The organism is uncultured Algoriphagus sp. (assembly GCF_963974365.1).
Classification (GTDB): domain Bacteria; phylum Bacteroidota; class Bacteroidia; order Cytophagales; family Cyclobacteriaceae; genus Algoriphagus.
In genome coordinates, this window is record NZ_CAXBBX010000024.1 from 1 (window position 1) to 50,565 (window position 50,565).

Genomic DNA, 50,565 nt, shown 5'->3' on the forward strand with positions numbered 1-50,565 from the left:
CTAAAATTCTAACCAACCTTAAAATTCATTTACACACTTTTCGGGATAGTGTCGGTCTTACAAATTGCTTAGTTTTTCTATATAATCAGTATTGTTCACAAGTTCAAACCCTGATATTTTCCCAACAAAAGATTTGTAAATTCTATCGTTGGACACCATCACTTTGTTACCCGAATTAAGATAAAGCATGTGAGTTAAATCAAAAATGTCGTTTTTAGCAGGAAATTGCTTGTTAACCATTTTGGCAATACCATATGAGGAAAATGCACCTATAAATATTGAACTCTGCCCATTGTAACTTTCATAAACTTCTCTTACTCCCATTTCAAGTTTCCTCGAAAGCTGCTGAGCAAACGCATATACAGTAAGTGAATTATTTAATTGGATGTTCTTATCAAAGTCCTGTAATATATTTACTTGAGATTGATCTTCACTTATAATCCTTGCTATCTCCTTATTTCCTTTTATGGTCGCTCTTACAAAGTTATTTCTCCAAATTTGATCGTAGGAACTGAAATATCCTAAATCATATTGAATTTTATGCTGTCTGATTTCAAATTCAAGTTCTTCATATGAGGAACATTGATTTAGCAACATAAAGATACTCTTTAAATCGTTAATACGCTCTTCCTCAAATGAAATTTCTGAAAAGGAGTTGCAAACTTTCTCTTCAGGCATAATCCATTCAATTGGAATACCTGATCTAATAAGCTTATCCACAGGCCCTTTTTTTCTAGAGAAGTTTTTTCTATTTAGTCCAGAGATTAGCTCTAAAACTGAATATGCAGACGTTGAAGACATCTCCCGAATCTTTTTATTGTTAAGAGCATTAGCCAAAGCAATTATTACATTTGTCTCTAGGTAGTACATTTTAAATATTTGAGGATTATCGTATCAGGAACAAAACCTAGATCTGCCCAGCAATATTTTTCTCAGAAAAGTAAATCATCATCCTCAGATGTTTTAGTTGTACCACTTAGTTTTTTGCCTAAATATGTAGAAATAGCTGCTGTTAATTCTACTACTAATTCTGCCTCTAAATAATCTGGAGCATTCCCTTCTTTTAAATGCCTCCCTTGCTCAGATGTGAACCCCCATATTTTCTCAATTGCTGCATCAAGAGGTTTAGGAACAATATTTGGATGCTTTTTTATTAATTCTCCAAGGGTTGCTTTTTTGTTTCCAGATACTTCTCTAGCAACACATTCCAGACATGCTAGAGAATGTTGAATTGCTCCAGTAATATCTGGTTCAGGTCGCCGAGACAAATCCTTAAGTGCTTCCTTAATTTCAGTTTTTGCAGTAGGAAGTTTTGCGGTCTCCAGAACTTTTTCTACAGTCTTGACTGCCGTCTCAAAAACCTCATCCCCGCGTGTTTCAACTAATCCATTTTCTATTTTCCATCCTATACCATTTTCAATAAAATACTCATTGATTTCATCGGTAAAATCCAACGCCTGTTGGCGATCTAAACTTTGAATTATTGCTTCTATTATATCATATACTTTAAACCATTGACAATTCTCCAAATGCTCTTCAACTTCGTAATCAATGTTTGGATAATCTGACCAATTATTCCTATCCGGTGGAATTTTTAAAACTCGTGAAGCAATTGATCTTAAATCAGAAGGCTTCTTTTTCAAGTTATAAAAAGCCATTCTAATAAAACCTCGCAGTCCTTCAGGAGCCTCTTCTCTGACTACAATCTCTTTTCGATTAAATGAATGAAACCCTTGCCTTTTTGAGAAATTGTCCTTTTTCAACTTATTATTTCTTTAATTTTCACTTAAAATAACTTGGAAACCAGAAACAATATGGATTTATTTTATAATAAACACCCTCTAGTTTTAAACTACATACTCACTAGTCTGAATACAATGCTAATCGAGCTCAAGAGTAATAAGGCTGTCGAATAAACCATTCTCAGGAGTCCTTCAATGAGAGGGAATGACAGTATTAAATAACTTTCCCTCTTATTCATCCAAATTTTACTTTATCATTGATCAATTTACTCGTCTTTTTGATTTGAAAAACGGGCATCCCAAAATTTCTCCCACTTTAGTGTGTCTTTTTCATACCAAACCATGTATTTCCGGGTCTTCATAGGGTGCTCATCACTTTTTATGCTTTTGTTAAGTGCATTTTTCGATCTGAAAAGATCGGCAAACCATACTATTTCTTTCCCCTCCTCTTCTAGTTTGCTGAAAAATTCCTCTTTCGGTACGAGTGTCATTTCTTGTCTATCGTAGCTAGGGCTGCTCAGAATATGATTGATTGCCATTATTCGACTCTCATCGTCTAGGAACAACTGCTGAGCCATTTCGCTGATGCCCAGCATATCCCGGACTATTTTGGAAGGAATATATATTTCGTTTTCACCATTTTCGACAGTGTTTTTTGTTACGCTGGTGACGGCATAGTGCATAATCTTTTCTTTACCTTCCGCTGGAAGATAGTATTTTTCAGTGTCATAGCTTTCTCCCACCCATTTCATCCAAACTACATCTGTCGGATTGCTATAAGTATCTGTATTAGGTGAACTGACCATTGCGTCAATTGATTGAACAAAAGATGGGCTCGGATTATCATTTACCCTGGCCAACAATTCGGGTGCCTGTCCTTTTTCAATCAATACACCACGGATGTTAACACTTGAATTGATAAAAGATTTGGAATCATGGACGTCGGTATAGTTGAACAGAGCCAACCATTCTTTATTGATTCCTTCACTTCTTAGATCCTTATCAGCGAAAAGAATCCAATTATTAAAATCAATACTTGGCTCACTTTCAACGGCCACCTTGACCTGTTCGTCAGGTGTTCCCGTCTCCTGCATTTCCGGGGCTAGGGGTTCTTTAATGATCCAGTTATCTTTCACATCCGGCATCTCACTATGAGGTATTTCCTCAAGGAATTCCGCCGGGTTACCGATGTTAACAATCTGCATGTAATCAGTCACGAATTTCTCACTGTCTTTTAATGCCAAGTAGTCGGACAGATAGCCCTGAATATAATGTACTGCCAGCCAGGTATATTTTTCCTCAAGTGTGAACAGCTTGCTTTTTGAACCATGGCTGGAATCTGTATAGCCATTTCCATTATCTTCGGTCCTGTTGAAACCCAGGGATTTCATATACGCAATTGCTGCAGAGATTGCCCAAGAGTAAACCGATAAATGTTCGAGATCAAGATGTCCAAGGTATGCTTTCAAAAACTCCTGACCCCTATCCTCCGGCTCTGTTTCTTTGTCAATGGAATCATATTCCAGAAAATCATCAAATGAGCGTTTAATGACATACCAGGCTAGATCGTGTACGATTGGATATATCTCTTCGCCGCCTTTTTCTAGGGCATCGGCATCAACCGGGATATATTGAAGTGTTTCCACGCGACGCGGCCGGGCCCGCCTCACTTGTTCCTCGGTGATCACACCTGCATAATGTGCCCTTTCAATAATTGACCGGAATCCGGTTCTGACAATGATATCCGGGTGGCTGCCGGGTTCCGCAAAAACATTGGCCAGCACCCATTCGGCCAGTTCCTTTAAGGCGGCTTTGTTTTTCAACCTGGAGGCAACTCCTAATGTGACCGCCGCCAAATCTTCCTGTATCTGCGGGTCGTTGCAAGGAAATAATTTATCGAGTAATAATTTAAACTCCTGAGGCTGTTTGATCGCCCAGCCGGTAAGCGCAGTTCGCAGGCGCTCTCGGAAAGATTGATCTAGGGTAGCCAGCGCCCACCCAAAGATCAGCGGATATTCATTATGTAAGGACAGTTCAGGCAGGTAAAGTTCGCCTTCGCCATCTGGATCAATTACCCAGCGCAAGTCATATCGATAATATTGTTGGCTTTCATCTTTTTCAAGTCCATGAATATCATGACGGTCCATCCCGAGCCAAATCTTATCCCGATCAACTGCCGTCGGTTGTTGCATCAGCAAGCCATGAAGGTATTCGGCACCGAAATAATTGGCTGAGGATGACGCTGAAGGATAAATGAGTTCGTGGAATACGAAATGGCGGCTCTTGTGGTCTTCAAAATATAAAGCGTCTATATTGGCCTTGAACGAGGCGGCAACATCCTGCGGTGCCTGGATCAGCGCTTTGGTCTGTAACTGCTGGATCGTGGCCGCCGAAATTCCTTCAGCTATAAAATCATCCCAGCCGATCAATAAGTCATGGTCATGGAAAAGAGTATTCACAATCTCTTGTACAATGCGCTGATTAACCAACTGTTGTTCGGATCGTTCTCCTCTTTCTGATACAGCCAGCAGGTGTTTGGGAATTGCAGTAATTTCTTTATTGACGATGCCATCGACATATTTTTTTGCCATGATGATCTCCATGATAGATTGGTAGGTCAGGGTGTAGCTTACTTGCATCTTCCGCATAGGCCCTTTGCCCACCGGAATCTCACTTTTCGTCAGGAACGCGTTGTTAACCAAAAACTCAATTACCCTTTCTACTTCAGTATTATCGAGATAGTTTAAGGAACCATCTTTTAGCAGCGTGAATAATTCTGGATGAGTTATTTCGGCATGCGCATAAAATACTTCAGCAATTTCCTCGATGGCATCTCTAACCGGAGTTCTGGCAGCACCGGGGTTCTTTACTCCTCTAAATTCATTCTCCATCTGGTTGATCTTTTCATTCAGGAGGTCATGTTCAGCGGTCAATATCTCATCATCGGCGGTCAGCTTCTGCCCCTCATACAGTTTGCAGAATGAGCGGAGTGCGTACAAGGTATCGATGCCCCGGATTAAAGATTTTGGTTCAACGGCGATATCAAAATGCTCAAAATACTGGCCAACCACCTCCTGTACCGGAACATCTCCTTCCCTCGGAATTTCAATTATTCGGAAATTACCTTCAACGGGCACTTCGGCTTCATTCAGAAAGTAACGCCTTGCAGTGAAGGCAAAAATTACCCTTGAATAACGCTTGTTGAGGGTTACGCTCTCCCTAATTCGTTCATACCATTCCGGCCAGTGTTCCGTATCTTCCTCCAAACCATCGACACAGATGATGACCTTGGTGGGTTCATTATTCAATTCATCCCCTGGGTTTAAGGCTTTCGCGGCTTGGTAGTCTGCGCGGACTGCAAGAGTTTCAAGTGCTGATAACATTTCGTTTTTACTCCAATTGTCTATATCCAGTGCTTTCTTAAGAAGCGCAGACCAATCTTCAGCTGGAGCACCTTTCGCCCTGATGATCATGGCAGGAACTTTTTGCAGGTTCAGGCGAATATCCACGATATTGGAAAGAGCGTGTGTTTTACCCGTTCCCCCATTACCCAGGAAGAGCCGTCCTGATTGCTCCATTTCGTCCCTGATTTGATCAACGGTTCCATTTATATTAAGTTCCGCAACCCGGTCGAGCAATTCAGATAAACGTCTGGGTAAGCCCAATTGTAGGGCACTTGGCTGCCATTCTTCCAGGTTAATGAACAAATCGCTGCTTACGGGCATGGCTTTTAAGGCAATAGGGGGCAGTTTACTAACCCCCTCCTGGATCGCAGTTATTATCGGTAAAAGTGCGGTTAGATTATGATCAATATTCGCCCGAATGGATTGCAGCTCAAGTAACATGGCATTCGAAGCCTCTAGGGTTTCACTAAACCGGGTAATAAGCGAAGTGATGTTTTGTAATAATTTGGTGGTCTTTCCGATTCGGTTGAGTAATTCATTGCGGTATACATTACTATATAAAACCTGTTCAATATGCGACTGGATCACCCCCGGGCCATGTAATTCGGGAATGTACCGCTTTTCGATCCACGCATCCTTTTCCAGTTCGAATTGTTGCACCAACTGGTTATGCCCTATTACATCACGCTCAAACCAAAATTTGTTCATTCCCTCGTTGTCCGTTTCCAACAACTCGTTTTGCATATCCTGCTCAAACCACCAGGTAAAAGTTGTGCTAGGGTAAGCTGTTTCTATTTGGGTGGTGAGTTGATCCACGCGATATTCCTCTGTATTTATCACAGGGACCTTTCCCTTACCTAGCTTCACGGACGCAAGAGAACGGGGAACACAAATAAAATATTCCACTATGTTTTTGCGATGCTTCATCGCCGTGATTACAGATTTTTCTATCTGCTTGATCTGCGAGTCTTGCATGCTGGTGCGGAACCATTTGGCCTGCACGGCGATAAGGTCACCATTAGTCAACTCGCCATAAGCTTCGATTCCGCCATCACCACCGGCCCCGTTGACCACGCGAAACTTGACTAGGTTACTGCCATATTTTCTGCGCAAGTACCGCTCAAATAATTGGGTACAAAATGTTTCAAATGCGTTTTGAGGACTGTCCTCGTAAGATTTAAAATTATCGAAATTCATGTTTTAAAATAGATGCACATTATTAGAATGAAGATTTGAACTGTAAACCTCCCAAAAGTAAGCATGAATCTTAAGCTATTTCTTTCTTTTTTAGTGCCAAATCTTTTCTTTAAGAATCGGGGGTATTTTCCCAACTCGATGTAGTTTACTCATCATTCGAATTGAGTGAAATTTGCAATTCCATCCGGATATTCTTACTAATTATTGACATGCTCTTTGATCTTCTCATATTCAAATTCCAAATGACTACTTATCTTGGCCAACAAAAAAGGAGAAGTTATCTCCACAAGGGCATTCTTCAATCAGATTTTCTTCATAAAAGTTAATGAAGACCCTAACAGATTCAATTGCTTTGTGATAATCAAAATCCAACAAATCTCTGTAAACACCCTTATATCCCGTGTTTGTTAAACCATTGGGCTTTAGGTGAATAATATGATTTCGGAGCTTAATTAAGCTATCAATTTGGGCATTATATTTTTTGTATTTAGGTGGCCGAAACTTACTATTCCTAATTTTTGGAATAGCATTGTATAATTTCAATGTAATACTTGAAACTTGTTCTTTGCCATCACTGCCAATAAAAATATAGTCATTTGGAATAACTCTATTGGCAAAGCTTTCTAATGCTGCTTGAAGATTTATTATGCAATTTATTGCCAATTGAAAGTACATTCCAGAATGGTTTTGATTTACCCCTTCTCTGTTACGACCTAGCTCTTTTACATCTGGCGCTTGTGAAAGCAGCAAATCTTTATAATATTTAAGCTGTCTGGAACACATTACTGCATTTGAGAAAAATATTGTTACTGGATTAATCTCCACAACAACCCTCTTTACTTTATCATCTAAGTAATCAAATCCAAAAACTATCCTGTCAGACAATAAAAGCATAATATCCATTTCATCATCTTCAGCCAACTTCTTTGACCCAAGATACTTTTTGACATACTCTTTACTTTCTGCAGGCAAATCAATAGCATTTAATGCTATTGGATTAAATTTAACAACCTGCTCTTTGCTTGCCTTAAGTCTGATATGAGCCATAGTTGGACTTTGTTAATATGAATGAAATTATATATGGCTTCGCACCACTTTTATCGACTTGATCCTATACCTGACGATATGAAATTTGGGATCTCTCTATAAATGCCTTAGCCTCCGGAAAGCCGAATTTTTTCAGGAAAAACCTCATTCCCTGCTCAACCTGTAGCCCATTCAAACAAGGTCCAATTACGATTTTTTTCAAAATCTCTTTCCGGAATTTATGCTCAATAAATGGGACAAATAGATTCCCCTTTGTTCTAAATTGATAATTTTTCCCTTCATTGGTGCATAGCCTCCACTCAGCTTCTGAACCATAGGAAGGGGATTTCGCAGAGAATCCATATTTTGGCATTGAAAAAAAGATACTACCATCATTAAATCCTGTCGTTATACGACCATCTTCTGATTTCTCTATTTTGAAATCATTGTAATTATTAATCCAATACTTTCGGAAATGGTTCTCTACAATCTCCTTTCGATATTCACATTCTAAAAGGGTAGTATTTATAACCTCAGGATCTTCCGAATAGCTCTTCAGCATTTCTTTATCCAATCCTATGCAGACTCCATTTCCATCATGCCCATAAGCTCTCCACATGGATAAATCATCTTGGTGTTCTGATAATGAAAGAATAAATGGCTCACCTGGCAAATATGCAAAGGATCCGAAGATTCCCCCTTTACCAAATAAATTATCACTTTTCTTTTCCAAAACACTATTTTCTGACTCATATTCCAGAAGAGTCTTGGTAATGATTTTATTTGCAAATTCAAATTCATCAGGGTCATTCATAAAATTTGCATGAGTGGCCCTGAGAACAATATTCTCTCCATCTCCCAGAAGAATCTTATGCAAACTTTCTATTGAAGTATAATGGTATAAAAGTTCTCCTGTCATTTTTAAGTGTATTGATTCTACTATTAATTATTGAAAGATCAAATGTGGAAAGAGATCAAAAAGCAATTCGTTAGTCTGATTATCTTGTGCAGGGGATATTGAATTCCATTTTTCAAGCTTTTTTGAAAATGTACTTTTTTTGTCAGAGCTAATAATTGTTTCCCAAAGCTTCTCTCGTTTTAAAGAAAGCTCAATTTTCAACCAATGATTTTTATAATATTCAACAGCATTATTCGCGAAGGCTAGCCAGTTATCGGCGGCGTAATTATATGCAATGATTCTTTTCTGACTAATAGATTCAAATATTAGAAGAAGCTTTTGGTTATAAAAGACATCATCCACCAAGTCTCTATTATCTAACCTATTACAAAGATCATATGCAACCTGATCTGCTAGACAAATTTCTCTTAAAGAAGTTGTCCGCAATAAATTCCGATCATTTTCATTCATTTTATAACCTCTCCTGAACAGCAGTCGAAGTATCATATTTTTATGTTTGGTAAGGTTTTCAATTACCTTCATAAACACTGTTCTATCTGATCTATCTACAGCATTTATTTCCAATTCTATTTCTCTGCACCCCAAGATAAAGCTCAAAAAGTATGGTTCTGAAGCTTTTGTGTCATCTATCCATTTGATGAGTGCATTAGTTCTATTGGGATGATTTAACCCGAGACTATTGTTTAAAGAAGCAACTTCAAAACAGTCCAATTTTTTAATTTTCTTGATCACACTACTATAATCATGGGCATTTCCCATCTTCAATCTTTTTATTTCTCCAATTATCCTATGAACTTTGGCATGAGCAGCATTTTCAATCTCTTCTTGAAGTTTCTTTTCTTCTTCGAGCTTAAGAGCCTCTGATTTAATTATTTGTAGGCTTTTAACTCTCTCAAGCTTTTCAGAAAAATCAAAAAAATATGCCTGAATAGCTTGGCTGTCAAAACTTAATTGATCGAGTGAAACATATTCTTTTCGCCAAGGAGTTAATAAGGCATTATCTTTAGTTAGAAATGGGAATTTATAATCACAAATTAGTTTGAAGTCAGTGACTGATTCATCCAGTCTGAAAAAATTCTGATGATAAGAAAGGTATTTTAAATCCTTCTCCTTGGTTCCTTGATCCCTTATATCATATGTATCCAGAATCCAAATCAAGTAGATGCCATGAGCTTTATAGAAATTATGCCTACTCAGAATATATCCCAGTGAAAGCTCTGATAACTGGATTTCAAAAACCAGTTCCTTTCCTTTGTATCTACAGTAAACGTCTGGCTTTCTTTTATCTTTCCCCTTAATAATAAACTTATCATCTACTGATATTGAGTCTGCCTCAACACCTTCAACAAATGCCAGTCGATAACCGATCTTCTGCTTTAATTCTTTATGCCTTTCACTTTCTTTCGCAATTAAGGCTCTTTCATAAAATTTTTGTTCTTCCAGATTAAAATTGTTTTGCACTAGAAAACATGGATCATGGTCTGGAAAATGCTTAAAATGGATTCTATCATTTTTACTTCCGGAAATACTTAAATCCTGATCGCATTCAATGCATTCAAAGGATATTGATTTCTCATGGTAAAGCCTTCGATAAAAAAAAGCTTCTTTAGTTTCAATAAACCTTTCACTGGCTCTGAAGATTTCACCTGTTTCCTTACACCGTGCTACATCAATTGTCCTGCGAAATTTCCCCATTTCAAATTTTAGGATTTAGCTTTTACTAATTCTATACAACATTTAAGAACGAATACAACTAGCTAATTACATGAACCATAGTTACAAAGATTAGCTGAAAAACAAAGGCTATAATTTTAATTATGACATAAATTGACACATTAAAGCAAGTGAAGAATTTATTGAATTGAATTTCAATAAATGAAATGTTTGGATCTATAAACCAACCGAAAAAAGTAACCAAGATATTAAGCCATCATCCTCTCCAGCTTTTCCTTCCAACTTTCCCCTCTGTAATAACATCGTTTGTGAAGCTGGGTGAAGGTGCCTTTAGCCCAAAATCTCTTCCAATTTGCAATTGGAATATGGGATTAAGCGAAAATGAATGATAAAAAAAAGGAGGATATTAGAAAACTTCCTAAGGTTCGCCTCATAATAAAAAGCAAGTCATTGCAGGTTTAATTAAGTCTTTTACTTGCTGTAGACTTAATTATAGAGAATTTTCACTCAGTTATGGAGAATTGACAGTGCTCCAAAAGCATTTCTAATTCGTAATGAGATCCCATCAGTGTCTATAGCGAAATTTCTCACTGTTATAGAGGATTCTTTTGTACCATTTCCTCTCCTTTCTAAATCGCTCTTTATAGTGCTATCATCTCTGAAAAAGATACTTTTTTCAATAACTGCAGCAAAATGTGAAGGCGCTTTTAATGAATAATACCCAACCATAAGAAATTTCTAAAAATTGAAAAGGCTAAAAAAACCTCAGCCTTTTCAATATTTGACTTCTCAACTAGGCCAGTCATTTGACTTTAGAAGATCAATATTCCCATCTGAGGCTACTTTCGGGAGAAGTGCCATAAGTTTGGAGACTTTATTATCAACTGACCATTCTTTCAAAACCTGTAGACAAATGCTTGTTGACTTCTTATCTCCTGACCAGGGCTCAGATCCTCCTTGAAAGAAAAAAACATGTTCCTGAATATCACGAACCCATAAATGAGGCTCAACACTATAAACTACTCCACTTTCGTCCTTAATCCAGATTGGTTTATAGTCCCGGTTGAACAATACTTCCGAACCATTTTTACAAATCCATTTGCCATAAGGAAGCATGAGCTTCATAGGATTAAACTCTAATTTTCTAGATTGATCCCTCGCGACAGAAATTTGGTCTCTGCTAAAAGATTTAATCCCGCTGTCGGTATAACACTTGATATAACTTCCAGAAAATTTATCCTTAATTACTAGCCCCTTTCTTTTGTTACTTTTCAAGGTCACCAATGTATTTGGTTCAATACGGCCATATTTATTTTCAGCGGCTATAGCCCGCTTAGAAGCGGAGGCCGGCCAATTGTCAATTAATTTTATAGCCGAATCTATTTTTTTATGCAAAGAAATAATTGGCGGACATTCATGATAGTGCTTTTTTAGTAGTTGCTGACACGCTCTCATCTTTCGGACTAACGCTTGTTTTTCCTGATTAGAAGGCGATAACAAAGGAGAGGAAGATATTTGTCCAAAATACATTTGGGAGAATACCTCATCGGACAATTCACTTCTATCTTTATATTCTTGCTGGATCCAATCGTCAAGCGTACTTTGAATACTCAATAATAAATTAGACGCTTTTCTATTATACTCCACTTCACCTTTGACCACTTTCAAATAACCAGCTATCTTCTGGTGTGCCGAAATCGGCATTTTTGCATTAGGACGCTTGTCTCCCGTCTTAGCAGGAAATAAATGATAAGGTAGCGTTAGAGGATTTGGTAGAGATAAAGTTGCCTTTACTTTTTGATTTTGAGGCTGTCCCTTTTTACTTAAGTTGAGGAAATTAGCCCAGTTAGCAAAGCCTGATTCCTTTGAGGCCCTGTCAAGTGCTTCATGATGGCTGATGTTCTCAGACTTTTTGATTGATTTAGCCAGACGCTTAATATAAGCGGCAGTGTGGCCATTTGCTTTTCGTTTCATCGAAATTCCAGACTCTCACACGAAACACGTCATTCGCCTACCGTCTTTCGAAACGAGAATTTGGTTTCCGATCGAAGTAAAGTTGAATTCGGTATCGATACGATTTAGCTGCTGGCGAACGACTGGCTTCCGACAAGCCATGGCTAAATTTGAGCAAAAAAATAACAAATCGCAAATCATGTTCGCAAACAACTCCCAAAAGAAACGGTGATCTCTTACTCAATTAAGACAAGCTCTAAGTTCCTTCTTTGCGATTCCGTACGATGGTTTTCTGAACTTTAGGTAATTTGTATTCTCACTTTATTTAATGCATTCGAGAGTTCTACAAAAGATAAGAAATTAGGCTGTTCTTTGATTTCACCACATATCTTCTCAAGATATCGTTGAGACTATATCTGATTTAAACTACCTATTGCTTTTTTATCCTAAAATTGGGTACACTGGCTGGAATTTTAGACTACATGCCAATAAAATACACATTCAGGCTTTATTTTGTCTAGATTGTTAAACAGTGACAAAAAAAAGGGGATTACTCCCCTAATTCTAAAATGGAGCTTTCATTAGGATGTATTCCACAGCCTTTTGGGCTTTGCTGGCAGCCTCTATCAGTAAGTGCTTATCGTTGCGAAGTTCGTTTAGCCAGTTTTGGATGTAGGCTGCCGAGTTCTCTAGCAGGCTCTGATCCAATATCCCGGTGAGGTTATTCAGGTACCCTGCTCCCATCTCGGCGATCAACTCCTCGCGACTGTAAAATTCTGACGCAAATTGCTGAGGTTCTGAGATGCCTACTCTGTTTAATCTGGAAGGGTGTCCTGTAGCATGGCAGATCTCATGGTACAATACTGAAAAATATTGCTCAGCGGATGCAAATAGTTTTCTCTCCGGCATGGTAATCTGATCCAGGTCTGTCCGGTAGTAAGCTGAGGAACCGGAATGAACCAACTCAGGAGCCCGGAGCATTTCCTCATAGATCTTCCGGCATTGTTCATTATCAGGAAGTGGCTCTTCTTTGCTGACTTCTGGAAACTCCCATGCTATTCCCTCAATCTGTTCTATGGGAAACACTTTATACTCCTTGAGAAAACCGGATTTACTCACCAGTTTCAGATCATATTCTCCTATCCTATCTTCTGGAATCACCTTTCCCGTTTTCTTGTCACGAAAGGCAAAGTTCCAGTAGCAGATCGGAATCGCCTTCGCTCCTTTCTGAATTTTCCCTCCCAATGAGTTGGCCTGCTTGAAGGTGAGGTAATAGGGATACTGATGTCCACAGGATAACAACAGCCACAGATTGATTCCCCTGTACGGTTTTTTCGTCAGGTAATTGGATGGCATTCCCATTTCATGCCAAGGTTGCTTCCAGGGAATCACCCCCTCTTCCAGTTTTTCAATAATCAGATCAGTAAACTTCCGATAGATATCCGATGATCCTTTTGGGCTTTGTGTACTGCGCCCCTTGTTTCTTCCAAAGTCATTTCCATCTTTTCTCTTAGTGGATGTTTTTGCTGATGTTTTTGTTTGCATCTTCATAGTCTTTTGTGTTTTGGTTTGACAAATACTTATGAAGCTGCACCAGCCTGAAACCGGCACTAAGTGCAAGAGGAAACGGAATAAACCGGCAAAGGCAAGCGCGTGGGCTTTATGCTGTAGTCTCTTGCCTCGTGTGACGGGATCAGGCTAAATTGGCGGAAGAAGGAATGGAAAAAATATTAAGTCCTATTGTTGGCTTATTTGAAATATCAAAAAGTCTGAATGATCGAATTGTATAAATTCCATTTGGAACAGCTAAAAATCACATACAAAAGGCTAGAGGATCATGAAATGCTCAATATTGGAAATACGCCTTTATAGCAATCTGCCATCAATCGCAATTTTATAAAAATAAAGGCCTAGGAATAGCTTCCAGGAATTTTCCCTTTCGAAAAATTCATGGAAGCTAAAAAAAGAAGAGCTCTAAAGCTCCCCTTCATCCGAAAAGGAATAGTACCCTTCAGCTGTCATAATTAAATGATCAAGTACCGGGATATCCAGTATTTCACCCGCTTTTTTAATCCGCTGGGTTAATCTTTTATCCTGTTCTGATGGCAGTAGATTCCCAGACGGATGGCAATGCGCTAGGATCAGGGAACTGGAATTAGCCTTTATTGCAGCTGCATAAACCAGCTTTACATCCACTACAGTGCCTGCAGTTCCTCCTGAACTGATGTTCACAATCCCAAGCACTCGGTTTGCTCTAGACAGCAGCATTACTTTAAAGTCCTCTACAAACTCTATTCTGTCCTGATCCCAGGCTTTGGCAAATACCTCATATACCTGTCTTGAACTTGCTACCCTAGGTCTTTGGAATGACTTTACCTTTGCACTGTAGCTCAGCTTAATCTCAGCTACCTCAAACAAATCAATTTTTCTTTCTGCAGTCTCCATAATCTTTTTCGTTTTTGTGGAACAATGAATTATGAAGCATCATCAGGCCTTGGGCGACAAAGACCGGAAGGAAAAGGAATAAAAAGCGCAGCGCAGCAAGCGGCTTTATGCCGGAAGCTTACGGTCGCCCAGAGCCCTAAGGACTAACTTGGTGAGGAATTCAGGGATAAAAAGAGCATGGATTTAATAAGTCGTGTCGCTAAGAAAATTTAGTAAGGCAATTCCTCTCCTGATAATCGATCTACGCCAACAAAACTTTAAATTAAATAGTCGCTAATGCCCTTCTATTCAGTCTGCAGCTCATCCGTTAGGGATTGATAAGTAAATCCTCCGAAAGGAGATTGAAATGCAAAGCCCGGCCGAAGGAACGGTCCTATCCTCATTTAATAGCTTAAAAAAAGTCACACTTAAGCTTGGTCACTAAAGACAAATAGTCAAAAACCCTTAATTTTTTTCAACTCCCAACTTCAGCCTTTTCATAAGAATAAACTAACCCTCTAAAAGATAACCCATATTCCCCTTACCAATCTCTCTAGGTCAATAATGCATCTTCCCTTCCCTATCCTTCAAAATTAATTTCTAAACTTTTTTTGGTAGCTACCAAAACGGTGTAAAAAACAGGCATTTACTACAGACAAATTTGCTTCTGTCAGCGGGAAACAAACCCGCATCAACAAAACAGAAATCCCATGTTGGAAGCAATTACCTGGAACAACTACTTCTTCGCTTTGGCAATAGGCATCATAACCTATTACCTCATCATCATCGGACTATACTACCCCAAAGAACTCCGCAGCCTGATTTCCGGAAAATCATTGCAGTTCAATCCACCCGGTCAGCAGGAAAAGGAACGGCATCTGAGCAGGACTGACCCAACGGAAACTGATCGCTTTGAAGAACTGGAGCTCACGGTTGCGGAAATCCAAGGCATACTCGGAAGGGCGGGAAACATGACAGACAAGAAACTTCTGCTTAAGCAGCTAAGCGAAGTCTTGTCCAACCACCCCGGGCTTCGGGATCCCGCCTACCGGGTTGCCATTGGTAATTACCTCTCAGAAAACATCCCCAAACAAACCCGCCACAACTTCAGCGAATCTGAGCTGGAAACGATCTGGAATGAATAATCTCCTCCCACTTTATCCACTGGTAAAAACAACCTCCTTCAACTCATACCAACACCTCTAAAATCCTTTCCCATGAAAAAGCCAAACCTAATCAAATCCACAAACCAAAAACTCTTCTTAGCTGCTTTCCTCCTCTTACTAATTTCTATTTCAGCACAGGCCCAGGACGGCTTGGCAGGGATAGCCGAAGCAGACCGTCAGGTCAGAAGTTACTTCGCCGCAGGCACCAGTCTGATGTATGCCATCGGTGCCATTCTCGGTTTGATCGGGGCAGTGAAAGTCTATCAAAAATGGAATGCGGGTGATCCAGATACCGGAAAAGTCGCTGCCGCCTGGTTTGGCAGCTGTGTGTTTTTGGTGGTAGTAGCCACAGTCATCCAATCCTTCTTCGGGGTCTAATCAACCATCTTTTTAAATCTCCTAACCATGGCCAACAGCGTCTACAAAATCAACAAAGGGATCAACAAGCCCATAGAATTTAAAGGATTAAAAGCCCAGTACATCTGGTACCTAGCTGCCGGTGTGCTGGCACTACTTATCCTTTTTGCCATTCTCTATATACTCGGAATCAACCCATTTATCTGTCTTGCCTTTGTTGGTATTTCAGGAGCCATCCTGGTCATCCAGATCTACCGGCTCAGCAAAACCTATGGGGAACATGGACTGGGCAAAAAACTGGCCTACCGCCAAGTCCCCCACGCCATCCGCCTCAAATCCAGAGGGGTTTTCCGAAAGGTCAAAACCACAAGCAAGTAAACCCCATATCAAAATCAATCTCTCATTTCAAACCCACTGATTCCCATGGAACGATTACTGGAAAAGCATTTCCCGATATTGAGTATAGAGCAGGACTGTATCCTCTCCAAAATGGGGGATATCACCGTGGCCTATCAAACCATCCTTCCTGAAATCTTTACGCTCAGCGACAGAGACTATGAAGCCTTTCATCAGGCCTGGATCAAGGCAATTAAAACCCTGCCCAAAAACTGTATTCTCCATAAGCAGGATTGGTTTACCCAAAGCATCCATCAGGCAGATTTCAGCAAAGACAACCCCAGTTTCCTGAACAGAAGCAGTGAGCGATTTTTCCATGAAAGACCTTTTCTGGATCACTCCTGCTACCTGTTTCTTACCCTGAAACCTAAAAACAGGAAACCATCCGGCAGTCTATTCTCCACCCTACTCCGCTCCCATATCATTCCTGAAGAACTGACCTTGCGCCAAGCACTTCCTGATTTTCTGGATGCCTGTGGACAGTTTGAGCGAATTCTATCCGATAGTGGATTTGTCAGTCTGAGCAGACTGAAAGAGGATTGTCTGTACAGCAATCAAACTCAGGCAGGGATTCTGGAAAAATACTGCAATCTGACGAGTGATGATAGACCGATCTGGATTTCCGATATCAATTTCAAACCCAACCTTCAGGTCGGAAACAAATCCTGCAGGATCTTCAGCATAAATGAAACCGAAGATCTTCCTTTGCTCTGTGGTTCCCGCATCAACTACGACAAATATAGCACCGACACCACAAAATTCAGTGTGGGTTTTGCTTCCTCCCTAGGCCAGCTGCTCCCCTGTAACCATATCTACAACCAGTACCTCTTTATCGGTGACACGCAGCAAACCCTCAAAGAATTGGAATCCAAACGTCTGCGGCTCCAGTCCCTTGCCAATTACAGCAGGGAAAATACCATCGCACGGGATGCTACCAATGATTTTCTAAATGAAGCCATCGGCCAGCAACGGATTCCAGTCAAGGCCCATTTCAATATTCTGGCCTGGACAGAAGATCAAAACCAGCTTTCAGAGATCAAAAAGCAGGTAGGATCTGCCTTCTCCCAGATGGAAGCCTCGGTCAAGGAGGAAACCGTAGGAGCCCCACAGCTTTTTTGGGCAGGGATACCCGGGAACAGTGCCGACTTCCCTATGAATGACAGCTTTGACACTTTTGTCGAGCAAGCGTCCTGTTTTCTAAATCTGGAAACGGGCTATCAAAACTCCATCAGTCCATTCGGAATCCGATTGGGAGACCGAATGACCGGAAGGCCTATCCATGTGGATCTGTCCGATGAACCGGTAAAACGGGGAATCTGCACCAACCGAAATAAATTCATCCTAGGCCCCAGTGGGTCCGGCAAATCCTTTTTCACCAACCACCTAATCCGAAGCTATTACGAGCAGGGTACACATGTGGTCTTGGTGGATGTAGGGCATTCCTACAAAGGGCTCTGTGATATGGTCAAGGGTTATTATTTCACCTACGATGAAAAGAACCCGATCCGCTTTAACCCTTTCTTTATTGCTGAAGGAGACCAACTGGACACCGAAAAGAAAGAAAGCATCAAAACCCTGCTGCTTGCCCTCTGGAAAAAAGACAACGAGACGTTTAAGCGAAGTGAATACGTAGCCCTTTCCAATGCCCTAAAGGGTTATTACGAAAAGCTGGATTCAGATAAATCCCTGTTCCCAAGTTTCAACAGCTTTTATGAGTACCTGCAATCAGATTTTCAGGAAACACTCTCGTACGACAAGGTAAAAGAGAAGGACTTTGACATCGGCAATTTCCTGTATGTGCTGCGCCCTTATTACAAAGGTGGGGAATTCGACTACCTCTTGAATGCCTCAGAAAATCTGGACTTGCTTCAGGAGCGATTTATTGTCTTTGAGCTGGACAACATCAAAGACCATCCGATTCTCTTCCCTGTGGTGACCATCATTATCATGGAGGTCTTTATCAATAAAATGCGCAAGCTCAAAGGTATTCGCAAACTCATCCTGATCGAAGAAGCCTGGAAAGCCATCGCAAAGGAAGGTATGGCCGAATACATCAAATACCTGTTCAAAACAGTCCGCAAATTCTACGGGGAGGCCATTGTGGTCACCCAGGAAGTGGAAGATATCATCAGCTCACCTGTAGTAAAACAGGCCATCATCAACAACAGTGACTGTAAAATTCTGCTCGATCAATCCAAATACCAGAACAAGTTCGATCAGATCCAACAACTCCTGGGGCTTACTGATAAGGAACGGGCGATGGTGCTTTCTGTCAACAAGGCCAACGACCCCAAACGCAAGTACAAGGAAGTATTTATCAGTCTGGGAGGAGCGCTTTCCAAGGTGTACCGCACTGAAGTTTCCAAAGAAGAATACCTGGCCTACACCACTGAGGAAACCGAGAAGATTAAAGTCATGGAATATGCTGAACGCTTTGGCTCCATCCAAAAAGGTATCGCTGCTCTTTGTGCTGAATCAACTACTTAACCCACAACACTAAACCATTCACTTATGGAAATCCACAGAAACATACTCCGAAGAAGTCTGATCCTAACCCTACTGTGCTCCTTCCTTACACTATCCCCAAGGCAGAGTGAAGCAGCTGTCCCCTTGGCCATCCTTGAAATTATCAAAGCCGGTGTGAAAAAAGTCATTGTGGCGATGGATCTCAAGATCCAACGCGAGCAGAACAAAGTGCTTTGGATGCAGAATGCCCAGAAGGTATTGGAAAACACCTTATCCAAACTCAAGCTGGAACAAATTGCTGACTGGACAGAAAAACAGCGGGATTTATACCAAAACTATTTCAACGAATTACAGACTGTCAAATCAGCCATTTCAGGATTTCAGCGGGTCAAAGATATCTCCCAGAAGCAGGCCCTGATCGTATCAGAATACAAAAAAGTCTGGGCAGTCATCCAGCAGGACGGGCATTTCACTAGTTCGGAAAAAGAATACATGGCTAGGGTCTATGGAGGCATATTGGCAACCACGGTAGAAAACCTGAACCAGATGGCTCTCCTGGTCAAATCCTTTACCCTTCAAATGAGTGAGGGGGAACGATTGGCGCTGATTAATGAAACCGCAAACCGGGTGGATCAAAACTATCAGGATCTCATTGCTTTCAATCTCAGTAACGGACAGCTCAGTCTTCGACGGGCTGCAAATACCAAGGAAATCAACCAGATCCAATACCTCTACGGAATCACCCGCTAAGCCAGCCTTTAATTAAAATCCAAAAACATGAAACGAATGATTCTTATTTTCTATCTAGCCAGTATTTCACTAACAACCAATGCCCAAACTTGGAATGAATGGTGGAAGCAGAAAGACACCCAAAAGAAGTATCTGGCAGAGCAGATCGTTGCCTTGAAAGCCTATGGAGCTGTACTCAAAGAAGGCTATGAAGTAGCATCCAAAGGATTGGGTTTGGTGCATACCATTCAAAACGGTGATTACGCACAGCATGAAACTTATTTCAGCTCGTTTTCTACTATCAATCCACAGGTCAAAAACCATCCGCAAGCAGAACGTACCATCGCCCTCTATTCCAAAACCAGGCAACTGACACTGCAAATTCCCACCAAAATCTTTGCCGAAAACAGCTTCACTACTTCAGAAGAAAAAACCATCCGGCATGTGCATCAGTCCATTGCTAATGACTGCGATGAAATCCTGGCTGAGCTCCAAACCCTGCTGGAAAAGGATCAATTGAATCTCAGTGATTCTGAACGGCTTTCTCAACTCAACCAAATCCATGCTGGGATGCAGGAAGCATACGGCTACACCATCCGGTTCTACCAAAGCTGCCAAAACCTAAGCCTTTCCCGGCAGCATGAATCCCGGGCAATCAAAGATTATAAAAGTCTATTCATACCAACCAAAGATTAAATAAGTTATGAAACCATTCCTTATTCTTCTACTTCCGCTATACCTGTCGCTTGGGCTTCAGAACTCCAATGCCCAGGCCGACGAGGCTGCCCAGCTCCTGCTCAACGTCACCAAACTCGAACAGCTCAAGCAGATCCTTTCAGATCTGGAAAAAGGGTACACCACCCTGAGAACAGGCTATTCCCAGATTGAAAACCTGTCCTCGGGAAACTTCAGCCTGCATGAAACCTTCCTCAATAATCTCCTTCAGATCAGCCCTGCGGTAAAAAACTACCACAAAACAGCAGAAATCATTGGCTATCAGCTCAAGCTGGTCAGGGATTACAAACAGGCATTTTCCGGCTTCCAAGCATCAGGCCAGTTTACAGTACATGAAATTTCCTACCTGTCCCAAGTCTATGGAAATCTCTTTGAAAAAAGCCTGCAACAGCTGGATGAATTGACGCTGGTTTTGACCGCCGGAAAACTTCGAATGTCCGATGAAGAACGGCTGGAAACCATAGACCGCATCCATCGGGATATCCAGGACAAGCTGATGTTCCTGACAGCATTCAACCAGGAAACCCAGGTGCTGGCTATCAGCCGATCCAGAGCCAAGCAGGAATTGGATGGAATAAGAAACCTCTATTGATATAAGGACAACTAAGCCTACCACTCACCATGAAAGCACTTCTTAAATTCATCACTATCCTTTCATTAACCATCCTTAATCCGCTGACTTCCCATGCCCAGGTGGGCTATGACAGAGGCCTCCATGGAGTTTTGGAAGAGCTATACGCCGAGATGATGCCGCTGTGCAGCCAGTTGATCAGTGTGGCACAGGGAATTGCTGGTTTTGGTGCCTTATGGTATATCGCTTCCCGAGTCTGGCGCTCCATCGCCCAAGCAGAACCCATCGATTTCTATCCCCTATTTCGCCCCTTTGTTATCGGCTTTTGCATTCTTCTTTTCCCATCAGTTTTATCCCTAATTAACGGGGTGATGAATCCTACAGTGAAGGCAACAGCCGCTATGGTAGAGCATTCCAATTCATCCATTGAAGCTCTACTCAAGCACAAGGAACAGGTTGCCAAGGGGACTACCAAAGGTCTAATGCTCGGAACCAACATCCAGGAGCACGATTACGAAAAATGGCTCAAATACTCAGAGAGCTTAGATGATGACAGCCCAACTCCCGAGCAGGGATTTTGGGATACAATCAGTAACAGATTGGGCTTTTTCGCTTCCAAATCAATGTTCAATTTCAAGTATTGGATCAAACAGGCTCTATCCGAAGTCCTTCAGGTTCTTTTTCAGGCAGCTTCCCTCTGTATCAATACACTGAGAACCTTCCAGCTGGTTGTACTGTCCATTCTTGGCCCATTGGTTTTTGGACTCTCTGTATATGACGGCTTCCATCACACACTGACGGTCTGGCTTGCCCGGTACATCAATATCTACCTATGGCTTCCCGTGGCCAATATCTTCGGTGCCATCATCAGTACTATTCAGGAAAAAATGCTGATCCTTGACATCGGTCAAATTGAGAATTATGGCGACACCTTCTTTTCTGCTACTGATACTGCTTATTTGATCTTTATGGTCATCGGTATTATCGGGTACTTCACTGTCCCCTCGGTTGCCAATTACATCATTCATGCCGCCTCAGGTGGAGCGCTGCCACATAAAGTTTCCAGCTTTTTTACCAGAGGAACTACGAGTACGGTAGCTGCAGCAAGAACAGGAGCTGTAGTCGTGGGGAAAGGTGCCGGCATGGTAGCTGACTACCTGGGAGATCAAGCCGGCAAACTCCGCCAATCCATATCCTCCCACAGCACTTCCTCGGGATACTTCAATGAGGGAGACGGGTATCAATCCGACAAACTCAAAGGGAACAACAGCTAAAAAAGACCGACCATGTTTACCAAACCAAAAAATATCGATACTGCCTTCCGTCAAATCCGGCTGTTCACGTTGGCTGTAATCATCGGATGCCTACTCTTTTCCGGGTTTACCCTTTACCAAAGCCAGCAACTGACTGCCGCATTGCAGCAAAAGGTGTATATCCTGGCCAACGGAAAAGTTCTGGAAGCTTTGTTGACCGACAGAAGAGAAAACCTTTCTGTAGAAGCCAAAGACCACATTTCAACTTTCCACCGGTATTTCTTTACGCTGGACCCTGATGAAAAAGTAATCAAAGCCAATACCACCAAAGCCCTTTACTTGGCTGATGCGTCAGCGAAAAGACAATACGACAACCTACAGGAAAGCAATTACTACTCCAACATCATTGCAGGAAATATCAGCCAGGAAATCCAGACTGACAGTGTGCAGGTCGATCTAGCGCAAACCCCTTACTATTTCAGGTACTACGGCAAGCAGGTTCTTACCCGGACCGGATCCATCGTCACCAGGCAACTGATCACCGAAGGCTACTTAAGAACTGTCTCCAGAAGCGAGCACAATCCCCATGGGTTCCTCATTGAAAAGTGGAGTACCCTTGAAAATTATGACATCCAAATCCAAACACGATAGTTATGAACCATTCACACAACCAAAAATCCCAACAAAAGCGACAGCTATTGCTGATGATCCCTATCCTGACTGTCCCCTTCCTGACCCTGACCTTTTGGGCATTGGGAGGAGGAAAAAACCCGGGTGATTTACCTGTTGGCGAAAAGCAGAAAGGCTTTAATCTGGAGCTTCCAGGAATAACAGAAGCAGGGGAAAAATCCCTTGATAAAATGGGGCATTACCAGCGCTCCTATACCGACTCCAGCCGATACTTTCAGGAAGTCAAAAAAGACCCTTATTACAGGATGGCATTCAATGCCGAAACAGAAAAGGGGACCAATCCATCACTGGAATCACAAGAGATAGAACCTAGATCTAATCAACACCTTTCCAATAACCTGTACAGTGATACCCAGGAAGAATTGATTCTAGAAAGACTGGAAGCACTCAACAAAACCCTTTCTGAAAGTCCTGAACCCGTGACTACAGCAGCTGCTTATCCTGATGAAGTCAGTACTGCTTCAATGCAATCAAACTCAGGATTGGATGCGGATCTGGACCGGCTGGATCAAATGATGCAGCAGATGCAGAGTACAAACGCTCAGCCAGATCCCGAATTTCAGCATATGGCAGAACTGCTGGACAAGATTCTCGACATCCAGCATCCAGAGCGGGTGCAGCAACGGGCTGAAGCAGAACGAAAAGCAACTTTATCAGATCAAACCCCAGTCATTTCACCAGTTTCCAACCCCCAATCCACAAGTCTGCATAACTCATCACCGAATGAAATTCAAAATGAAAGCCTAGCCCAAAACGGCTTCTTTGGATTGGAAACCAATGAAACAGAACCCAAGGTCTCCCAATCAATCCAGGCGGTAATCCATGAAGAACAGACACTGGCTTCCGGAGAAACGGTCAGGTTGCGGTTAACCCAAGAAACCAACATCGCAGGCAACTTACTCCCCAAAGACCAGCTGGTGTATGGGATAGCTTCTTTGAACGGAGACCGGCTGAAGATTTCCATCCGCCATATCCGGCTATCCGATGCTATTATTCCAGTAGATCTCCGCATCCATGATGCCGACGGCATGGAAGGAATACGGATTCCCGGTTCCATTTCCCAGGAAGTCAGCACACAATCAGGAAGTCAGGCCTTACAGGGACTGGGCTTTAGCAGCTTTGACAATTCCCTTGAAGCCCAAGCTACCAGTGCAGGAATCGAAACCGCAAAAAGCTTTCTGGGCAAAAAGATCAGACAGGTCAAAGTAAATCTCAAAGCAGGCTATCAGGTCTGGATTGTTGAAAACAAGTAATTATTCCCCGACCCCTTAAATCTAATCACATGAAAATTACCCATCTCATTCTATTTGCAGCTTTGGTTCTGCTTACTACTGTTGATTTAAAAGCACAGGGTATTTCCAGAGGTTCCTCACAGACCATTCCTGCCTCCCAGCTGCAGATCAGTGACCGGATGACCACCAACCTGATCTTCCCTTATGCAATAAAAAGCGTGGACCGGGGAAACCGGAACATTCTGGTCCAGAAAGCCAGTGCTGTTGAAAACATCCTACAGGTCAAAGCTGAAAACAGTGAATTGCAGAACAGCAATCTTACGGTAATAACTGAAGATGGCAGCTTCTATTCCTTTGCAGTGGAGTACAAAGAAGTACCACAAAAACTCAATCTAAAAATCGAAAACGCTGAATATTCAGAACTCGCAGATTTTGGGAAAACGGTGCAGATGGAATCCAAACTGGCAGAAACAGCAAGTAAAGTAGCCAAGAAAAACAGGGCAATGCCAGTTATCCGTCAGCGGAGGTTTTTAACAGGGATTGCACTGACAGGAATTTATATTGAAAAGGATCTGCTTTACTTTCAGCTCAGGCTGGAAAACCAGACCAATATCACCTACGACATCGAGCAGTTTCGACTGTTTATCCTGGACAATAGGCAAAGCAAACGCAGCGCATCCCAGGAGCTGGAACAGTCTCCACTCTTGGTTTATGGGAATGCAGAGCGCATCCCTGCCCAATCCACCCAAGTTTTGGTTGTTGTACTACCCAAATTCACCATTCCTGATCAAAAGCACCTGAAAATTGAACTGATGGAACAAAACGGAGGACGTCATCTGCAGATCAAAGTAAAAAACCGATACCTGATGAACGCCATGCAGGTGGACTAGATATCAAGCAAATTCAACACATTTCACATACCTAAACTTTAACCACAAAACACAAAAACCATGAACGAGCAAAATTTTGATTACCTCAAAAACCAGGTCAAGTACAGCGGGTTCGGAGATTCGCTGGAAGCGCCCCTGAAGGAACAGATCCAAAAAGGAGAACCTGATTTCTCGCTTAAACATCAGGCTGATTTCGGAGGAGATACGGTCAATGCCAATCTCCACTTCAGAAAATCAGCCATGACAGATATGTATTTCTTCAACAAGTACGATCTGAGCCTCACCAAATCAGGGCAGGATGAACCTGCCATCAACCAGACTTTTTACATCGGAAAGGACAACAACATCACCCTCAAAGAGGGCTATAATCTCTTGGATGGAAGGGCAGTCAACAAGGACCTGGTCAACAAGGAGCAGGAAAAATACAATGCCTGGGTGCAGTTGGACTTTAAGGAAACCGATAATCAGGGAAACTTTAAACTCAAGCAGTTCCATGAAAATTATGGTTTTGACCTGAATAAAGCGCTGGAAAAATACCCGATCAAGGAGCTTAATAACCCTGAGGATCTATCCAGGCTGCAGGATTCACTTAAAAAAGGAAACCGCCAATCGGTCACATTCCAACTGGAAGGCGGTGAGCAAAAACGCTTTATAGAAGCAAGTCCCCAATTCAAGAACCTCAACGTGTATGACTCCAATCAGATGAGAACTTCAGAATCACAGAAAGAAACCGCCTCAGCATCACAAGCCAAAACCCAGAAAAAGGATGTTGCTGAGGAGTCTGAAGATTTACCCTGGAAGAAGACAAGAAAAAGGAAAAGTGCAGGAATAGCCGGTTGATTCACCCCAAAATGGAGCAGATAAAAAAAGCACTGGAGGACTTTATGGCCGGGATTGATAAAGATCCAAGGATCAGTCTTTCCCATATCGGGCTGTTCTCTGTGCTGCTCCATGTAAGGGAAGAATTTGAAGGAAAAGAACCCTTTCCCATCAGGCGGGACGAGTTGATGAAATCAGCCAAAATATCCAGCACAGCCACATACTTTAAGATCATCCGCCAACTCCACGAATACGGCTACATACACTACCTGCCTACTTTCAACCGGATGAGTCAAAGCAAAGTAAGCCTATCCTCCAAAGAAGAAACTGTCCAAAACTAAATCTAGACCATCTAAAAACAGAAAACCATGGAAACTATCACCAAAGAAGATCTGGAAACTCTACGCTTTCAGCTGTTTGCCGACCTGAAAGAACTGCTAGAAAAACAGGATGAACCCCAAACGGACAGCAAGGAATGGCTAAGAAGTAGGGATGTCAAAAAAATGCTGAGCATCTCCGATGCAGCCTTGCAGAACTTACGCATCCGCGGAGTAGTGCATCCTGTCAAAATCTCGGGGCTATATTACTACAAAAGCGAAGAGCTGAAATCACTTTTCAAACAATAAATCTGCGACTTATGACAGCTCTCAAAATGGAATATTGGGTGGAAAAGATCGTTAAAGAAAAAGGACTGCAGCCAAGTCGGATTTCAGTTTATTTGGCGATTCTCCAACTCTGGAAAGAACAGAAACACAGTAATCCTTTTCAGATATCGCGACGAAAGATCATGAAACTTTCAGGGATAAAAAGTATCGTAACGTATCATAGCTGCATTAGTGAGTTAAAAGACCGTGGGATGGTGGATTATCGGCCTTCCTATCACCCGAAACTTGGGAGTGAGGTCAAGCTAAAACCAATGTAAACATTTTAGCTGTTTCAAATGAAATTACTTCAAAGTAATAAAGACCAACTTATCCCTCCTTGAATTTCAAACTTTCTATGAGGTCTGTAAAATATTGCGGACTCCAGATTGATAATGATGAATCATCTTGGATAAATCGGATTACATCCTCCTTAATACTATTAAAGTCTACACTTTGAATTTTTTCTCTTATAAGTTCTAAAACCTGCGCTTTCGTAATTGATTTTTCCTGCCAATCATCCGTGTCTAAAGCCCTAAGTAGAAAATGGGAAAGATCTAAAGGAACTCTTTTTTTAATATACCATTCCAGATCATACCAATCCCTCCCCTTCACTCTTTTTTGCCACTTCCTGAAAAGCAATGCATGCATTTTGCCTGCAAATAAACTTGGAGGCGTAAAACATTTAACATAGAAAGAAAATGGGCGCAACAGCAATTTCTCCTCAGTTTCAAAACCTAAAGGTGGAAGTCTGTCAACTTCCAATTTAATCTTTATACTAGGCATCAATTTAACACCTGATTGGGGGATGATACCTTCCAATACCAACTCTTTCCAAACAGTTGCGGATTTGAGAAAAGCGGAATCTATACTTGACTCTTTCTGCTTTTTCTTTTCAGCAATTGTGACCTTCATCCCAAGAGCGTCAAATTCCGTGATAATAGCTTCAAAGTAAATATCCAGTGAAAATTCAGGATCAACTTCCAACAGTGAAAAGTCAAGATCTTCAGAAAATCTTTCCAGTCCATAAAAAATCCGTAATGCCGTTCCTCCATAAAATGCGGCTTTCTCAAAAAAACCCGCACGCTGCAGTCCTGCCAAAGCTACCTCCTGCATGATTTCACGTAAAGCTGAGAATGCCTCATCCTGTGATTTGGGATCATATTCGGCTAGCCACTCCTTTATCATAAATTTCGGATTGTTTTGATGAGCATGAGTAGGCTGTTTTGTTTTGGAGCATCAGAAATCCAGGTTTCGATCACATCTACTTTCAAACCTCGAATTATGTCTTCGTCAATTCTTATGTCCTCTGTTAAAAATCCCATTGCTTGTTTTATACTTCTCAAATTCAGTCTACTTGTCATAACAATTTTGTCACAAATAGCCTTTTCAGGTGATGCAATCATCACTGCCTGCTTTGGAGTAACATCAACCGTTCTGATACCAAAAGAATAATAAGGCAACGAAGTGCGCTTATAGCTAAATCTCCCAAGTTCAGTCTTGAATGTCTTAGTAGGTTTAACTGTCATTGAAGTGGTTTCAAAGACCCGCTCTGGTATTAATCCCCAGAATGAAAGGGCTGATTCCATGGAGACATAACTTGGCCCCCATAGGTGGTTTGCAATAAGAAGGGATTCAGGCAACAACAGTTTACTTTTTGGCCCTGGAACATACAAGCCATTTTTCAAACCAATCAGCCATCTGGCCTTTATCAATTCAGATATTTTATCATTAGGCCGCTTATAGTTCTTCAATAGCGACAAAATAACCTGCCTCGTTAGTGGTTCTTCTTGGTACTCAGATAAAAGATCTTTAAACTCCATACTGTCACAATATAGCTCAAGAATCGGAAATAATCCGATTATTTAATAAAAATTTGACAATAACTAAAGCCATCTTGTTTAATTAGATTAACACGGGTTTTATCCAGATTCTCATGATCATAACCATCCAGTAACTCAAGCCCCATAGCAAATTGATTGAGCCACTCCAAGTTTTGATCCAGGGCCTTTTGCTCAATTGCCCGGCTTAACATCCTGATTCAGTCTTTCAAGTTCTGGACTACTTGTTGCTCCTGAGAAAGTCTCTGTTCATTAATTGCATAGCCCTGAACGAGGAAATCTTTAATTCGTTGGGTTACCCATTGACGGAATTGTGTGCCTCTTTTGGAATAAACTCGGTAATCGACGGCGACTATTATATCCAAGTTATGCCTCATTGTAGGACGCTGACCGCATATTCAGACACATATGATTTTCCCGAAACTCACGGCAAATGCTGAAAACCAAAAGAGGCTGAATATTTGCCAACGCCACAAGCTTAAAAAAAGAATTTGAAAAAAAAATTTGGCGACCACCCCCTGACCTGACACATCTTTGTAGCGTAATTAATATTAATCATTAAAAACGTAAAACAATGAAACGACAAATTGAAGTATTTACAGCCGGGTGTCCGGTATGTGAACCAACTGTAAAAACAGTAAAAGAAATGGCTTGCGACTCTTGTGAAGTAACCGTTTACGACCTTGTTAAACAATGTGACGACAAAGTCTGTATTGAAAAAATGAAAGAGTATAATATTACTTCCCTACCAGCGATTGCAGTTAATGGAAAATTACTTGCTTGCTGTCAGAGCAGAGGCGTAAGTAAGGAAGAATTAGCAGCAGCAGGTATCGGTAAAGCTATTTAATTTATTAACCATTACCACCCAACTTGCAAATAATGGAGTCTGGGTGGTTTTTAACTTAATTAATATGTTGCCAAGAGATTTGACAAAAGATCTTAAAGACCGACTAAATAGCATTAAAGGTCAGGTTGTAGGAATAATAAAAATGCTTGACGAAAGCAATGACCCTGCCCAAATATTAAACCAGTTTAAAGCGATCAACAAAGGATTTGAGAAAACCCAGCAGCTTCTATTAGATGAAGTTTTCAGGAAAACTTTGGCAATGAAAATTTCAGAGGCATTGGAAGCCTGTCCTGGTAATTGTGGACAAGAAGAACGAATAGCAATTATTAAAAACCAATTTCCTGATTTAGGACTTTACGAACTAACAGACAAAATGCAGGAGATTGATAAGATTTATGAATTTTTACTCACTAAAAAGGAAAGTATGAAAGAAATATCATTAACCATTGACAATATGGTTTGTCAGGGTTGTGCGGAAAATATATCCGATATTTTAAAGCAAACAAATGGTGTGGAAGATGTAAATACGAAGGCTATGAAAAAATTGGTGAACATTAAATTTAGCCCCACTGAAACGAATGAAAAAGAACTCATAGCCATATTGACAAAAGCAGGATATCAACCAAAAGTGAAATTATGAGCATAAGAAAATCATTTGCCATTTTGTTCATTCTGCAAACATTCTTTATGGCTTGTTCAGGAAATAATTCTCAAAAAAATCAAACAGGTTTAAATGAAGGAGAGGTAACATCAATAGAAATATCTATTGAGGGTATGAGTTGTATGTCTTGTGTTGCAAATGTAAAAAAGACACTGACAAGTATTGATGGGGTAATGGGAGCAAATGTAAGCCTTCAGAATAAAAATGCAACGATAAAGTGTAACTCTGAAAAAGTTACTTCGGAGCAATTGAAGAAGGCTATAAATAAAATTGGCTATAAGGCAGGCGACATAAAAGAATTAATGGAATAATGTTAGAGAACTTTCTAAACCGATTTATAAGCACACTTCAAGAAGGCTCGATTGTGAGTTTAGGGATTGCTTTGTTAGCAGGTATAATTTCAAGTGGTGTGTGCCCCTGCACTTTACCCGTTGGACTTGGTTTTGCGGGCTATGTTGGCAGTGCTTCTGTTCGAGAATCGAAAACAGGTTTTTCTATAACTTTTTCATTCTTTTTAGGTATTGTATTTTGTTTGACATTATTAGGAGCCATTGCAGGTTATTTAGGGGCGTTCCTAACAGAAATATTTGGAAAATACTGGGCAATGGCAATGGGTATAATATCATTAATCGCAGCCGGAATTGCTTTTTATGGGCCATATCTACGTGTTCGTCAACTTGAATCGCTTCGGAGCCCGGGAATGGGTGGGTCATTTTTATACGGCTTAATTTTTAGCATAGGAACATCAGCAGCTCCATTACTACTATTGTTATCTTTTGCAGCAGCTAAGGCAAGCGTTTTAAACGGATTAGTTTTGGCACTTTTGTTTGGAATTGGAAGAGGACTACCCTTTTTGGTCGTTGGACTATTTGCGAGCTCTGTTTCAAAACTTGCCAAATTGACTTGGTTAAGGAAAAGTATTCAAATTATAAGCGGATTGGCGTTACTTTATTTAAGTCTCTATTTTTTCAGACTTTTCAGCTATTATCTTTAGACAGAATCAATCCAATCTGTCACATCCATATACATTGGCAAGTCACTCAATTCGAGCAACGCAAGCCAAAACTTGCCAAAGAGTATGGATGCCCCACCGCAACTGACGAAATAGAACAACGAAGACATAATAGAGGTACTGTCTTAAATACCAAATCATTATAAAGATTATTCTTTTTACATTAGCGAGGAGCTTAGGCTTAACATTACCGGAATTACGCTTGTAATTGTTGTGAGGGCAATCATGATAGTAGAGCTGGTCGTTTTTCCATAGTCCCAGATTAGGATCAATAATTTTCTCTGCACAGCTACTTATGCCAGCATTTTTGTTTTCCCTCTTTCCATCAACAGGCTATATAAGTTTGTAAAGAGATGACCAGTATTTGAATTCTAAAAATGCCGATAAATGCATAACCCACCGGGTATAGACATTCCCTTTTTTGGACATCATGGTCTTGCCGGAATAGCTTACCAGGTGCCCTTGGCTTTCAAAAAGTTTCAAGGCCATTTGTCTCTGCTGGTAAAACAGCTATTGTTTTTACACCTACGCCCCGAATGGGTAAAACGTTTTTGAACCTTAGTGCCATTTGCGTAAATTCCGCCTCATAAATCTCCTTTAGATCTTTGCGGTGCGGATCCAGCAGTTCTGCAAATGGTCTCTGGTGGCTGATTAAGAATACCAGAAAAGTCTTTCGTAAATCATCTGTAAAACCTTCATTTTCTAACAAAAACTTTACATCGAAAAGATCTCGTGGGTGTTGCCTATCCAAAGCTGCAGCGATCTTCCCTGCATATAAATCAGGTAAGGAAGCTACTTGAATTTCCGCGTATCCAAATTCTTGCTCTACGGTTTCTCATACTTCCATGTGCACTTCAGGAAATACTGACCCTCAGATAACAGGAGATAATTCTATTTTTATACGCACATCGTCCAACTGCAAAATCAACCGGAGTGCATTTCCCTGTTCATGTGTATTTTGAATATGGATTCCCGGGATGGTTCTCATAATCAATTCGCTTAATCGTGACAAGGCATTACGAATATTAGCAAGAGCTACTTCGCGCCCTTCTGACGGAATGTAGAGCAAATCAAAGTCCACCGAAAGCCTGGGAAGTTCTCTCTAAAATAGATTAATCGCAGTTCCTCCTTTCAATGCAAAACATTTTTCAGAGTCCAATAGCGGAAGTACACGGACCAATAACTGAACCTGCTTATAGTATATACTGTCTTTTTTCATTTTAGTATTGGAAATCTTTGGGTACGGTTATTTGATAGGTTTTATCAAGTTTACCACCTTTGACAATTACCCTGTTGCCAGAACCAAGGTCTATTTTGTCCATATTTAATTTTGAAAACCAGATATAGTTGTGCCTTGAAGCGAACCAAAGAAATAGCCGTTTGACTTTCACATTAGTACAGGCTTCCAATAAATTTTGTAGAGTCCGTGGAGATAATGTTGTCATCCCTTGAATTAGCTGGCCGGCATTTTCGATGGATATTTTTCCCGGAACTTCATTTAACATTTCAAGGCAGGCTCTTTCTGGGTATGATATTCTCAGTTCGTCTAATTCCAGTTTCCAGGTAACAGTAGTAGTATATTTTTCAGATATTTCCTTTTCCATGCCTGAAAACAGTTTATTTCGGGTATGGCGTTTAAAGGCTACCTTTTCAGTTAGCTTATTTGCCCATCCTGGTAATTTATCATTGCCGTATAAATGAACTGTTTCTTTTTTAGAAATCGGTATGTAGTGGGAATATCCCTTTAGCTCCAATGCACTCAATCCACCTACAACGAAGTCAGTTTTCATAACAGCCTGAAGCGTATAAACCATACTTTGCCAAGAAAGCTGCGATTTTCCTCGTGTATAAAGCCCCGGCCATAGTAACTTTAGCTGCTCACTCTTAACTAGATTATCGATGGCATGTTTATCCAAAAAAGCCTTATTTGCCAACCAATTTCGGGTAACAATCATAGTCTCAGGCATTATTTGTTCCAAAAGTTTACGTCTCTCAGTATTAATCGCCATGTTTATATAGTTTAATTTACACGGCGATAATCACCGTAAAAACAAATTTATATAAATTCTTTGTTTATATAAATAAGAAATAACGGCGATAATCGCCGTTATAAAATCAAATGGTAAACCAAGAATTCAATTACAAATTCCTATTCAATACACTGATCACCAGTTTCTTTACCGTTTCCATCTCTTCAGGTTTGCTGGAAGCAATGAACAAGGTCAGGCTTGCCAATGCATCATTGCTGATTATAGAATGGCCTTCACTATTATGCAATAGATCATTTGACTGCAAAAAGAGAAGGAAGCAAGCTGCTGCAATCCGTTTGTTGCCATCGACGAATCCGTGATTTTTGACAATCAGATATAGAAGCGTAGCGGCTTTTTCTTCCAAGGTCGGATAGAAATCCTCGTCACCAAAACCTTTACTGATTTGTGCAATTGCACTTTCAAAGCTTCCGTCTTTTTCCTTTCCAAACACACCGGATTCAAAATCTGATTTCATTGACTGGATAACTTCTTTGTAGTCAACTAACCCTGGATAGTTTGCCTGTCTTTTATTTAACCCTTTCTTATCTAAGTTCTCATGATCATAATCATCGAGTAACTCCAATCCTTTGGCAAAATGATTGAGCCAGTCCAAATTCTGATCGAGTGCCTTTTGTTCTATTGCCCGGCTTAGGATTCGGATTCCGTCTTTAAGGGTCTGGACTTCTTGTTGCTTCTGAGAAAGTCTCTGTTCATTTATTGCATAGCCTTGCACAAGGAAGTCTTTAAGCCGTTGGGTTGCCCATTGACGGAATTGTGTGCCTCTTTTGGAGTTAACCCGATAACCGACAGCGATTATTACATCTAGGTTATAATGTACTCTTTCTCTTTCAACTGATCTTTTGCCTTCCACTTGAACTGTTCGGAAATTCCGAACAGTTGAGTCTTTGTCCAGTTCTTCAGATTCGAAAATGTGTTTGATATGTTCACTGATGTTTGCTTTACTGGATTTAAAAAGCTCTACTAGCTGGCTGTTCGTCAACCAGGTAGTTTCATTCTCAAATCTTACCTCAATCTGAGTCTGCCCATTTTCTGCTTGGTATATTTCGATTTTATTTTCCATTGTTACTGTTCAATTTAAGTTTCATTTTTGGGTTTCAGTCTCTTCATTTAAAAAGAAGTCAGTCTAGATTCATTGAAGCTTCTCTCTTAGAGCCTTCATGTCAAAACTTATCTTCGTGTCCAAGATTTTGGCATAATGCTGCGTTTGTTTGATAGACTTATGTCCAAGCATTTTGGACACCGTTTCAATAGGAACTCCATTTCCCAAAGTGATAGTCGTGGCAAATGTATGTCTGGCGATGTGGAAGGTTAAGGGCTTATCAATCCCACACACATCAACGATCTCTTTGAGGTACGAATTCATTTTTTGGTTGCTCAATACTGGCAGGACATGCGATCCATCTTCACACAAGGGGTGGTCCTTATATTTCTCAACAAGCTTAAGTGCCTTTGGCAACAATGGAAGACGGGTGGGAGTATCAGTCTTTTGCCGATTGGTAAAGATCCACTTCTCTCCGTCGATTCCGATTACTATCTGAGATCTAGTTAGTCGCTTGACATCAATATATGCCAAGCCAGTATAACAACTAAATAGAAAAATGTCCCTGACATGCCGTAGTCGCTCCGTCGGAAATCTTTTTGCTTCAACAATAGCAATCTCCTCTGATGTTAGATAGACACGATGAACTTCCTTTTTCGCCATTTTAAAACGGATAAAAGGATCACGGTCTAGCCAGCCATTTTTAAGACAAATTAGAACGATCTTTTTGAAATTAGCCAAATACTTCATGGTGGTATTATGGCTGCAATTCTGAACAGTTTTAAGCCAAAAGGAATAGGAAGAGATAAATTCATAATCCAAGGCATGTATATCCATATCCTCCTTTTTATATTTCCATTTCATGAAGGCCTTGGTGTGGTCATAAGAGGTACGATACCTTTGCAAGGTGCCCGGAGCGAATTCTTTATCTAAAAGAGCTTCCACTTGTTCATTGTGCTCCTTGAAAATCTCCATGATCATCTTTTTCTTTTCAGACACTCCCAGCAGTATATTTTTGATTGCTTCTGCTGTGACCTCTTGATCCCGATCCAATAATTGCTTTTTGGCCTGTAAGGCTTTGTAATAAAGAGTGTCCAGATAGGAGTTAAGGGTCTTTCCTTCTTCAGAATTCCCAAAAGCCCTACCGGCAGACACATTCCATTTAGAAAGTTGCCATAATCTTTTGGTTGACAACTCCTTAGGAATTCCATCGACGGTAATTCGGAGATAGATGTACTTTTCTCCATTCTTGTTTTTTTTGGATTGCTTCAAAAAGAAGAGCAATCCGAAGCTTTTTTCTAACATAACGCACTGATTTAGGTTAATAAAACTCGAAAAACAGACTCTAATCCACAAGAGGTTTAAATATTGAACTAGTTGATATTCAAAGAATAATACAGATCTCAGTGCGTCTTTTTTTTCGAAGTAGGTGAACTACACGAATGACGCACTGGAATTACAGGCAATTGTGAAAACTTTGAGGGTTTGAATACAAAAAAGCCTGTAACACAACTCATTACAGGCCTTCGCATTTTCTGGAAAATCTTAACGTTTATAAACGTAAATATCTGAAAATCAATTATTTGCTAATATTTAAGGTAAAAACAAAAATAGGTTACAGATTTTTAAACCTGTAACCTATTGATATTCAATTCTTTACTAGTAGAGAGGAAGGGATTCGAACCCTCGATACCCTCACGAGTATACACGCTTTCCAAGCGTGCGCCTTCAGCCACTCGGCCACCTCTCTAGGTTGACTTCCGATCCAGTATCCCGAATCGGAGTGCAAAGAAAATTATTATTAATCCAGTTTCCAAATTATCTTGGAAAATAGCCAATGAAATTGCTTTTAAGCACTCATCTCTCCAGCTAAAGGCACTTTTAGCTTGGCTATAATCTCTGAGTGCCTGGTCTCCTGACCCAGCAAAAACATCAACTTAGTCACGGCCGCCTCAGTAGTCATGTCTGTTCCACTGACCACTCCTACATTAAGCAACTCTTTACTGGTCTCGTAGCGTCCTTGAATTACCCGGCCGCCATTGCATTGGGAAACATTCAAAATGATGATTCCTTTTTTGATCGCTTTTTGCAAAGAATCCATAAACCAAGCTTCGCTTGGACTATTGCCAGAACCATACGTTTCTAGCACAATTGCCTTCAATCCTTTTATGTTTAGGGTCGCATCAATCACATTCTGAGTGATTCCAGGGAATAGTTTGAGAATAATCACATTATTATCCAACGTATTTCTATTCACCAACTTCTTATGAGACTCCAGTGGTCGAATTGCTTGTGTGTTGTAATCAATTACAATCCCTGACTCAGCCAAAGGAGGGTAATTCTCTGATTCAAAAGCATCAAAATGTACACTTTGCACTTTTTTGGAGCGGTTTCCTCTCAGAAGCAAGTGATTGAAGAAAATACAAACCTCTGGTACAATCGGCTCGCCATTTATCTTGGCAGTAGCTATTTCCAAAGAAGTCATCAGGTTTTCACGGGCATCTGAGCGCATAGCTGAAATTGGCAACTGGGCACCTGTGAAAATCACTGGCTTATTCAAACCCTGAAGCATGTAGCTAAGCATGGAAGCAGAGTAAGCCATTGTATCCGTCCCATGTAACACTACAAATCCATCATAACTATCGTAATTCTCATAGATTATATAGGCCATATCCTTCCAGTGACTCATGGTGACATTGGAAGAATCAATAGGCTCAGGGAATGAAATCACGGTGATCGCGATATCCATTGTATAGAGAATAGGGATTTTTTCTAGAATTTGCCCAAAATTAAATGGCACCAATGCACCACTATCATCATAGGCCATTCCAAGCGTACCACCAGTATAGACGATAAGGACAGAAGAAGTCTTACTCGTACGAAGAGCTGTATTTAATCTAACTATTTTATAATTCATGATCCAATCTCACGGAATAGGTTAAGGGCATTTTGTTTTGTGTGAAGAGCTACTTCCTCCTTCGAAATCTGTAAATAATCTCCGATCTTCTCTGCAATAATAGGTAAATATGCCGGAGAGTTCCTTTTGCCTCTATAAGGCACTGGAGCTAGATATGGTGCATCCGTCTCCAAAACCAAGTTTTCTATGCTTAGCTCAGGAATTACTTGATCCAAGCCCCCATTTTTGAAAGTCGCTACTCCTCCTATTCCAAGCAAAAAACCTAAGTCAATAATTTGCTTTGCTTGATCTAAGTTTCCATTAAAGCAGTGAAAAACGCCTTTCAGCTTGCCGTCATGCTCTTCCTTTACAATAGCAATTGTCTCATCCATTGATTCTCTACAATGTAGCACAATTGGAAGCTCTTTTTCTTTGGCCCAATTGATCTGAATCTTCAGTGCTTCTTTTTGTTGCTTAAAAAAAGTCTTGTCCCAGTACAAATCCAGTCCGATTTCACCCACTGCTGCAAATTGACGCTTATTCAGCCAGTCTTCCATGACCGCCAATTGCTCTCGGAAATCATCCTTCACGTCGCAAGGATGCAAACCCATCATCGGAATGCATAAGTCAGGATACTTCTTCTCACAAGCAAGCATGGCTTCGATGGTTTCCACATACACATTTGGCATATAAATGCGCTCTATGCCCGCATTTCTGATGTCTTGAATTACCTGATCTCGATCCGAATCAAACTTGCTTGAATAAATATGTGCGTGTGTCTCTATATAATGCATGGGTATATTCTGGATTTCCATTTCGTCTTGGAAGGCCAAAAATAGTAAAGAATAGTAAGGGCGGTAGTATTGAAATTATAAAAATCAAAAACCAACAAATAGGTCCAGCTTATTTTCACACTTGATTTATTGGAAAAACTAGTTAGAAAAATGCCCTGCAAACCTATTTTGACCAATACTAAACTCAAACCAACTACAGGCTCCGATACTAGTAGAACTAGTATCCCTACAAAATAAAAAAACTGAAGTGAAAGCATTAGCTTCCAATAAAGTGGCAAAGTCATCACACCATTCATCCACCGCTTTCGCTGTGACAGCAAATCCTGAAAACTAGCTTCAGGATTAGTCATCGCTAGCATCTGAGGACTCACTTGATGAGCTATTCTGAATCCTTCCCGCTGAATAGCTCGAGAGATTTCCAAATCTTCGGTAAGGCAATAGGGTAAGTTCTTGAAGCCTCCAGATTTCTGGTAAGCCTCTTTACTGATCACCATATTATTCCCTAGGCCTGTTGTCTCGATAGTCAAATCCGTAGCCACCTTGACAAAACCTAAGGTCAACCACCAATCGATCTCTTGGAACTTCTCCATCCAAGTCACTGCTTTCACCTGAGTGATTCCTATTACAATCCCAATATTTCCCTCAAAACAACTCACACCTTCTTTTATCCAAGATGGATTAACCGCACAGTCTGCATCTGTAAAAAAGTAGTAATCTCCAGTCGCTTTTTCTTCCAAAAAAGCCAAAGCATTTGCTTTGCCATTATCATTGTATAGTGAGGTCTGGGAAGGGAGAATAGAATGAGTTTCTCTGTTTGGAGCTAAAGCGCACCAGTTTTTTAGAATCTCCGAAGTACGATCTGAACTCTGATCATCGGCAAATAGAAATTGAAGGCGATCGGCTGGGTAATCCAATTTTTCGAAGGAGGCTAGAAGTTCAGGTAATTGTTTTTCCTCATTTCTCGCTGCCACCAAAATGGATATGAATGGCAAATTTGGATTTAGCTTTTGCCTATGATTTTTCCAGAAAAATTCAACTCTGATGATCGCAATTAAATACTGAGCAAAAATAAGTGCAATGATCCAGAAGCAAACCCAGGCTATCATAAAACCTCAGTTTTCCATCCTTTCCCTTCAATATAATCCAGGTAGTAAGGCAAAACCTTTGGCAGTACCTCTTTCGTTTTCAGCTGATCGTGAAAGACTGCTATTGAACCCGCATGAGTATGTTGTATTGATTTCTTTAACACAAGCTCTGGATCTAAACTGGAATCATAATCACCAGAAAGCATGTTCCACATGACAATCTGATGAAATCTGGACACTTCTAAGGCCTGAGTTGATTTGATTAGACCGTAAGGAGGTCGAAACAATTTTGCTTTTCTACCAACCACTTCTTCAAGCACTCGATCACACAACTCAATGTTTTCCAAGTAGGTTGACTTTTCGGTTTTCCATCCATTCAGATGATTGAAGGTATGATTTCCAAGGTTGTGGCCTGCACTTAGAACTTCTTTGGTCAGAGTTGGATGCTTCCGTACGTTGTCCCCAACCACAAAAAAGGTTGCTTTCTGATTTCTTTTGGCCAATTCTCCCAAAACATAATCTGTAACTCCCGGCACAGGACCATCATCAAAAGTCAAGTAAACCCTTCCTTCATCCCCACTTTTTCCCCAAAGCCTTTTTGGAAAAAGCAACTGAATCAAAGCCGGAACAGTATGCCAAATCATCTTATTGAAATCTTAAACTGAGCAAAGTCAAATCATCTCTCAGTGGCACATTTTTAGAAAACTGCTCAATTTTCTTCAAAAACTTCCGATGAAAATCATCTGGATCCAAGCCCCGGTTTTTATCTACAAACTTCTCCAAACGCTCCTCCCCATATTCTTCCTCAGCAGGATTCATGGCCTCAGTCAATCCATCAGTATAGAGATGTAGCGAAAATTCCTTCAGATGCTCCCGCTTTCCGATTTCAAGAAAAGGCAATTCATCAAAAGCTCCCAAAATAGTTGTACCTGCATGCAAGCTCTCGCACGTGTCAAGCTCCTCCCTACAAAGCAAAGGCGGATTATGCCCTGCATTTACATAGCTAAGCTCACGTGTTTTGAAGTTAAAATGTCCTAGGAAAAACGTAATAAAGCGCTCTCCATGAGTATTTTCAAACAACGTATAATTCAACTGTTTTACGACCATTTCCAAATTGGCATCACTTCGTAAAAGAGTCCGCAAAGCAGCTTGGAAATTCGACATCAATAACGCCGCGGAAATCCCTTTACCAGACACATCGGCAATACAGAAATAAACCTCATCTTTTGACTTACGGATCAGATCGTAGTAATCGCCGCCCACCATGCTGTGCGGCAAATAGGTCACTTTCGCTTTCAATTCCTTATCAATTGGAAGTTCCGCTGGAAAAAGCATTTGCTGAACTTGTGAGGCAATCGCAACTTCCCTATTCAGAATCTCCTGCTCCAATTGCTTTCTTGCAAAGCGCTTATTTTCCAAAGCCACGACAAGAATGTTTGTCAAAGCCTGAGTAAAATTTAAATCCAACTCCAAACTCTGATCCTTCCTTTTTAGAAAAAGAATTGCCAGCATCTTATCCTTATGGTAAACGGGCAAGTAGGTCTCCAGCTCCTCGAAGGAATATTCTTCTTCAAGCTCCAACCTCAATTCTCCGGTAGACTTCTCATCTACCACTTGATCTGCTGGGATAAGTTTGGGCACATTTCCCTTTACACCATGCGAGATCTTATTATCAAATGCCCCTTCTTTTGCCACATAAAGAGTCAGCGCTTTGATATTCAAGTGCACAAGACAGGTGAACTTGAAAATATTCAAGAGGATAGTTTCAGACTGATTTTCATTAATCGCCTGAGTGATCTCCAGCAAGGATTTAAGTTGCAGCTCCTTGCGCTGATATTTGTGTATTTCTGTGGTCAAATCAAAGTGTATTATGTGCCATTAGCCCTTTTTTCGTCGCCAAAAAATATAGGTCTTTCCCTTCCTTTAAAATATCAACTTCCCCAAATCTTTCGCTATCTGGATCATCTAGGCATTTGATATATCCTTGAGAAAAAAGGCTGTGCAAAGTTGACAAAATCAAGTTCTCTTCCCAATTCAAGGTTTCCAAAAGATATCCATAAGGCTGAACGAAATAAAGCTCGTCCATTAAATCAAATTCCTGGTCGTCCATGTTTCAAATTTCAGATTCTAAATTAACACTTCTCCAATTCCTTCTGCCTTTCCAAGTAAATTTTCCGCCTAGTGCTCCGAATCCGGTTCGTAAGACATAAAAGGGATGCACAAAAGATGTTCTTACAAAAGCCAACATACTAGGCTCCCGAGCTAGACTTTTCAAAACTTTACCAAGACTCATCTTTTCTGCAGCGATTTTCATTAGCCAAACTAAACCAAATGTCAGGATTCCTTTCCTTCCAAGGAAAATTAAAGAACTACTGCCAAGCCAAATCAACTGTATCAAAAAGGCTCCTACTGCAGACAGCAAATGTAAGATGGAGTCATGAGCTTTCCATTTGCTGGCCCAGCGAACGCGTTGATTTACTAATGCTTCCCAACTAGACTCAGGCCTCGTCAAAACCAATATCTCCGAGCTAGCTAGATATATACACGCTTCCTTGCCGTAAGCGTGGTGGATTTTTTTAAGTAAAAACTCATCATCACCAGAGGCGAATTCCCGATTCCCCTCAAAGCCATTCACCTGCTTGAAAGCTTCTTTTCTATAGGCCAAATTGGCTCCGCTACACATCAAAGGCACTTGGCGGGCAAAGGAATAATTGGTCATCAATAAAATACTTGCCCAGTCAAGAGATTGGAACTTGTCCAAAAACCCCCTCCGTTCCTCCACAAGTACTGCTCCCGCTACTAGCTGAACTTTGGGGTTTTGAAAAGGAGAAATCATCTTCTCAATCCATAAATCAGGAAAATCACAATCCGCATCCGTGCATACGATGAATTCCCCTGAAGCAATACTGACCGCGGTTTCTATCGCCGCTTTTTTTCCCAGCCCTTCACTTTTAACGATTGTGACGTTTCCATATTTTCCAACAGCCTTTTCCAATAGTTCAAATGAAGCATCTTCCGAATGATCATCTACTAGCAATATTTCTAGATTAGGAAAGTCGAGTTTATTTAGATTGAAGCACAAATCTGGAACGTTATCAGCCTCATTTCGGAAAGGTACAATTAGGGTCACTTGCGGATAAAATTGATCAATTAGGTCAGAATCTATCTTTTTTGGCCAAAATCTACTAATCCACCAAAGCAGAATGACGTAACTCAGAGACCAGATTAGGTAAAAACTTAGCATGTTTTGGGCTAACTTGCGGGGGTGAGCAAAGAACAAGAAAAACCACCAAAGGAAAAAATCATCTTAGGCATAGACCCCGGCACCAACGTGATGGGTTATGGGGTGATTTTGACTGAAGGCAAAAAGTACAAACTGTTACAATACGGCGTCATTCATCTCAAAAAGTATGGATCACATGAGTTGAAGCTGAAGAAAATCTTTGAGCGAATCACTGGAATCTTAGAGGAATTTATGCCTGACAGCGTGGCCTTAGAGGCTCCATTTTTTGGAGTGAATGTCCAATCCATGCTCAAACTTGGTCGTGCACAAGGCGTAGCTATGGCAGCGGCTTTGGCCAGAGATATTCCCATTACAGAATACTCTCCCAAAAAAGTAAAGCAGTCGGTCACCGGAAATGGCAATGCATCCAAAGAACAGGTTGCCGCGATGCTTCAAACTCTTTTCACCTTAACTGAGCTTCCAAAAATGCTGGATGCTACCGATGCATTGGCCGTCGCACTTTGCCACCATTTTCACGAAGGAAGAATCCAGACTAAGGGTAGAAATGCTGGTTGGAAATCCTTTATTGAAGAAAACCCAGATCGGCTGAAAAAATAAAAACCCGGCGTTAACCGGGTTTCTTTTAATGTTTCTTGCAGAAGACTTAGTTAGAAATCATATCCCAAGGAAACCTTAAGCGTATTGTTTTTGACATCCTGATTGTAATAATTAACGCTTTGGAACCCTAGGTCATAGCTCAGCTGCAAATTCAAGCCCAAAGGTAATTTAGCACCAAGCCCTAGTACACCTGCCAAATCATATCCTTTGATAGGCTCTGTACTTGTATCCGTATTCCCATCCATGTATTCCAATTTCCTTGACACCAGCACAGATCCTTGTGGTCCAGCAAAAACATTTAGGAATGGAAGAATATTAACCCGTAGCAAGACCGGAATATCCACATAGTTTAAGCGATCATTTTTCACCGGAGGTGCACCAATCATTCCATTGCTGTCATATCCTTTCTGGGAGAATTGAATTCCAGGCTCTATGGAAATAAAACCCAGATCCTTTCTGAAATATGCACCAGCATGAAATCCTGCAAGAGCGTCAGAATCAAAGTCGGTGAAATTTGTGCTGCTATACCCCGCGCGAACACCAAACTGTGCTTGAGCAGTACCGAAGAAACCAAGCGCGAATACGATTACCAAAAGTTTTTTCATAAAATATTAATTAGATAGTAGGTTTTATTTTAATATAATTCAAAGATTTTAAGCTTAAAAGCTGAGATAATTCTAGTTTTGATCCAGTGTTATTATGCTTCTTTTTAAATTAACTGAACAAATATCAGACGAAGTTCATTAGTTAAAGTCTGCCAACGCAACTTTTTAAAATCAAACAAATGGAAAATTTCTCTAGCTTATTTAGCAAATTCCCTACCACAAGCGATGAGGCGAAGAATGCTTTCGCCAAGCACCTCGAAAAATTTGAAGTGGAAAAGGGCTTCTTGCTAGAAAAAGAAGGACAAGTCAGCAAGTACCTTTACTTTGTGGCCGTTGGATCTGCGAGGAGTTATTACCTACGCGACAATCGTGATATCACGGTTTCTTTTACACTAGACGAAGAATTCGTGACGGCAATGCATTCCTTTATAACAAGGAAACCATCCTACGAGAACATAGAAACGATGGAGAAAAGCACCGTTTACAAAATCTCATATGAAAATCTGCAAGCCTGCTTTCTCGACTTCCCTGAACTAGAGCGGGCTTACCGCATGATTTTGGAACAATATTATATTGTACTGGAGGAGCAACAGATTTTCACCAAATTCAAAACAGCTAGGGAAAGATACCTCGAATTGATGCAATACCGGCCAAAAGTGATTCATAAAGCTTCCGTCGGTCAAATCGCTTCCTTTCTCGACATGACCATCGAAACTCTTAGCAGAATTCGGGCGAGGATTTAACTCCCAACAGCTAGTCTTAACGCTTAATCTTTTCCTCCACTTCCTCTGAACTGATCTTCCTTATAAGCAAAAAGCACATTGAAAGTGGTCAAAGAGCCATACGCTCTGGTGATGTACTGTTGTAAATGAATCCGGTCTTCATCGTCCAATTTTGGGTGATTGTTGATATTTTGCTCCAGTACCCGAAGTTTTTCCCTCACCATTACGATTTTATGAAAAAACGCAGACATCGGGATTTCCTTGGCTTGAAGCGATTCATCGTTGGGTTTAAAAACCACATTTCCCCCCATCCACTTTCCTCCTAGAGGCACAATTGGTGCCCGCTCAGACGTCTGGATCAGTGCTTCACGAATAGCTTTTTCTACATCCTTCATCGTAAGCATAGGAAAATCAGGAACTTTTGCTTCCTCCACTGTAAACCCCTCATAATCTCTTGCGAGGGTCTTCACTTCCTCAGATGTATAGAAGTAGATTTTATAATAAGTCTCATCGAGAGAAAGGATCATCCCTGTCCCGAATTTGGGATGTACCAATTTGCTTCCTGGAGCCAGTTCACTTGCTTGTGCCATTTTTAAAAAGATTTAAGGATCCAAAATAAGGAATTTTACTAAAAGAGAATTAGCTAGGATGAAAACAACCTAAAAAGAAAGGGGAAGCTTAGCTCCCCCTTATAATTAATTTTTCCGATTATTTATTTTCTGAGACCAAGTCTGCGCTAGCTCCCACTCGTTTATCATATAGTCACTTTTCTCTTCATCATAGATATCTATAGTAAACGACTTAGTTTGCTCATCAAATTGATCTAGCTCTAAGCTGACTTTTTGAATGATCTGACGCTTCTCTTTGCCTACCTTCATTTCACGAAAGTTTCTGATAGGGCGACAAAGTCGAACATTACTCAGGTCTATTTTCTGAACTTGCTTCTCATTGTCCATAGAATTCAGAAATAGCAATTGGTTATTTTTTTGGTCCAAACCAATGCAATAAGCTTCGCGCCAAGTTTCAAAATCCCCTGACTTCAGATGACTTACTTGTGCTTCAGACTTGAGCTGCTCCTTTAGCAGATTGCCTTTATTTTTTTGTTTTAAACTAGTCAGTACTAATGGTAGGCATACCATTACAGTCAAAGCGACCGATAAGATAATTAATGTTAGTTCACTCATTATTTTTGGATGGATAAAATGGAATATCAGTCCTATCTGACTTAGAGAAGCCAGAAGGATTTAGCAATATCTAGTTGAATTGCTATCCGTTTTACCAGAAATAATGAAAGGGGAAAATGATTTTTGATGTGGTAAGCGAGCCTAAAAGTGGCGCGCTGGTATAGATCAGATCTAATAAGGAATCATGATCCAGACCAAATTTTGGATAGACCACTGAGGAAAAAAGAACTGGCCAATGTCCCGTCCCTGAACCCAAATTCTCACTAGCCCCATGCCTTACACTGTTCCAATCAGGATTGACACAAGGCTGAAAAGCAGAGAAGTTTGCATCTCCTTTTGTAATACTATACTTATCTCTATCCCCAAATTCACTTGCGTACACCTCTGCACCCATTCCTGTGGATGGTAAAACTATCCACAGCAGCAGGTAGTAAATGAGGTAAAGGAGTGAATATAGTTTTTTCATTTATTAAGAAAAGAAGGCTCTTTCTAGCTTTAAAGCCGCACAAAAATAAGTGAATCTTCGTTAGTTTTGAGCTATTCCCAATTCTCTCTTATGTCTGTAACGGCCGAAAATATACTTTTAATCAGTTCACTTTTACTTTTAGCAGGAGTTTTGGCGAGCAAAACTGCTGGGAAGACTGGCATTCCAATGCTCCTGATTTTCTTAGGAGTCGGCATGCTAGCTGGTTCGGACGGGATTGGTGGGATTAGATTTGACAATCCGGCCATCGCACAATTCCTAGGAATCATTGCACTCACCTATATTCTTTACTCAGGAGGTATTGATACCAAGTGGCCAAGCATAAAGCCTGTACTCAAACCTGGAATCACACTTTCTACCTTAGGCGTTTTGCTAACGAGTTTTTCTCTGGGCGGGTTCGTTTATATGATTTCGGAGCTAAGCTTTCTTGAAAGTCTGTTACTTGGGTCTATCGTTTCCTCTACAGATGCCGCTGCTGTGTTCTCAGTTTTGCGGGCGAAAAGCATTGGGCTAAAAGGGCATTTGAGACCACTACTCGAATTGGAAAGCGGAAGTAACGATCCCATGGCATACTTCCTGACTGTTTCGATCCTCGGACTGATCACTTTGGAAACGGGTTCGATCTGGGAAATTATTCCTCTGTTTTATATTCAGATGATTGTTGGCGGTTTATTAGGCTGGCTGTTTGGGAGAGCTACCGTATTATTGATCAATAAAATCAAACTGGATTTTGAGGGGCTTTACCCTGTGATGCTTCTTGCTTTAGTTTTGATTACCTACACGACGACGGATCTTCTGAAAGGAAACGGATTTCTCGCCGTTTACATCAGTGCTATCACAGTTGGGAATGCAAATATGGCTCACAAGAAAAGCCTCATGAAATTCTTTGATGGGATCGCCTGGTTGATGCAAGTGATCATGTTCATCACTTTAGGTCTCTTGGTTTTTCCTAAGCAACTCTTCCCTGTCTCAGGAATTGCAATTTTAGCGGCACTCTTTTTAATTTTCGTTGCACGACCACTTGGAGTGTTCATTTCACTCTCTTTTTTCAAGTACAAGCTTCGCGAAAAGACTTTTATCTCATGGGTCGGACTCAGAGGAGCAGTTCCTATCGTATTTGCGACACTACCCCTGATCGAAAATATAGACATGGCTTCTACGATTTTCCACATCGTCTTCTTCATCGTACTGGCTTCAGTTGCAATTCAGGCGACTACTCTCCCTCTTGCCGCAAAACTCCTGCACCTCTCCCTTCCAGCTTCTTTGAAGCGACGATCCATGCTGGATATCGAGCTATCTGATGATTTTAAGAATGCGATTTTAGAGATTCAGCTTCCGACAAATAGTCCGATCCAAGGGAAGAAAATCCTAGAACTTGGTTTCCCAAATACTTCACTCATCGTTCTGGTAAAAAGAAATGGGAAGTTCATCACACCAAATGGTCAGACAGAACTCGAAGATCAAGATGAGCTCATGATCATGATGGAAAATGATCAGGAAGAAGATCGAATTAAGGAGCTGCTACAGATTTAAGAAATTGCCCTATGAACGATGTCGGGTGTAGGATGTCCGATGAGTGTAAGTGGTAAAAATTGTAAGTAGTGACATGAAAAGTAAAAGGTTAAAAGTGTCAAGTAAATTCATGACATGACATACCGACATTAAGCTCTGTTCTCTGAGTAATCCATTTCGAGCGTTGCAGTTAAAACAAAAACAAGTTGGCGAAGCCTGAATCAACACTCCGCCAACTTAAAAAGTCAATCCACTGTCGCTACTGATTTTCTGCTTGGAATTGCATGGTTAGCAGGTTCCTCTTCAGCATTATTTGCTTTCATTTTCGATCCTATCAAAATCGCAGAAATGGAGATCACCAGCCAAAGTGCATCTATCAAGAATATATCCATCTGCCCATTTCTTAGCGTAACCCAAAGCCAATTCCCTGAAACTATTCCGTTTGCCACAGGCACAGCCAAACCTATTATTCCGCCCAAAATCAACGTGAACTTATTGGTGATGGCATTGCTACGAATGAAGGTAAAGAGTAAAGTAAGCGCCAGCCAAGACCAGAAAAAGGTCTGAAAAATAAACGCTGAACGATCATCTCCAGGATCCTGCAGACCTATTTTGATCATCACAAAGGTGAATGCCGTCACCGGAAACATGCTGAGACAGCCCGCCAAATAAAACCAAACCAGCCAAGCATTGAACTTTCGCTTGACAGGAGACACATGCTTTTTATCACGAGCCACTAACCAGATCATTACTCCGGAAATAATCACAAAACAGGTAAGCAGACCGAGGCTAAAATAAATCAGCTTTAATCCTGCTCCGCCAAAGTCACCAAAATGCAATCTTAAAATGACTGATCTGGCTCCATCCAGATAAGATACGTCCTGAAAAGGACTTTTCTCAGCGACAATTTCCCCATCCTTCACTCGGTAGGTAATCGTCCCAGCACTGGCAAATTTCTTATTGAAGTCAGATTTACCCGTAAACTGCACATGCATATTTTCGTCCCCATAGTTGAAAATGCTGGCATTATGCACATGAAATTCCGGCCATTTTTCCTCAGTCCGGTCGAGCAAGTCATTCACAGAAAATTCATTATCCAAAGGTCTCCCCACAAACTCAAACTTGGGTGGATTAAATCCAAAATCATCATAGGCTTCTTCCTGACTGCCATTGTATGCATAGGAAATAATCGCCGGAGACATAATGGTAAGACCGATAATTATATAAACTCCAGTCAGCGCAAACATAAATTGATAGGGCAAACCGATAATCCCAAGTGCTGTATGAGCATCTGTCCAGAGATTTTTGATACTGTTGTTTGGACGAAAAATATAAAAGTTGCTGATGATTTTATTCCAATGAACAATCACTCCCGTCACCACTGCAAACAGAAAGAAAAATGCGATAATCCCAGCGAGCAAATAGCCTGATCTTCCGAAGAAATTCAGCTGCGCAAAAAAGTGAAGTCTATAGAGAAATTCCCCAAACGAATATGATTCCTGATAGTCATACGTCTTCAGATCCTGAGTATTCATGTAGAAAAAATTTCCCCGACCACCACGGCCTCTTCTACCCTTGTCTTCATTCACTTCAGCGTCTTTAGGTACCGAAATGCTCACACTTGTGCGTTGCTCATCGTAATGCTGATTGAAGGCAACATCAGTTTTAGCAATCCCTTTTCGTGCCTGAAGCGTATCCAATACGACATCAAAGTCCATTTCCTGCAATGCCCATCCCTCAGAAATCGATTCACTCCGCTCCCAACTGATGATTTCATCTCTGAAAAATGAGAATGATCCTGCAAAGAAAATCACGTACAAAGCCAGACTGATGATGATTCCGGAGATGGTGTGTGTATGAAATAAAATATTGTAAATCCTGTTGCTCATGATGCTGAATTAAATCGTAGGTGTCGGTTGATTGAGGTACACAATTGCAGAAAAACAAAGGGTCAGGAGTAGATAAATACCCCAGATTTTCCAGCCACTTTTAGCTATGAATGCGATGATCATCAAGGCTACCCATAGTAGAAACCCTCCAAATACCAGGGTGAACAGCACTGAAGCTTTATCGAAATAAAAAGACAGCGCCAGAAAGAAAGATACAGTCACAAAGTATCCACCTACAAAGCCAGCAGTAATTCTGGAAAAACGGTGAATGAAAGTTGGGGTTAAATGCTTTTTGTTTGCAGGCATGGCTTATAGAATTTCAATCAAAAACAACAATACGAATCCAGCGAAAAGCCAGTATATCTTCAGTTTCCAAATCGGTGAAATCAGAACAACCAAACTCCCCATCAGCATCAGCATGCTCAGAAATGCAAAGATCCCAGAACCCACTCCGAGATAGATCACTGATAATACCAATCCTACTAGAAGTAATCCCGAGCCGATAATTTTGGCCTGTTTTTCATTTGTCAGAAACCAAGATTCCAGTTTCGGAGGTCGGCTTAGAATGGCTTTTTTAGAGGTTTGATAGAAAAACTCAAAACCCAAAAACGTAAGTAAAACGCTTACAGTAATCATAGTATCATTTGGCTAATAGTCATTTTGTTTTCACCTCGCTGTGCTGGGTGAGATTCGGATAATAATTTTGAGCGACATTAAGTGCATCAGGAGAACCTAGCAAGGAAGACTCCCCCGATGCATAAACAGTCTTTGTCAGAAAAATAAAGCTCATAGTTCAAACAGCAGATTTAAAAATTACCCAATCAATGGATAGGTGATCAATCAACTTGTATTGCCTGTGTGGCACATCTCCAGATGGCTTTCAGTCCAGACGGATCATTTTCCGGAAGCTTCTCGGTGTGAGTTGCCTCAGCGAAATAGGTTCCCTTTGTAGTCAAATCCAGGTTGGCTTTTCCTTTCTTTCCAGTCTTGAATTCTTGTATTTCAGCATCTGGCCCAAGAATCGCAATGTCTCCTTCTGGCAATGCTTTCCCTTTGTACAACACTTTCAGATCAGAGCTTTTTGCATTTCTTACCAAAGCCAAATCAGACTCTGGAAGCGAAGGTGCTTTACCTTTTCCCACCCACACTTGTGCAAAAGCATTGAACTGATAGGCAGTTTTGCTGTCGCCAGGGTCTGCGGTATGTGTGATCTGCAGCCTGTATTCGCCTTCTTCTCCTGGCGTGAAACTTCCTTCGAAATACTCAGCAGTAGCAGTAGGCTGCAGCTTGGTTTTCTTTCCAGAAGGACTAATCAGCCATAACTCAAATTCTTTCACATCAGAATACCACTTTGCCACGGGTTCGATGGCATTTTCATGGTAGTCTGCGTAGTACACTTTGTAAGGATGCGCTTGACCTATTTCGCTTTTGGAGGACGTATGGATCCAAAGCGCATGTGCCTGCACGCCCACGATAAGCATCGTAAGCATCAGGGTTAGGCAGAGAGATTTTAATGATGTTACTTTCATAATGATGTCATTTATTTTTTTTTTACCACTGAGTCCACAGAGTAGAGTCCAGAGGTCACAGTTATTAATTATTGTTTAGTCTTCAAGTTGTCCTGCTTCTCCAGAAGCTGGATATGATATCTTTGGTCAAATCCCCCTTAGCCCCAATTCAAGGGAGAATTGCATCTGCTAAGTATTAATTCTTTTAGCTCACTAAGTATCACAGTTGCTCAAATTATCAGGGTTTTCATCTTCTGACAGTGCCTAGATAAAGTTGACACATTTTAATTGGACAAAAAACCAATAAGAT

The 50,565-nt window shown here is 40.8% G+C and carries 53 protein-coding genes, 1 tRNA gene and 1 pseudogene; 22 read left to right on the forward strand and 33 right to left on the reverse strand.

Translation table 11 applies throughout. From position 1 onward, the window contains the following. Positions 1 to 57: 57 nt before the first annotated feature. The 9 genes from AACZ87_RS22025 to AACZ87_RS22065 all read right to left on the reverse strand — a co-directional run bounded on the left by AACZ87_RS22025 (position 58) and on the right by AACZ87_RS22065 (position 14,360). Positions 58 to 870 carry a hypothetical protein gene (locus AACZ87_RS22025; protein WP_339870238.1) on the reverse strand — a complete coding sequence of 271 codons (813 nt, stop codon included), beginning with the start codon at positions 868 to 870 and terminating at the stop codon, positions 58 to 60. Between the two features lie 62 nt (positions 871 to 932). Further along, the gene (locus AACZ87_RS22030; RefSeq protein WP_339870239.1) at positions 933 to 1,763 is read right to left on the reverse strand and encodes a hypothetical protein; all 831 of its coding nucleotides are present in this window, start codon (positions 1,761 to 1,763) and stop codon (positions 933 to 935) included. A gap of 245 nt (positions 1,764 to 2,008) precedes the next feature. Beyond that, complete coding sequence (locus AACZ87_RS22035) at positions 2,009 to 6,343, reverse strand: hypothetical protein (RefSeq protein WP_339870241.1); 4,335 nt, start codon at positions 6,341 to 6,343, stop codon at positions 2,009 to 2,011. A 246-nt stretch (positions 6,344 to 6,589) separates the two neighbouring features. Next, positions 6,590 to 7,390, reverse strand: a complete 801-nt coding sequence (locus AACZ87_RS22040; RefSeq protein ID WP_339870242.1) for a hypothetical protein — start codon at positions 7,388 to 7,390, stop codon at positions 6,590 to 6,592. A 64-nt stretch (positions 7,391 to 7,454) separates the two neighbouring features. Then, positions 7,455 to 8,288: a DUF2971 domain-containing protein gene (locus AACZ87_RS22045; RefSeq protein WP_339870243.1), complete on the reverse strand. Its 834-nt coding sequence runs from the start codon at positions 8,286 to 8,288 to the stop codon at positions 7,455 to 7,457. Positions 8,289 to 8,315: 27 nt separating this feature from the next. Next, a complete protein-coding gene (locus AACZ87_RS22050) occupies positions 8,316 to 9,983 on the reverse strand; it encodes a DUF6035 family protein (RefSeq protein ID WP_339870244.1) in 1,668 nt (555 codons plus the stop codon). 768 nt (positions 9,984 to 10,751) lie between these two features. Then, the gene (locus tag AACZ87_RS22055; RefSeq protein WP_339870245.1) at positions 10,752 to 11,936 is read right to left on the reverse strand and encodes a DUF5623 domain-containing protein; all 1,185 of its coding nucleotides are present in this window, start codon (positions 11,934 to 11,936) and stop codon (positions 10,752 to 10,754) included. 543 nt (positions 11,937 to 12,479) lie between these two features. Further along, on the reverse strand, positions 12,480 to 13,466 hold the full coding sequence (locus AACZ87_RS22060) for a zincin-like metallopeptidase domain-containing protein (RefSeq protein ID WP_339870247.1): 987 nt from the start codon (positions 13,464 to 13,466) through the stop codon (positions 12,480 to 12,482). A 423-nt stretch (positions 13,467 to 13,889) separates the two neighbouring features. After that, positions 13,890 to 14,360, reverse strand: coding sequence for a JAB domain-containing protein (locus AACZ87_RS22065; protein WP_339870248.1), 471 nt, complete (start codon positions 14,358 to 14,360; stop codon positions 13,890 to 13,892). Positions 14,361 to 15,049: 689 nt separating this feature from the next. Here AACZ87_RS22065 and AACZ87_RS22070 point away from each other — a divergent pair. The 15 genes from AACZ87_RS22070 to AACZ87_RS22140 all read left to right on the forward strand — a co-directional run bounded on the left by AACZ87_RS22070 (position 15,050) and on the right by AACZ87_RS22140 (position 26,565). Beyond that, positions 15,050 to 15,484, forward strand: a complete 435-nt coding sequence (locus tag AACZ87_RS22070; protein ID WP_339870249.1) for a hypothetical protein — start codon at positions 15,050 to 15,052, stop codon at positions 15,482 to 15,484. Between the two features lie 72 nt (positions 15,485 to 15,556). After that, positions 15,557 to 15,883: a DUF4134 domain-containing protein gene (locus AACZ87_RS22075; RefSeq protein ID WP_339870250.1), complete on the forward strand. Its 327-nt coding sequence runs from the start codon at positions 15,557 to 15,559 to the stop codon at positions 15,881 to 15,883. Between the two features lie 27 nt (positions 15,884 to 15,910). Continuing rightward, positions 15,911 to 16,240, forward strand: a complete 330-nt coding sequence (locus AACZ87_RS22080; RefSeq protein WP_339870251.1) for a DUF4133 domain-containing protein — start codon at positions 15,911 to 15,913, stop codon at positions 16,238 to 16,240. 45 nt (positions 16,241 to 16,285) lie between these two features. Then, entirely contained in the window at positions 16,286 to 18,745 is a 2,460-nt protein-coding gene (locus AACZ87_RS22085) for a TraG family conjugative transposon ATPase (protein ID WP_339870252.1), read from the forward strand. A 24-nt stretch (positions 18,746 to 18,769) separates the two neighbouring features. Beyond that, positions 18,770 to 19,474 (forward strand): conjugal transfer protein TraI, encoded by a 705-nt coding sequence (locus AACZ87_RS22090; protein WP_339870253.1) that lies wholly within the window; start codon positions 18,770 to 18,772, stop codon positions 19,472 to 19,474. Positions 19,475 to 19,501: 27 nt separating this feature from the next. Beyond that, positions 19,502 to 20,149, forward strand: a complete 648-nt coding sequence (locus AACZ87_RS22095; RefSeq protein WP_339870254.1) for a hypothetical protein — start codon at positions 19,502 to 19,504, stop codon at positions 20,147 to 20,149. Positions 20,150 to 20,156: 7 nt separating this feature from the next. Continuing rightward, positions 20,157 to 20,780 (forward strand): TerB family tellurite resistance protein, encoded by a 624-nt coding sequence (locus tag AACZ87_RS22100; RefSeq protein ID WP_339870255.1) that lies wholly within the window; start codon positions 20,157 to 20,159, stop codon positions 20,778 to 20,780. 29 nt (positions 20,781 to 20,809) lie between these two features. After that, positions 20,810 to 22,033: a conjugative transposon protein TraJ gene (gene traJ / locus AACZ87_RS22105; protein ID WP_339870256.1), complete on the forward strand. Its 1,224-nt coding sequence runs from the start codon at positions 20,810 to 20,812 to the stop codon at positions 22,031 to 22,033. Between the two features lie 12 nt (positions 22,034 to 22,045). Next, the gene (gene traK, locus AACZ87_RS22110; protein ID WP_339870257.1) at positions 22,046 to 22,663 is read left to right on the forward strand and encodes a conjugative transposon protein TraK; all 618 of its coding nucleotides are present in this window, start codon (positions 22,046 to 22,048) and stop codon (positions 22,661 to 22,663) included. 2 nt (positions 22,664 to 22,665) lie between these two features. After that, positions 22,666 to 23,955: a conjugative transposon protein TraM gene (gene traM / locus AACZ87_RS22115; protein WP_339870258.1), complete on the forward strand. Its 1,290-nt coding sequence runs from the start codon at positions 22,666 to 22,668 to the stop codon at positions 23,953 to 23,955. Positions 23,956 to 23,984: 29 nt separating this feature from the next. Continuing rightward, entirely contained in the window at positions 23,985 to 24,824 is an 840-nt protein-coding gene (gene traN / locus AACZ87_RS22120; protein ID WP_339870259.1) for a conjugative transposon protein TraN, read from the forward strand. 60 nt (positions 24,825 to 24,884) lie between these two features. Beyond that, a complete protein-coding gene (locus AACZ87_RS22125) occupies positions 24,885 to 25,664 on the forward strand; it encodes a hypothetical protein (RefSeq protein WP_339870260.1) in 780 nt (259 codons plus the stop codon). Between the two features lie 11 nt (positions 25,665 to 25,675). Next, positions 25,676 to 25,984, forward strand: coding sequence for a hypothetical protein (locus tag AACZ87_RS22130; protein ID WP_339870261.1), 309 nt, complete (start codon positions 25,676 to 25,678; stop codon positions 25,982 to 25,984). Positions 25,985 to 26,011: 27 nt separating this feature from the next. Continuing rightward, positions 26,012 to 26,269 carry a DNA-binding protein gene (locus tag AACZ87_RS22135; RefSeq protein ID WP_339870262.1) on the forward strand — a complete coding sequence of 86 codons (258 nt, stop codon included), beginning with the start codon at positions 26,012 to 26,014 and terminating at the stop codon, positions 26,267 to 26,269. An 11-nt stretch (positions 26,270 to 26,280) separates the two neighbouring features. After that, positions 26,281 to 26,565 carry a hypothetical protein gene (locus tag AACZ87_RS22140; protein ID WP_339870263.1) on the forward strand — a complete coding sequence of 95 codons (285 nt, stop codon included), beginning with the start codon at positions 26,281 to 26,283 and terminating at the stop codon, positions 26,563 to 26,565. Positions 26,566 to 26,614: 49 nt separating this feature from the next. Here AACZ87_RS22140 and AACZ87_RS22145 read toward each other — a convergent pair whose 3' ends face one another. Genes AACZ87_RS22145 through rhuM (AACZ87_RS22160) form a run of 4 tightly spaced genes read right to left on the reverse strand, consistent with a single transcriptional unit; the run spans position 26,615 to position 28,502 of the window. Next, positions 26,615 to 27,472: a nucleotidyl transferase AbiEii/AbiGii toxin family protein gene (locus AACZ87_RS22145; protein ID WP_233753809.1), complete on the reverse strand. Its 858-nt coding sequence runs from the start codon at positions 27,470 to 27,472 to the stop codon at positions 26,615 to 26,617. Beyond that, complete coding sequence (locus tag AACZ87_RS22150) at positions 27,469 to 28,107, reverse strand: hypothetical protein (protein WP_233753810.1); 639 nt, start codon at positions 28,105 to 28,107, stop codon at positions 27,469 to 27,471. Before AACZ87_RS22150 ends, AACZ87_RS22145 begins: the two co-directional genes overlap by 4 nt. 38 nt (positions 28,108 to 28,145) lie before the next feature. Beyond that, the gene (locus tag AACZ87_RS22155) at positions 28,146 to 28,319 is read right to left on the reverse strand and encodes a hypothetical protein (protein WP_339870266.1); all 174 of its coding nucleotides are present in this window, start codon (positions 28,317 to 28,319) and stop codon (positions 28,146 to 28,148) included. Between the two features lie 6 nt (positions 28,320 to 28,325). Continuing rightward, positions 28,326 to 28,502 (reverse strand): RhuM family protein, encoded by a 177-nt coding sequence (gene rhuM / locus AACZ87_RS22160; protein ID WP_233753811.1) that lies wholly within the window; start codon positions 28,500 to 28,502, stop codon positions 28,326 to 28,328. A gap of 197 nt (positions 28,503 to 28,699) precedes the next feature. Here rhuM (AACZ87_RS22160) and AACZ87_RS22165 point away from each other — a divergent pair, with 197 nt between their 5' ends. The 4 genes from AACZ87_RS22165 to AACZ87_RS22180 all read left to right on the forward strand — a co-directional run bounded on the left by AACZ87_RS22165 (position 28,700) and on the right by AACZ87_RS22180 (position 30,627). Further along, positions 28,700 to 28,972, forward strand: a complete 273-nt coding sequence (locus tag AACZ87_RS22165) for a thioredoxin family protein (RefSeq protein ID WP_233753812.1) — start codon at positions 28,700 to 28,702, stop codon at positions 28,970 to 28,972. A 64-nt stretch (positions 28,973 to 29,036) separates the two neighbouring features. Continuing rightward, the gene (locus AACZ87_RS22170; RefSeq protein ID WP_339870268.1) at positions 29,037 to 29,612 is read left to right on the forward strand and encodes a metal-sensing transcriptional repressor; all 576 of its coding nucleotides are present in this window, start codon (positions 29,037 to 29,039) and stop codon (positions 29,610 to 29,612) included. Beyond that, positions 29,609 to 29,944, forward strand: a complete 336-nt coding sequence (locus tag AACZ87_RS22175) for a heavy metal-associated domain-containing protein (protein ID WP_233753814.1) — start codon at positions 29,609 to 29,611, stop codon at positions 29,942 to 29,944. Before AACZ87_RS22170 ends, AACZ87_RS22175 begins: the two co-directional genes overlap by 4 nt. Continuing rightward, positions 29,944 to 30,627 (forward strand): cytochrome c biogenesis protein CcdA, encoded by a 684-nt coding sequence (locus AACZ87_RS22180; protein WP_233753815.1) that lies wholly within the window; start codon positions 29,944 to 29,946, stop codon positions 30,625 to 30,627. The genes AACZ87_RS22175 and AACZ87_RS22180 overlap by 1 nt, the downstream gene beginning before the upstream one ends. A 487-nt stretch (positions 30,628 to 31,114) precedes the next feature. On the opposite strand, the pseudogene AACZ87_RS22185 reads toward AACZ87_RS22180, so the two are convergent. From AACZ87_RS22185 to AACZ87_RS22240, 12 genes and pseudogenes are all read right to left on the reverse strand, one after another. Beyond that, a pseudogene (locus tag AACZ87_RS22185) lies at positions 31,115 to 31,729 on the reverse strand (nucleotidyl transferase AbiEii/AbiGii toxin family protein); the annotation flags it as partial. A 136-nt stretch (positions 31,730 to 31,865) separates the two neighbouring features. Next, complete coding sequence (locus tag AACZ87_RS22190) at positions 31,866 to 32,654, reverse strand: type IV toxin-antitoxin system AbiEi family antitoxin (protein ID WP_233753816.1); 789 nt, start codon at positions 32,652 to 32,654, stop codon at positions 31,866 to 31,868. 130 nt (positions 32,655 to 32,784) lie between these two features. After that, positions 32,785 to 33,756: a RhuM family protein gene (gene rhuM, locus AACZ87_RS22195; RefSeq protein ID WP_233753817.1), complete on the reverse strand. Its 972-nt coding sequence runs from the start codon at positions 33,754 to 33,756 to the stop codon at positions 32,785 to 32,787. Positions 33,757 to 33,825: 69 nt separating this feature from the next. Next, on the reverse strand, positions 33,826 to 35,040 hold the full coding sequence (locus AACZ87_RS22200) for a site-specific integrase (protein WP_233753818.1): 1,215 nt from the start codon (positions 35,038 to 35,040) through the stop codon (positions 33,826 to 33,828). A gap of 358 nt (positions 35,041 to 35,398) precedes the next feature. Further along, positions 35,399 to 35,485, reverse strand: a tRNA-Ser gene (locus AACZ87_RS22205). Positions 35,486 to 35,584: 99 nt separating this feature from the next. Then, a complete protein-coding gene (locus tag AACZ87_RS22210; protein ID WP_339870270.1) occupies positions 35,585 to 36,652 on the reverse strand; it encodes an asparaginase in 1,068 nt (355 codons plus the stop codon). Beyond that, positions 36,649 to 37,425, reverse strand: a complete 777-nt coding sequence (locus tag AACZ87_RS22215; protein WP_339870272.1) for a TatD family hydrolase — start codon at positions 37,423 to 37,425, stop codon at positions 36,649 to 36,651. The genes AACZ87_RS22210 and AACZ87_RS22215 overlap by 4 nt, the downstream gene beginning before the upstream one ends. Then, the gene (locus tag AACZ87_RS22220) at positions 37,413 to 38,531 is read right to left on the reverse strand and encodes a glycosyltransferase (protein ID WP_339870273.1); all 1,119 of its coding nucleotides are present in this window, start codon (positions 38,529 to 38,531) and stop codon (positions 37,413 to 37,415) included. The genes AACZ87_RS22215 and AACZ87_RS22220 overlap by 13 nt, the downstream gene beginning before the upstream one ends. Beyond that, positions 38,528 to 39,154 (reverse strand): polysaccharide deacetylase family protein, encoded by a 627-nt coding sequence (locus AACZ87_RS22225; protein WP_339870274.1) that lies wholly within the window; start codon positions 39,152 to 39,154, stop codon positions 38,528 to 38,530. The genes AACZ87_RS22220 and AACZ87_RS22225 overlap by 4 nt, the downstream gene beginning before the upstream one ends. A gap of 1 nt (position 39,155) precedes the next feature. Next, on the reverse strand, positions 39,156 to 40,367 hold the full coding sequence (locus tag AACZ87_RS22230; protein WP_339870275.1) for a PP2C family protein-serine/threonine phosphatase: 1,212 nt from the start codon (positions 40,365 to 40,367) through the stop codon (positions 39,156 to 39,158). Between the two features lies 1 nt (position 40,368). Beyond that, positions 40,369 to 40,620 carry a hypothetical protein gene (locus AACZ87_RS22235; protein ID WP_339870276.1) on the reverse strand — a complete coding sequence of 84 codons (252 nt, stop codon included), beginning with the start codon at positions 40,618 to 40,620 and terminating at the stop codon, positions 40,369 to 40,371. Between the two features lie 3 nt (positions 40,621 to 40,623). Further along, a complete protein-coding gene (locus AACZ87_RS22240) occupies positions 40,624 to 41,754 on the reverse strand; it encodes a glycosyltransferase (RefSeq protein ID WP_339870277.1) in 1,131 nt (376 codons plus the stop codon). Positions 41,755 to 41,775: 21 nt separating this feature from the next. Between AACZ87_RS22240 and ruvC the strand changes: the two genes are divergently transcribed. Beyond that, a complete protein-coding gene (ruvC, locus tag AACZ87_RS22245; RefSeq protein ID WP_339870279.1) occupies positions 41,776 to 42,351 on the forward strand; it encodes a crossover junction endodeoxyribonuclease RuvC in 576 nt (191 codons plus the stop codon). A 50-nt stretch (positions 42,352 to 42,401) separates the two neighbouring features. Here the strand turns inward: ruvC and AACZ87_RS22250 are convergent, their stop codons facing one another. Further along, positions 42,402 to 42,956 carry a porin family protein gene (locus AACZ87_RS22250; RefSeq protein WP_339870280.1) on the reverse strand — a complete coding sequence of 185 codons (555 nt, stop codon included), beginning with the start codon at positions 42,954 to 42,956 and terminating at the stop codon, positions 42,402 to 42,404. Between the two features lie 179 nt (positions 42,957 to 43,135). Between AACZ87_RS22250 and AACZ87_RS22255 the strand changes: the two genes are divergently transcribed. Beyond that, the gene (locus tag AACZ87_RS22255) at positions 43,136 to 43,699 is read left to right on the forward strand and encodes a Crp/Fnr family transcriptional regulator (RefSeq protein ID WP_339870281.1); all 564 of its coding nucleotides are present in this window, start codon (positions 43,136 to 43,138) and stop codon (positions 43,697 to 43,699) included. Positions 43,700 to 43,722: 23 nt separating this feature from the next. Here AACZ87_RS22255 and AACZ87_RS22260 read toward each other — a convergent pair whose 3' ends face one another. The 3 genes from AACZ87_RS22260 to AACZ87_RS22270 form a co-directional block, all read right to left on the reverse strand. Further along, positions 43,723 to 44,268, reverse strand: a complete 546-nt coding sequence (locus AACZ87_RS22260; RefSeq protein WP_339870282.1) for a hypothetical protein — start codon at positions 44,266 to 44,268, stop codon at positions 43,723 to 43,725. Between the two features lie 105 nt (positions 44,269 to 44,373). Further along, complete coding sequence (locus AACZ87_RS22265) at positions 44,374 to 44,862, reverse strand: hypothetical protein (protein ID WP_339870283.1); 489 nt, start codon at positions 44,860 to 44,862, stop codon at positions 44,374 to 44,376. Positions 44,863 to 44,953: 91 nt separating this feature from the next. Then, positions 44,954 to 45,328 (reverse strand): hypothetical protein, encoded by a 375-nt coding sequence (locus AACZ87_RS22270; RefSeq protein ID WP_339870284.1) that lies wholly within the window; start codon positions 45,326 to 45,328, stop codon positions 44,954 to 44,956. A gap of 90 nt (positions 45,329 to 45,418) precedes the next feature. Between AACZ87_RS22270 and AACZ87_RS22275 the strand changes: the two genes are divergently transcribed. Beyond that, a complete protein-coding gene (locus AACZ87_RS22275; protein ID WP_339870285.1) occupies positions 45,419 to 46,879 on the forward strand; it encodes a potassium/proton antiporter in 1,461 nt (486 codons plus the stop codon). A gap of 224 nt (positions 46,880 to 47,103) precedes the next feature. Here AACZ87_RS22275 and AACZ87_RS22280 read toward each other — a convergent pair whose 3' ends face one another. From AACZ87_RS22280 to AACZ87_RS22295, 4 genes are all read right to left on the reverse strand, one after another. Next, positions 47,104 to 48,747: a PepSY-associated TM helix domain-containing protein gene (locus AACZ87_RS22280; protein ID WP_339870286.1), complete on the reverse strand. Its 1,644-nt coding sequence runs from the start codon at positions 48,745 to 48,747 to the stop codon at positions 47,104 to 47,106. 9 nt (positions 48,748 to 48,756) lie between these two features. Continuing rightward, positions 48,757 to 49,053: a hypothetical protein gene (locus tag AACZ87_RS22285; RefSeq protein ID WP_339870287.1), complete on the reverse strand. Its 297-nt coding sequence runs from the start codon at positions 49,051 to 49,053 to the stop codon at positions 48,757 to 48,759. 3 nt (positions 49,054 to 49,056) lie between these two features. Next, positions 49,057 to 49,383: a hypothetical protein gene (locus tag AACZ87_RS22290; protein ID WP_339870288.1), complete on the reverse strand. Its 327-nt coding sequence runs from the start codon at positions 49,381 to 49,383 to the stop codon at positions 49,057 to 49,059. 200 nt (positions 49,384 to 49,583) lie between these two features. Then, positions 49,584 to 50,276: a nickel uptake transporter family protein gene (locus AACZ87_RS22295; RefSeq protein ID WP_339870289.1), complete on the reverse strand. Its 693-nt coding sequence runs from the start codon at positions 50,274 to 50,276 to the stop codon at positions 49,584 to 49,586. Positions 50,277 to 50,565: the final 289 nt, after the last annotated feature.

Coding starts and splice junctions, on each gene's coding strand:
- AACZ87_RS22025 (WP_339870238.1), bottom strand. CDS start 870: ATGTACTACCTAGAGACAAATGTAATAATTGCTTTGGCTAATGCTCTT.
- AACZ87_RS22035 (WP_339870241.1), bottom strand. CDS start 6,343: ATGAATTTCGATAATTTTAAATCTTACGAGGACAGTCCTCAAAACGCA.
- AACZ87_RS22040 (WP_339870242.1), bottom strand. CDS start 7,390: ATGGCTCATATCAGACTTAAGGCAAGCAAAGAGCAGGTTGTTAAATTT.
- AACZ87_RS22045 (WP_339870243.1), bottom strand. CDS start 8,288: ATGACAGGAGAACTTTTATACCATTATACTTCAATAGAAAGTTTGCAT.
- AACZ87_RS22050 (WP_339870244.1), bottom strand. CDS start 9,983: ATGGGGAAATTTCGCAGGACAATTGATGTAGCACGGTGTAAGGAAACA.
- AACZ87_RS22055 (WP_339870245.1), bottom strand. CDS start 11,936: ATGAAACGAAAAGCAAATGGCCACACTGCCGCTTATATTAAGCGTCTG.
- AACZ87_RS22060 (WP_339870247.1), bottom strand. CDS start 13,466: ATGAAGATGCAAACAAAAACATCAGCAAAAACATCCACTAAGAGAAAA.
- AACZ87_RS22065 (WP_339870248.1), bottom strand. CDS start 14,360: ATGGAGACTGCAGAAAGAAAAATTGATTTGTTTGAGGTAGCTGAGATT.
- AACZ87_RS22070 (WP_339870249.1), top strand. CDS start 15,050: ATGTTGGAAGCAATTACCTGGAACAACTACTTCTTCGCTTTGGCAATA.
- AACZ87_RS22075 (WP_339870250.1), top strand. CDS start 15,557: ATGAAAAAGCCAAACCTAATCAAATCCACAAACCAAAAACTCTTCTTA.
- AACZ87_RS22080 (WP_339870251.1), top strand. CDS start 15,911: ATGGCCAACAGCGTCTACAAAATCAACAAAGGGATCAACAAGCCCATA.
- AACZ87_RS22085 (WP_339870252.1), top strand. CDS start 16,286: ATGGAACGATTACTGGAAAAGCATTTCCCGATATTGAGTATAGAGCAG.
- AACZ87_RS22090 (WP_339870253.1), top strand. CDS start 18,770: ATGGAAATCCACAGAAACATACTCCGAAGAAGTCTGATCCTAACCCTA.
- AACZ87_RS22095 (WP_339870254.1), top strand. CDS start 19,502: ATGAAACGAATGATTCTTATTTTCTATCTAGCCAGTATTTCACTAACA.
- AACZ87_RS22100 (WP_339870255.1), top strand. CDS start 20,157: ATGAAACCATTCCTTATTCTTCTACTTCCGCTATACCTGTCGCTTGGG.
- traJ (WP_339870256.1), top strand. CDS start 20,810: ATGAAAGCACTTCTTAAATTCATCACTATCCTTTCATTAACCATCCTT.
- traK (WP_339870257.1), top strand. CDS start 22,046: ATGTTTACCAAACCAAAAAATATCGATACTGCCTTCCGTCAAATCCGG.
- traM (WP_339870258.1), top strand. CDS start 22,666: ATGAACCATTCACACAACCAAAAATCCCAACAAAAGCGACAGCTATTG.
- traN (WP_339870259.1), top strand. CDS start 23,985: ATGAAAATTACCCATCTCATTCTATTTGCAGCTTTGGTTCTGCTTACT.
- AACZ87_RS22125 (WP_339870260.1), top strand. CDS start 24,885: ATGAACGAGCAAAATTTTGATTACCTCAAAAACCAGGTCAAGTACAGC.
- AACZ87_RS22130 (WP_339870261.1), top strand. CDS start 25,676: ATGGAGCAGATAAAAAAAGCACTGGAGGACTTTATGGCCGGGATTGAT.
- AACZ87_RS22135 (WP_339870262.1), top strand. CDS start 26,012: ATGGAAACTATCACCAAAGAAGATCTGGAAACTCTACGCTTTCAGCTG.
- AACZ87_RS22140 (WP_339870263.1), top strand. CDS start 26,281: ATGACAGCTCTCAAAATGGAATATTGGGTGGAAAAGATCGTTAAAGAA.
- AACZ87_RS22145 (WP_233753809.1), bottom strand. CDS start 27,472: ATGATAAAGGAGTGGCTAGCCGAATATGATCCCAAATCACAGGATGAG.
- AACZ87_RS22150 (WP_233753810.1), bottom strand. CDS start 28,107: ATGGAGTTTAAAGATCTTTTATCTGAGTACCAAGAAGAACCACTAACG.
- AACZ87_RS22155 (WP_339870266.1), bottom strand. CDS start 28,319: ATGTTAAGCCGGGCAATTGAGCAAAAGGCCCTGGATCAAAACTTGGAG.
- rhuM (WP_233753811.1), bottom strand. CDS start 28,502: ATGAGGCATAACTTGGATATAATAGTCGCCGTCGATTACCGAGTTTAT.
- AACZ87_RS22165 (WP_233753812.1), top strand. CDS start 28,700: ATGAAACGACAAATTGAAGTATTTACAGCCGGGTGTCCGGTATGTGAA.
- AACZ87_RS22170 (WP_339870268.1), top strand. CDS start 29,037: ATGTTGCCAAGAGATTTGACAAAAGATCTTAAAGACCGACTAAATAGC.
- AACZ87_RS22175 (WP_233753814.1), top strand. CDS start 29,609: ATGAGCATAAGAAAATCATTTGCCATTTTGTTCATTCTGCAAACATTC.
- AACZ87_RS22180 (WP_233753815.1), top strand. CDS start 29,944: ATGTTAGAGAACTTTCTAAACCGATTTATAAGCACACTTCAAGAAGGC.
- AACZ87_RS22190 (WP_233753816.1), bottom strand. CDS start 32,654: ATGGCGATTAATACTGAGAGACGTAAACTTTTGGAACAAATAATGCCT.
- rhuM (WP_233753817.1), bottom strand. CDS start 33,756: ATGGAAAATAAAATCGAAATATACCAAGCAGAAAATGGGCAGACTCAG.
- AACZ87_RS22200 (WP_233753818.1), bottom strand. CDS start 35,040: ATGTTAGAAAAAAGCTTCGGATTGCTCTTCTTTTTGAAGCAATCCAAA.
- AACZ87_RS22210 (WP_339870270.1), bottom strand. CDS start 36,652: ATGAATTATAAAATAGTTAGATTAAATACAGCTCTTCGTACGAGTAAG.
- AACZ87_RS22215 (WP_339870272.1), bottom strand. CDS start 37,425: ATGCATTATATAGAGACACACGCACATATTTATTCAAGCAAGTTTGAT.
- AACZ87_RS22220 (WP_339870273.1), bottom strand. CDS start 38,531: ATGATAGCCTGGGTTTGCTTCTGGATCATTGCACTTATTTTTGCTCAG.
- AACZ87_RS22225 (WP_339870274.1), bottom strand. CDS start 39,154: ATGATTTGGCATACTGTTCCGGCTTTGATTCAGTTGCTTTTTCCAAAA.
- AACZ87_RS22235 (WP_339870276.1), bottom strand. CDS start 40,620: ATGGACGACCAGGAATTTGATTTAATGGACGAGCTTTATTTCGTTCAG.
- AACZ87_RS22240 (WP_339870277.1), bottom strand. CDS start 41,754: ATGCTAAGTTTTTACCTAATCTGGTCTCTGAGTTACGTCATTCTGCTT.
- AACZ87_RS22250 (WP_339870280.1), bottom strand. CDS start 42,956: ATGAAAAAACTTTTGGTAATCGTATTCGCGCTTGGTTTCTTCGGTACT.
- AACZ87_RS22255 (WP_339870281.1), top strand. CDS start 43,136: ATGGAAAATTTCTCTAGCTTATTTAGCAAATTCCCTACCACAAGCGAT.
- AACZ87_RS22260 (WP_339870282.1), bottom strand. CDS start 44,268: ATGGCACAAGCAAGTGAACTGGCTCCAGGAAGCAAATTGGTACATCCC.
- AACZ87_RS22265 (WP_339870283.1), bottom strand. CDS start 44,862: ATGAGTGAACTAACATTAATTATCTTATCGGTCGCTTTGACTGTAATG.
- AACZ87_RS22270 (WP_339870284.1), bottom strand. CDS start 45,328: ATGAAAAAACTATATTCACTCCTTTACCTCATTTACTACCTGCTGCTG.
- AACZ87_RS22275 (WP_339870285.1), top strand. CDS start 45,419: ATGTCTGTAACGGCCGAAAATATACTTTTAATCAGTTCACTTTTACTT.
- AACZ87_RS22280 (WP_339870286.1), bottom strand. CDS start 48,747: ATGAGCAACAGGATTTACAATATTTTATTTCATACACACACCATCTCC.
- AACZ87_RS22285 (WP_339870287.1), bottom strand. CDS start 49,053: ATGCCTGCAAACAAAAAGCATTTAACCCCAACTTTCATTCACCGTTTT.
- AACZ87_RS22290 (WP_339870288.1), bottom strand. CDS start 49,383: ATGATTACTGTAAGCGTTTTACTTACGTTTTTGGGTTTTGAGTTTTTC.
- AACZ87_RS22295 (WP_339870289.1), bottom strand. CDS start 50,276: ATGAAAGTAACATCATTAAAATCTCTCTGCCTAACCCTGATGCTTACG.